This is a genomic window from Curtobacterium sp. PvP017 (assembly GCF_054060195.1).
In genome coordinates this window covers 226,284-282,428 of sequence record NZ_JBSSCY010000001.1, presented here as the reverse complement: position 1 = coordinate 282,428, position 56,145 = coordinate 226,284, and the positions used below count along the sequence as shown (strand labels likewise).

The window sequence follows — 56,145 nt, the reverse complement described above, 5'->3', positions numbered from 1 at the left end:
GCCGTACTCGGCGGCTGGAGCGATGACGTCGTCGACGACGAAGCCGGCGGCGCGGTACACCTCGGGCAGCGCGAAGTAGGACACCGCGGGACGCAGCTCGACGCCGGCCGTGGCCTCGACGTGGTCGACGTTCGCGGCGAACCACACGATCGGCTCGGGCGGCGCGACCTCGGCGAGCACGTCCTGCACGCGGCGGCGGACGCCCCAGAAGTTGACGGTCGTGACGGCACGGTCGGTGCGCTCGGTCGCGGTCGCTGCCGCGGTGGTGCCGGCCCCGTGCGGACGCTCGTCGGTGAACAGGTCCAGGTCGACGCCGATCGGGACCACCTCGACGGGTCCGTCGTACTGCGCCGCGACGGCGTCGCGGGCGATGCCGGACGACGTCCACACCGCGTCGAACTCGTCGAGGTAGGGCAGCGCCGCCCACTTCGCCGTCCAGTTGCGCACCCACGCGACCAGCGCGGTGCCGGCGGGGACGTACCCGGGGACGAACGACTCGATCATGCTGACCACGACGGCGGTGTCGGCGGGGACCTCCTCGCCCCAGCGCTCGAGCGGCCACATCGCGACGCCCCAGCCCTCGGCACGGAGCGCCCGCGCGAGCCCGAGCGCGACGAACAGGTCGCCCTTGCCCTCGGTCGGGTCGGCCGTCGAGACCGCGAACCGGACGGTGCCGCGCGGCCCCTCGGCGTGCGCACCGGCCGCGATGGCCGCGTACTCCTGCGCAAGGGGCGAGGACAGGGGAGTGTTCGGGATCACTGCGGCAGTCACGCGGCCCATTCTGCACGAATCGGCGGCGGCCACAGGGGAGTGGCGGGGCGCGCCTTGTAGGGTGTCATCGGCTCGCGGCACCCCGTGGGCCGAGCCACCGATCCGCGCCCGTGCGCGGCAGCTGCTGGAGGAACTCGCGTGACAGAGCGCAAGCCGGGAGTCGTGTCCGTCATCCTCGTGAACTACAAGGGCACGGACGACACCCTGACGAGCATCGCGGAACTCCGCAAGCAGGACTGGCCGCAGGACAAGCTCGAGGTGATCGTCGTCGAGAACGGCTCCGGTCCGGAGCACCTGGGTCGCCTGCAGGCGTCCGACCTCGACTTCACCCTGGTCGACGCCGGCGCCAACCTCGGCTTCACCGGCGGCTGCAACCTCGGCGTCGAGAAGTCCTCCGGCGAGGTCGTGGCGTTCCTCAACAACGACGCCCGCCCGGACACCGGTTGGGTGCGCGAGGCGATGGCCACGTTCGCGTCCGGCGCCGACATCGGTGCCGTGGCGTCGAAGGTCCTCGACTGGGAGGGCGTCAACATCGACTTCACCGAGGCCGCGATGACCTGGTACGGCATGGGCTACAAGCCGTTCGCCGGGTCGCCGGACACCGGCCGCTGGGAGAGCGAGACCGACGTCCTGTTCGGCACCGGCGCCGCGATGTTCATCCGCGCCGAGCTCTTCGAGCAGCTCGACGGCTTCGACGACCGCTACTTCATGTTCTACGAGGACGTCGACCTGGGCTGGCGGCTCAACCTGCTCGGCTGGCGCTTCCGGTACCAGCCGAAGTCGGTCGCGTTCCACAAGCACCACGCGTCGATGAACAAGTTCGGCGACTTCCGCGAGACCTACCTGCTCGAGCGGAACGCCCTCTTCACGCTGTACAAGAACCTCGGTGACGAGCAGCTCGCCGCCGCCCTGCCCGGCTCCCTGGCGCTCGCCGTCCGCCGTGCCGTGGGCCGCGGTGAGCTCGACTCCACCGAGCTCGACCTGCGGAACCCCGGCGACGACAGTGTCCCCACCATCCCGGTGCCGAAGACGAGTATGGCCGGCATCTACGGCGTCGACCAGTTCGTCGAGCAGCTGCCGTCGATGACCGAGTCGCGCCGTGCGATCCAGGCCACGCGGGTCCGCAGCGACCGCGAGCTCCTGCGCCTGTTCGGCAACCGCGACGAGCCCGCGTACCCGATCGAGAACTACCTGGCCGGCTACGACAAGATCGTGCACTCGCTCGGCGTGCTCGAGGTCGGCACCCGTCGTCGCATCCTCATCATCACGGGCGACTCGATCGGCGCGAAGATGGCCGGTCCGGCGATCCGCGCCACCCAGATGGCGAAGCAGCTCGCGTCCGAGCACGACGTGCGCGTGGTCAGCCTGACCCGCTCGTCACAGATCGACCCGTCGTACGAGGTCGTCACCGTGCCGCACCGCCACCCGCGCCAGATGGTCGAGCACGAGGGCTGGGCCGACGTCATCATCGTGCAGGGCCACGCGCTCCGGCTGTTCCCGGTGCTCGAGTCGACGAGCAAGATCCTGGTCGTCGACGTGTACGACCCGCTGCACCTCGAGCAGCTCGAGCAGGGCCGCAGCGACGACGTCGACCAGTGGAACCGCCAGATCCTCGACGCCTCGGACACGCTCAACCACCAGCTCGAACTCGGCGACTACTTCATCTGCGCGTCGGAGCGTCAGCGCATGTTCTGGCTCGGCCAGCTCGCCGGCTCCGGCCGGGTGAACGCGCGGACGTACTCGCGCGACGCCGACCTCCGCTCGCTCATCGGCGTCGTGCCGTTCGGGCTGTCCTCCACCCCGCCGGTGCACGACCAGCCGCGGGTCAAGGGCGTCGTGCCGGGCATCGGCAAGAACGACAAGCTCGTCGTCTGGGGCGGTGGCATCTACGACTGGTTCGACCCGATCACGCTGGTCCGTTCGATCGCGCAGCTCGCCGCCCGCCGACCGTCCGTGAAGCTCTTCTTCATGGGCGTGCAGCACCCGAACCCCGACGTGCCCGAGATGGACATCGTCGCGAAGGTCCGTGCCGAGGCCGACGCCCTCGGCCTGACCGGCAAGCACGTGTTCTTCAACGACTCGTGGATCCCGTACGAGGAGCGTGGCGCGTACCTGCTCGAGGCCGACGCCGGTGTCTCGACGCACTACGAGCACCTCGAGACCACGTTCTCGTTCCGGACCCGCATCCTCGACTACCTGTGGGCGCGCCTGCCGATCGTCACGACGGCCGGCGACTCCTTCGGCGACCTGGTCGCCGAGGAGCAGCTCGGCGTCGCGGTGCACGAGCAGGACGTCGACGGCCTGGCCACGGCGCTCGAGACGGCGCTCTTCGACAAGAAGGCCCGGGCCCGGTTCATCGCCAACGTCGACCGTGTGCGCGAGCAGTTCACGTGGGAGAACGTCCTTGCGCCGCTCGTCGAGTTCTGCCGGAACCCGATCCGCGCGGCGGACAAGTCGGTGCGCGACACCAGCACGAAGCTCGCGCCCCACACGATGCGCGTGCGCGTGCCGGACCGCAAGAAGCTCTCCGGCGTCCGCTACGACGTCGGGCGCGCGGTGCACTACTTCCGCACCGAGGGCCCGCGCAGCGTCGCGGGGAAGATCAAGCGACGCCTCGGCAACCGGTGAACCCAGCCGAGACGACGGCCCTCGTCGTCGTCCCGACGTACGACGAGGCCGAGAACATCCGCGCCATCGCCGACGCGATCCTGACGGCGTCGCCCGGTGTCCACCTGCTGGTCGTCGACGACGGCAGCCCGGACGGCACCGGCGACATCGTGCGGTCCCTGGCGGCCGCCGACGACCGGGTGCACCTGCTGCAGCGCTCCGGCAAGCTCGGACTCGGCACGGCCTACGTCGCCGGGTTCCGGTGGGGGCTCGAGCGCGGCTACCCGCTGCTCGTCGAGATGGACGCGGACGGCTCGCACCCGGCCGACCGGTTGCCCGTGCTCATCGACGCGGTCACCGCCTCGGACGACGTCCTGCTCGCGATCGGGTCGCGCTGGGTGCCCGGGGGATCGGTCGTCGACTGGCCGCTCCGCCGGCAGGCACTGAGCCGCGGTGCGAACACGTACGCGCGGCTGGTGCTCGGGATCCACGTGCGGGACATCACCGCCGGGTACCGGGTCTACCGCTCCGACGCGATCGCGCGGATGGACCTCGGGTCGATCGACTCGAAGGGGTACTGCTTCCAGGTCGACATGACGCTGCGCGTGGACGCCCTCGGCGGCCGCATCGTCGAGGTGCCGATCCGGTTCCGTGACCGCGTGCACGGGGTCTCGAAGATGAGCCGCTCCATCGTGGTCGAGGCGATGCTCCGCGTCACGCAGTGGGGCCTGCAGCGCCGCCTGGGTCGCCCCACCCGCCCGTAGCGCGCGAGCCCGCGCCCGCCCGCGCCCTCCCGCGCTCGCCGTGCGCCCCGCGTGCGGCCGTGCGCCCCGCGTGCGGCCCCGAGGTTCCGAGATCTTGGAACCTCGGCGCTCCCACCGCCGTTCCGTGGAACCTCGGTGACACACGGGCGGCGTGTTCTGGAACCTCGGTGATCTGCGCACGAGCAGGCACGGCGTGTGCGGCTCCGGACCGCGTGGCGTGCCGGACGGGAGGCCCGGGTCGGGCCCGCCACGGGCCTCCCGTCCGGCGCCCTGCCCGCTCACTCCCCCCGTTCGGTGAGCAGGAATGGTCGGGTCGCCGCGGCGGACTCGACCATTCCTGCTCAAGAAGCGCGCCGCGCCCCGCGCCGCGGCACCTACGCCCGCGGCAGGTGCCGGCGCCACGAGCGCCGCCGCGCCGCGATCACGAGCACCGTCACGAAGAACATCAGGCCCGCTCCGTGCAGCAGGTAGCTCTCCGCCGCGCTCGTCACCGCGAGGAGCACCAGCACCGCTGCCGGCCACACGTAGGCGACCCCGGGGAACGTCGTCGCCGTCACCCACGCCCGTGCGAAGGCCAGCAGCGCGGCGATGCCGAGGATGATCGTGCCCGCCACCCCGAGCTGCAGCCAGGCGTCGACGAACGCGTTGAGGCCCGAGGTGAACCGTGCGCCGGCCGGATCGATGAGCGTGACGTAGGGCACGACGGGCTCGGTCGGCCACGTCCCGACCCACCCCCAGCCCTGGATCGGGTACCGCTCGGTCAGGACCCGGATCTGCGACCACAGGTCGATGCGCGTCGCGGTGCCCCCGGCCGCGCCGATCTCGGCGAGCAGGCGGTGCCGGGCGAACACCGCCACCACCAGCGTGAGCAGGACCGCGGAGCCGAGGACGCCGTTGACCACCGGTCTGGTGGCGGGCCGCGCGTGCCGGAGCGACCAGAGGGCCAGGGCGGTGACGGCGAGGGCGATCATCGCGAGGCCCGTGATGGGGGACTGCACGAGCATGAGGGCGATGACGGCGAGGGCGGTCGAGCCGATCGCGCGCCACATGGTCACGGAGCGGGTGAGGAACTCGACGACGAAGGTGACGAGGGCCATCGCGGCGATGAAGCCCATGAAGTTGCGCGTCCCGCCGATGCCCTGGATCGGGCCGCCGTACGCGATGTCGCCGCGGATCCCGAAGGCCGGCAGCGGGACGTCGAGCACCAGTCCGGACAGCACCTCGAGCCCGAGGGCGACGACGAGCAGGATCCGGAACGCGTCACCGGACGCCCGGATCACCTGCACCAGGTCCCGCCCGAGGGCCAGGTACAGCCCGAGCCCGATGAAGCAGACGGTCTGCACGAGCCCGCGCAGGGCGACCCAGGAGTACTCGCTCCAGAGCACGCTCAACGCGCAGTACCCGACGAAGGCCAGCAGCGAGAGGGGGAGCACGCCGTGCCACTCGATCCGGTACCGCTGCCCGAGCAGGCTCAGCCCGGCGAGCACGAACAGCGTGACGAGCACGGCCCAGGTGCCAGACCGGCCGACCAGTGCCTGCACGGTCGGCTGCCCGAACCCGAACAGCACGATGACCGTCGCGAGCGCCTGGCTGAACCGTCCACCGGCCGAGAAGCCGATCCAGGCGGAGAGGTACCGGCGCCCGAGCACGTGTCTGCTCACCCGGCCGTCCGTCACGCGTCCATCTTGGCGTACGACCTTGTGACGAGCCGCCCGCATCGCGGAAACGCGGTATCGACGATCCGCGGTGTGGCGTCATCGACGATGCGCGATGCTCACCTAGCTTCACTGCAATGGACCCCCTGCGGAGGGCCGCCGGCCTGCCGCTGGTCGCGGTCGTCGTCGCCTTCGCCACCGCCGCGCTCGCCTGGTACCGGCTCGGTCCCGTGCCGCGCAACACCGTCTGGGCCGAGGACGGCGGGGTCTTCCTGCGGGAACGCATCGCCCTCGGCCCCGTGGACACCCTGCTGCACCCGTACGCCGGGTACGTCCACCTGCTGCCCCGGATGGTGGTCGACCTCGGCTACGCGCTGCCGACCGCCCGGTACGCCCAGGTCGTCTCGCTGTCGTCATGCCTGGTCGTCGGCGCCGTGTGCGCGCTGCTCTTCGTCCTGTCCCGCGACGTGGTCCGACCGTGGCCGTTCCGCCTGGTGCTCGCCGCCGTACCCGTCGTGCTGCCGCTCGCGCCCTACGAGATCAGCGGGAACGCCGCGAACCTGCACTGGTACCTGCTCGTGCTGGTGCCGTGGGTGTTCGCCCACCGCAGCCGGACCTGGTGGGGCGCAGCCGCGCTCGCCGTGGTGGCCGGACTCGCGGTGCTCACCGAGCCGCAGGCGATCCTCTTCACGCCGCTGCTCCTGCTCGCGTGGCCCCGGCGGCGCGCTGCGTCGGGAGGGGCCCGCCACGCGCGCCTGCTGCCGCTGCCCGTCACGGTCGTGGCGCTCGCCGCGGCCGCCGTCCAGGTCGTCACGACCCTCACCCACCCGCGCGACCTGACACCCGGTGCTCCGGCGTTCCGCGACGTGCTCGCCGGGTTCCTGCTCCGGCCCGTCGCCGGCGCGTGGGACCCGCACCTCGGCGAGGTGGTCGCCACGGTCGTGGAGCACGGCTGGGCGCCCGTCCTGGTGCCGGCCGGCGCACTGGTGCTGGTCCTGGCCGCGGGCGTCGTCGTCGGACCGCCCCGCAGCCGGTGGATGGTCGTCGCGCTGGCGGTCGCGTCCGGTGCCGTGTGGTGGGCGGCCCTGCTCGCGAACGACGGTGCCGGGCAGCCGTGGGCGGACCCCACCTCCGCCATGGCGGCGATCCCGCCGCAGCGCTACGCCGCGGCGTCCGGCCTGCTGCTCGTCAGTGCCGCGGTGGTCGCCGCCGCCGCGCTGGTGGATGCCGAACGGTGGTCGCGTGTCGCGCAGCGGACGGGAGGCACGGGTCGCCTCGTCGGGGCGCTGGTCGCCTGGTGCGTGGTCGCCGCCGTCGTCACGGCCGCCGTCCTGCACGTCGCGCCCGCGGACACCCGGCGCAGTGACGGGCCGGTGTGGGCGGAGCAGCTGCCCGCCGCCGCCGAGGCGTGTCGCGCCGACCCGACGGTCGAGGTCGTGCGGGTGCGGTCGAACCCGTGGTCGTCACCGGTCGCGTGCGCCTGGCTGTTCCGCTGACACCGGACCGCTGACCGCCGGCCGTCCGATGCTCAGCGCGTGGTGGCCCAGCGGAACTCGCGCTTCGCCGGCGGGGTGCGCGGGCCGTCGCCGGTCGAGGTCGGTTCCTCGCCGGTCAGGACGATCCGGGTCTTGATCGCGATGAGCGCGAAGAGCACCCAGTTCCCCTGGTAGAGCAGCCGGGACTCGGCGACGGACTGCACGAGCAGTGCGACGACGACGAGCAGCGGCAGGAGCGACACCGGGTCGAACGTGCGCGGACGGAGCGCGGCGTCGTAGCCGATCCGGGTCGCGCACGCCCACGAGCGCGACAGCGTCGTGACGACGTAGAGCAGGAAGAGGACGAGCCCGATGATGCCGGTCTGCATCCAGACGTCCAGGTAGGCGTCGTGTGCCTGCAGGTACGTGACGCCCTTGCGGTGGGCCAGATCGGCCAGGGTCGGGATGCCGGGCCACCAGTAGCCGATCCACCCCCAGCCGACGACGGCGTGCTGGTCGATGAGGCCGAGGACCTTCGCCCAGATCTCACCGCGTCCGGTCGCGTCGGTCCCCTTGCCGAGGAGTTCGGAGACGGGCCCCCGGAGCACGAACGCCGCGGCGGCGGCGACGACCGCGCCGACCGCGAGCAGCAGGTACCGCGGGGTGCGTCGCTCCGTCGGGACCCGGCGCATCCACACGGCGACCAGGGCGACGACGGCGACGACCAGCGCGGCCGCGATGACCGTGGACGAGCGGGTGAGCACGAACCCGAGGGCGGCGACCACGAGCCAGCCGGTGGCCCGCTGCCGACGCAACCGGCCCTCGGCGAGCTGCAGCACGACGACGATCGCGACGAGCAGCGCGACCATCGCCAGCAGGTTCGCGTTGCCGGGCAGCCCCTGGATGCGGCCGCCGGTGAAGAGCTCGGCGCGCGAGAAGTAGAACGCGTCCGGGATGTCGGCGTCGCCGTAGTCGGTCCAGATCGGCGCGATGGGGTGCCGCACGAACACGGCGACGACGGCCTCGAACAGGATCGAGAGCAGCAGCACCCAGCGGAGCGCGAGGCTGAGCGCGTCGAGGATGCGGCGCCAGGTCAGGGTGGAGGCGATCGTGAAGGCCACCGCGGCGCAGATCACCTGCACGGTCAGGCTCGAGATCGTCGCGAACCGCCAGTGCGACCAGACGACCGACAGCAGGCACCACGCCAGGAAGGCCCAGAGCGGCCAGGGGGAGCGCACGAGCGGCGGCTTCGCCCGGACCAGGATCGTGATGCCCCAGGCGGCCACGAGCGCCCACAGGATGCCAGCGCCGACCCAGGTGAGGGTGTTCGGCACCGCGTCGCCGGCGAAGAGCACGAAGATCGTGGTCGCACCGAAGGCGAACGCCTCGCGCTCGGGTACGGTCCCGCGTGCCAGCGGCCAGGTGTTCGTCACGACGTCAGGCTACCGGCGGCGGGCGGCCACGGAGTCCCCGGATCCCGCCGGTAGGCTCTCGCCCATGTTCCTCGGCATCACGAACACCCCCCGCGACTACGCCTGGGGCTCGGTCACCGCGATCCCCGAGCTCCTCGGTCGCACCGTCACCGGCGCCCCGCAGGCAGAGCTCTGGCTCGGTGCGCACCCGGGCAGCCCGAGCGTGGTCGTCAACCCGGCGATGGTCGGCGGTGCCGACACCCTGCTCGACTGGATCGCCGCCGAGCCGCAGGACGCCCTGGGCGGCGACCGCACCGGTCTGCCGTTCCTGCTGAAGGTGCTCGCAGCGGCCGCGCCCCTGTCCTTGCAGGCGCATCCGACCCCGGAGCAGGCCGAGGCCGGCTTCGCGCGTGAGGAACGCGAGGGCATCGCGATCGACGACCCGGCGCGCAACTACAAGGACTCGTTCCCGAAGCCCGAGCTCGTCGTCGCCCTGAGCGAGCGGTTCGAGGCACTGAGCGGCTTCCGTCCGGTCGAGGAGACCCTGGCCGAGGTCCGCGTGCTCGACGCCGGCAGCGGTCGGCTCGGTCCGCTCGAGGTGCACCTGGCGCACGGGCTCGAGGACACCGTCCGCTGGCTCGAGACCGCCGACGACTCCGCGCTCGCCGTGGTGCAGGCGGCGAGCGACCTCGCCGTCGCCCTCGACGACGACCTCCTCACCCCGAACACGGCCACGGTCCGCGACCTGGCGACCAGCTGGCCCGGCGACCCCGGCATCGTCGTCTCCCTGCTCATGCACCGGGTGACCCTCACCGCGGGGCAGGCCATGTACCTGCCCGCCGGCAACATCCACGCCTACCTCGACGGACTCGGCATCGAGCTGATGGCACCGTCCGACAACGTGCTGCGCGGCGGGCTGACGCCGAAGCACGTCGACGTGCCCGAGCTCCTGCACGTGCTCGACTTCACGGCGTACCCGGCACCGGTCCTCGAGCCCGAGCGACTGGCCCCCGGCGTGGACCGCTTCGCACCCGAGGGCGTCGGCTTCGCGCTCCTGCGCGTCGACGGCGACGGACGACCGGTCGGGCTGAGCACCGGCGGGGTCGCTCCGCTGTCCGGCCCGTCGATCGCCATCTGCACCGAGGGCGTCGTGACGCTCGTCGGCGCGACGTCCGCGACGCTGCTCCGCAAGGGCGAGTCCTGCTTCATCACGCCGGACGAGGGCGACGTCACGGTGGAGGCCGACTCGTCGAACGGCGTCACGTCGACGGTGTTCATCGCGACCGGCCACTAGGGGCACAGGCCGGGGCCCGGCGTGGAGCCGCACGCCCTGGCGCGGTCCCGCACACCCGCCCCGGGGCATCTCGTTCGTCCGCTAGCGTGGCGACCATGAGTTGGCTGGTCACCGGCGGTGCCGGGTACATCGGGTCCCACGTCGTCCGAGCACTGCGCTCGGCCGGCATCGACACGGTCGCGTTCGACGACCTCTCGAGCGGCTTCCGCGCGTTCGTGCCGGACGACGTGCCGTTCGTCGAGGGCACGATCCTGGACGGCGACCTCGTCGCCCGCACCCTGCGGGAGCACGACGTCACCGGTGTGGTGCACGTCGCGGGCTTCAAGTACGCCGGCGTCTCGGTCGAGCGCCCGCTGCACACCTACGAGCAGAACGTCACCGGCATGGCGACGCTGCTCCGCGCGATGGCCGAGAACGGCGTCACGAAGGCCGTCTTCTCGTCGAGCGCCGCGGTGTACGGCACCCCGGACGTCGACGTCGTCGTCGAGTCCACCCCGAAGGCGCCGGAGTCCCCGTACGGCGAGTCGAAGCTCATCGGCGAGTGGCTGCTGCGCGACATGGAGGTCGCCGCCGGCTTCACCACGACCTCGCTCCGGTACTTCAACGTCGTCGGGTCCGGCGAGCCCGACCTGTACGACGCCAGCCCGCACAACCTGTTCCCGCTCGTGTTCGACGCGCTGCTGGCCGGTCGCACCCCGCGGATCAACGGCGACGACTACGCGACCCCGGACGGCACCTGCGTCCGCGACTACATCCACGTCGCCGACCTCGCACACTCGCACGCCGTCGCGGCGCAGAAGCTCGAGGCGGGGGAGCCGCTCGAGCAGGCCTACAACCTCGGCAGCGGCGACGGTGTGAGCGTCCGGCAGATCATGGACGCCATGGCGAAGGGCACCGGGATCGCCTTCGAGCCGGAGATCGCGCCGCGCCGCCCCGGCGACCCGGCGCGCATCGTGGCGACCGGCGAGGCCGCGACGCGTGACCTGGACTGGGCGATGCGATACACCCTGGACGAGATGGTCACGAGCGCGTGGGAGGCCCGCCGCAGCGCCTCGTAGCGGCTGAGGACGTGTCAGTTGTCCCCCGGAACCCCGACAGAACGGGCGCGACACGCCCAGACGGGGGACATGACACGCCGAAGTGGTCACTGCCTTCTATGATCCGCGACTTGACTCAGGCGAATGACACCGCTGTAATTACAGGCAACGACTTCAATCGTTGTGGTCCCGTTATCGAGACGTCAGGGGTGATCAGGGTGAACGGTTCCGACTTCCACGCCGGAGTTCCGGAGGACTGGCACGTCGACCCCGTGGCGCTCGGCGTCCCGGGTGTTCGACGGCCGGAGACGGACGACGAGGAGAACCCGCTCGCGTGGCAGGTCGACTCGCTGTGCGCACAGACCGACCCGGAGGCGTTCTTCCCCGAGAAGGGCGGCTCCACGCGCGAAGCGAAGAAGATCTGCACGTCGTGCGAGGTCCGGGCGCAGTGCCTCGAGTACGCGCTCGAGAACGACGAGCGCTTCGGCATCTGGGGCGGTCTGTCCGAGCGCGAGCGTCGCAAGCTGCGCAAACGGGCGTAGTCGCGGTCCAGGCGTTCGCCTGACGTTCCCACAGGTTCACGGCGCGCCGCCGTCCGCAGCGGACGCCGTGCCTCCAGACCGTAGAGTGACGCCCGTCATGCAGCCCAGAGTCACCGCGATCCTCGTCGCCGCCAACGGAGCGGCCCACCTCGACCGGACCCTGGACGCACTCGCGGCCCAGACCCGCCACCCCGAGAACCTGGTGGTCGTCGACGTCGGGTCGACCGACGGCTCCACTGCCGGGCTCTCCTTCGGCGGGTCCGCCGAGCTGCTGCGTCTGCCGGCCGGACGCCCCTTCGGCGAGGCCGTCGCCCGCGGCGAACGCGAGGCGCCGCCCGCCGTCGTCGACGAGCCCGTCGACGAGTGGCTGTGGCTGCTCGGGCACGACAACGCACCGTCCCCGACCGCGCTCGCGGACCTGCTCTCCGCCGTCGAGATCGCGCCGTCCGTCGTCGTGGCGGGTCCGAAGCTCGTGTCCGACGACGACCCCTCGCTGATCCGCGCGTTCGGCGAGAGCATGACGCGCTTCGGCCGCTCGATCGGTCTCGTGCAGGACGAGCTCGACCAGGGCCAGCACGATCGGCACACGGACGTGCTCGCGGTCGCCGCCGGCGGCATGCTCGTGCGCCGTTCGGTGTGGACCGAGCTGTCCGGCTTCGACCCGGCGCTGCCGGACGTCGACGCCGCCCTCGACTTCTGCGTCCGCGTCCGCCTGGCCGGGCACCGCGTCGCCGTCGTCCCCGGCGCGAAGGTCACCACCGCCGGTCCGATCGAGGAGTTCGGTCGCAAGCGCGTCTCCGAGGCCCGCCGCGTCCGCATGCACCGGCAGGCACAGCTCCACCGCCGGATGACCTACGCGCCGGGCGGGCTGCTCTGGCTGCACTGGCTCACCCTCGTCCCGTTCGCGGTCGGCCGGGCGATCGGCCACCTCGTCGCCAAGCACCCCGCGGCGGTCGTCCCGGAGCTCGCCGCGGCGTTCGCGGTGGCGTTCGGCGGCGGCACCGGTCGGGCGCGCAGGAACCTCGCCCGCACGAAGAAGCTCGGCTGGGCCGCCGTCGAACCGCTCCGGGTCAGCTGGCGTCGGGTGCACGAGCACCGGACCACCTCGCGCGACGTCGAACTCGCCCGCGTCGAGGACGCCCCGATCGCGCGGGCGTCGTTCCTCGGCGACGGCGGGATCTGGGTCGTGCTGGCCGCGGCGGTCCTGAGCGTCGTGACGCTCTACCCCCTGCTCGGCTCGCCGGCGCTCACCGGCGGCGGCCTGCTGCCCCTCAGCACGACCGTCGGCCAGCTCTGGCAGAACGTCGGCTACGGCTGGCACTCGCTCGGCACCGGCTTCACCGGTCCGTCCGACCCCTTCGCCGCCGTGCTGGCGGTGCTCGGTTCGATCGTGTTCTGGTCGCCGTCCACGTCGGTCGTGCTCGTGATGCTCGTCGCGTTCCCGCTCTCCGCCCTCGGTGCCTGGTTCGCGGTCCGCAAGGTGACGACGCGCAAGTGGGTGCCGGTCATCGGCGCCGCGCTCTACGCCATCGCCCCGGCCCTCGTCGGCGCGGTCACCACCGGACACCTCGGTGCCGTCATCGCGCACCTGGTACTGCCGTGGTTGTTCGTCGCCGTGCTCGAGGCGCACCGCTCGTGGGCGTGGGCGTCCGGCGCCTCGCTGCTGTTCGCGGTCGTGGCGGCCTCGGCGCCGTCCTTGCTGCCGGTCCTGCTGATCGGGTGGCTGGTCGCGCTCGTCGTCGGGTGGCGCCGAGCGCACCGTCGGGCCTTCATCCCGGTACCGACCGCGGTGCTCTTCCTGCCGCTCGTCCTCGCGCAGGTCGCGCGCGGCAACGTCCTCGCGGTCTTCGCCGACCCCGGCGTTCCGTCGGCCACCCGTGCGCCGTCCGCGCTGCAGTTGGCGATCGGTCAGCCACTGCCGGACTGGAGTGGGTGGCTGCCCGCCACGTCCGGGCTCGCCGCCGTCGGCACGTGGCTGCCGATCGTGATGGCCGTCCTGGCCGTGCCGATCGCCGCCGCCGCGATCGGCGCGATGCTCGGACACCGCTGGGCCGTCGCCGGCTCGGCGCTCGTCGTCGCACTGCTCGGCTTCGGCACCGCGTTCGCCGCCACCCACGTGACCGTCACCGGCGTCGGGTCGACCACCACCATCGTGTGGCCCGGCAGCGGGCTGTCGGTGTACTGGCTCGCGATCGTCGTCGCGGCCTGCATCGGCATCGACGTGCTGCCGAAGGCCGCACCGGTGACGGGACTCGTCGCGACGGTGCTCGCCGGCGTCGCGGTGGCCCCGGCCTTCGCCGCGTTCTACCTCGGCAACGCCGCGATCCAGCCGACCACGGGCCGGGTGCTCAGCGCCTACGTGAACGCCGAGGCGCAGGCGAACCCCGACGTCGGCACGCTCGTCGTGGTGCCGCAGGACGACGGGTCGCTCGCCGTCGCACTCGAGCGCGGTCAGGGTGCCACCCTCGACGACCAGTCGACCCTCGACGCCACCGCACTCCGGCTGAGCGAGTCCGGCGCCCGCCTCGCGACGCTCGCCGGCAACCTGGCGAGCCGCAGCGGCTACGACCCCCGGCCGGCGCTGCAGGAACTCGGCATCAGCTTCGTCCTGCTCGACGACGCCGGCGACGACCCCGAGGCGCAGAGCGTGCACGACCGGGCCGCGGGTGCGATCGGGCAGAACGCGCTCTTCACGAGCATCGGCGAGACCACGAACGGGCAGCTGTTCCACTACGAGGGCGACGTCGACCGGACCACCACCGGGTCCGCCGCCGCCCGTGCCACGCACGTGCTGTACCTGGTCGTGCTCGGCGTCGTGTTCGGCGCCGCCGCCCTGCTCGCCGTGCCGACGGCCCCGCGCCGCCGCCGGGCCACCTCGAACGTCATCGAGGCCGAGGAACCCGCGACCACCTTCGACGAGGAGCGCGACGAATGAGCACCACCACCGGCTCCGTCCGACGCTGGGTCGTCCGCGGCACCGCGACCGCGATCGCCGTGGTCGTCGCCGCCGGCGCCGTCACCGCTGCGCACGCCTACGGCACCGCGGCCGAACCGGGTCGCCCGGCCGGCCGGACCGTCACGCCGGTCCCCGCCGACGCCGAGCGCGTCTGTGCCGGCAGCGCCCTGCGACTGTCCGACGACTCCGGCAACGACGCCACCCAGGCGAGCACGGTCGGGTCCGCCACCGTCGCCACGGCGACGACCGGCTCGACCGTCGAGCGGTCCTCGCTCGACCCGTCGTCCACCGGCGGCAGCGACCCGCGGCTGCTCACGGCCCCCGCGGGTGACACCACACCGCAGGTCGCGGGCAGCAGCTACCAGAGCGTCTCCAGCGGCGACCTGGTCGGTGCCGGGGCGGCGTCGTGCGACGACCCCACGCAGTCGACCTGGCTCGTCGGCGGCTCGACCGAGACCGGGCGCACCAGCCTCGTCACCCTGTCGAACCCGACCGACGTGAACGCGACCGTCGACCTGGCGATCTACGACGGCACCGGCACGGTCAGCGCCCCCGGCACGACCGGCATCGTCGTCGCCCCGAACACCCAGAAGGTCGTCCCGCTGTCCGGCTTCGTGTCCGACCAGGGATCCACCGTCGTGCACGTGTCGTCCTCCGGCGGGCAGATCGTCGCCCACATGCAGGAGACCGTCGTCCGCACGCTCACCCCCGGCGGCTACGACATCGTCTCCGGCGGCGCCGCGCCGTCACGCTCGCAGGTCATCCCCGGCGTCGTGCTCGCCGGTGCGCAGGAGGCACAGCGCGGCGACGACACCGCGGACGCCGCCCCCGTGGTCCGGCTGTTCGTCCCGGGCACGGAGTCGGCACGCGTCACGCTCGGCATCACGACGGCGGACGGCGGCGGTACGACCGTGAACGCCACCGCCGAGCCCGGGGTGGTGACCGACGTCGCGCTCGACGACTTCCCGGACGGCCGGTACTCGTTCACCGTCACGTCGACGCAGCCCGTCGTCGCCGGTGCCCGCACGACCTCACCGACGGCCGACGGCAACAGCGACCTCGGCTGGTTCGCCTCGGCCGAGCCCCTGGGCGACGAGGTCATCACCGCGGTGGCTCCGGGGGAGGGCGTCCGGATGAACTTCGTGAACCCCACGCGTGAGGACCGTGCGATCACGATCCGCTCCGGCGACGAGAAGCGCACCATCCAGGTGCTGTCCGGCGCGACGGCGACCATGCCGGTGCAGACCGCGAAGCAGCTCTCGATCTCCGGGGCCGAGGGCGTCGTGGCGGGCGTGACCTACCGCGGGGACGACGGCATCGCCGGGTTCCCGGTCCGTCCGTCCACCCAGGTGTCCACGCCGGTGCGCGTCTACCCCTGACGGTGACGACGGTGCGGCGCCTCCGGGCGCCGGGTCGTCACCAGTGGCGGTAGCGGTCCGGCGCCAGGTCCCACGGGTCCTTGCCGATCAGCTCACCGACGGCACGGAACACGGCTGTCTCGATGATGATCCGCCGGTCGGCGTCGTCCTTCTCGGGGCTGCGGTTCACGCGCTCGACGGGGATCCGGAACACGGTGACCCTGCGGGTGTCGCGGTCGATCCGCCACCGGGGCATCGCATCGGGCAGCGTCGCGTCGGTCGGCATGTCGGCCACCTGGAACACCACGCCCGCCAGTTCGTCGGGCCACAGGCCGATCAGGTAGTGGGCGCTGTCGCCGACGATGCGGTCGAACGCCTCGGCGCGGGTGGTGATCGGCGCGAGCTCGGGACCGGTCACGCTCGACCGCCCGCCGCGTCCGTGCCGGGACCGTCCTCGACCGCGGTCGACCGGGGTGACGAGGCGGGGCTTGCGACGCATCCCCACATCGTACGCGTGCCGTCGTCGCTCCTGGTCGCTCCGGTCGCTCGTGCGCGCTCCGCTAGGCTCCCTGACGACATGGACGTGAGGATCTGCAGCAAGGTCGCGTGCGCCGCGAGCGCTTCGGCGACCCTGACGTACGACTACGGCGACTCCATGGTCGTGGTCGGGCCGCTCTCCACGCGGGTCGAACCGCACGGCTACGACCTCTGCGCCCGGCACGCGGCCGGTCTGCGCGTCCCGCGCGGCTGGCAGGTGGTGCGGCGCGAGCCGCTGCAGCGCGAGGCCGACTGACGGCTCGCGTCCGCGACGCACCAGCGGTGGTGGACGGGAGGCCCGTGGGACGTGACCGACGTCGGCTGGGGACCCGCGCCTCCCGGCATGGAAGACTGATGGGCATGCCCACCGAAGCCCAGACCGCAGCACCGTACCGCGTCGCCGACCTCTCGCTCGCCGAGGCGGGCCGCCACCAGATCCGCCTCGCCGAGAACGAGATGCCGGGCCTGATGGCCCTGCGCGAGGAGTTCGGTGCGTCGCAGCCGCTGGCCGGCGCGCGCATCGCCGGATCGCTGCACATGACGGTGCAGACGGCCGTCCTGATCGAGACGCTCGTCGCCCTCGGTGCGCAGGTGCGCTGGGCGAGCTGCAACATCTTCTCCACGCAGGACGAAGCCGCCGCGGCCGTCGCGGTCGGGCCGACCGGCACGCCGGACGCACCAGCCGGCGTCCCCGTGTTCGCGTGGAAGGGCGAGACGCTCGAGGAGTACTGGTGGTGCACCAGCCGCATCTTCGACTGGACCGCCGAGGCCGCTGCCGTCGGAGCCGACTGGGCCGGTCCGAACCTGATCCTGGACGACGGCGGTGACGCCACCATGCTCGTGCACACCGGTGCCGACGCCGAAGCGGCTGGTGCTGCTCCCGTCGCCGGCGCCGACGCGAGCGCCGAGTGGAAGATCGTGCTCGACACCGTCGCCGCGTCGCTCGAGACGTCGGACGACCGCTGGACCCGCATCGCCGCGGACATCGAGGGCGTCACCGAGGAGACCACCACGGGCGTGCACCGCCTGTACGAGCTGTCGCGGAACGGGCAGCTGCGGTTCCCGGCGATCAACGTCAACGACTCCGTCACGAAGTCGAAGTTCGACAACAAGTACGGCATCCGCCACTCCCTGCCCGACGGCCTGAACCGGGCGACCGACGTCCTGATGGGCGGCAAGGTCGCGTTCGTCGTCGGCTACGGCGACGTCGGCAAGGGGGCGGCCGAGGCGCTGCGCGGCCAGGGCGCCCGCGTCATCGTCAGCGAGGTCGACCCGATCTGCGCGCTGCAGGCCGCGATGGACGGCTACCAGGTGGCGCGACTGGCCGACGTCGTCGACACCGTCGACATGGTCATCACCTGCACGGGCAACCTGGGCGTCGTGGGCGTCGACGAGATGCTCGGGCTGAAGCACCTGGCCATCGTCGCCAACGTCGGGCACTTCGACAACGAGATCGACATGGCCGGCCTCGAGTCGCTGCCCGGTGTGGAGAAGGTCGAGATCAAGCCGCAGGTGCACGAGTGGCGCCTGCCGACCGGTCGGTCGATCCTGGTGCTGTCCGAAGGGCGGCTCATGAACCTCGGCAACGCCACCGGGCACCCGTCGTTCGTGATGAGCAACTCGTTCACGAACCAGGTCCTGGCGCAGATCGAGCTGCACACCCGTCGTGACGAGTACCCGACCGGGGTCTACGTGCTGCCGAAGCACCTGGACGAGAAGGTCGCGCGCCTGCACCTGGGCGCCCTCGGAGTGGAGCTGACGGAGCTGCGTCCCGAGCAGGCGGCGTACATCGGCGTCCCGGTCGAGGGCCCGTTCAAGCCGGAGCACTACCGCTACTGAGCGGTCGCGCCAGCGCCGCGCCTCAGCGCGGGAACCCCGGCGGCCGCGCCGACGCCGACGCCCCCGCCGCGGTGAGCACGGCGACGCGGGAGCGCAGCGCCTGCACGTCCCGCCCGCGCCGCAGCACGACGACACCGGCGAGGAACACCTCGGCGGGGACCGGCGGCACCGGGTGGGCGAAGGCCGCGACGTCCGCGGCCAGCGCGCGGGCGGCGGACTCCCGGAGCTCGGGGCGCATGACGGCGGCCCCGCGGAAGAACGCGCCGAGCCGGTTCTCGAGCCGCTGCGGCAGCGCCGAGACGTCCGCGACCGTCGCCCAGGCCGCGAGCTCCGGCGGCAGCACGACCTGGGGGTCGCGCTGCTTCGGCAACCGCTCGTGCTGCACGACGGTGCCGGCGAGCAGGTCCCCGAGTCGCCGTGGACGACTGCCGAACAGCGCGACGAGCAGCGCCACCGACCCGAACGTCATCCACAGTTCGAACAGCCCGACGAGTGCGCGGGTGAACGCGTGCCGGAACCCGATGGCACCGCCGTCGACGCGGACGACCCGGGTGCCGACCGCGTACCGCCCGACGCTGCGGCCCCGCGTCACCGTCTCGACGGCGGCCGGCACGAGCACGAGCACGGCGACGAACAGGGCGATGCTCAGCGCGGCGCCCCACGCGTCGTCGACGCCGCTCGGCCAGAGCCGGGACACCCCGAACACCAGGAGCAGGTACAGGACGAGCAGGCACACCCCGTCGAGGAGGGCCGACGCCAACCGCAGCACGAGTCCGGCGGGCTGCACGTCGAGCGCGACCGCCTCGCCGACCACGAGCTCGTCGGCGGTCTCGTCGAGGGCGAGCGAGAACCGGGCATCGGCGAGGTCGCGCGGCGTGCGGGGCTTCGACATGGGATCATTCTGTCGGAAGTCGGCCGACACGAGGGGGAACACGTGGACCTGGACGCCTACGCCGAGGTGCACCGCGACCGGTGGCAGGAACTCGACCGCCTCGCGCGCGCCCGACACACCACGGGTGCCGACGTCGACGAGCTCGTCTCCGGCTACCAGGCCGCCGCGACGGACCTGGCCCGCATCCGCGGTGCAGCGCCCCGCACGGCGACCGGTGACCGGTTGTCCCTCACGCTGTACCGCGCCCGTCTGCGCTTCACCGGCACCCCGGTCGACCCGCTCACCGCGGTCGCCCTGTTCTTCACCCGGCACCTGCCCGCTGCGCTGTACCGGATCCGCTGGGTGACGATCTGGGTGGCGCTGGCGACGGCGGCGATCGGCGCGATCGTGGCCGTGTGGATCACGACGACGCCGGGGGCGACGGCGACCTTCGGGACGCCGGAGGCGCTCCGCCAGTACGCCACGCAGGACTTCGTCGACTACTACTCCGACCACGGCCTCGGCGCGTTCACGGCGCAGGTGTGGACGAACAACGCGTACATCGCGGCGACCATGGTCGCGTTCGGGATCACGGGCGTCTTCGTGCCGTTCTCGATCATGCAGAACGCCGTCGGGCTCGGGGTGTCCGCCGCGATCATGCACTCGCAGGGTCGCCTGGCCGACTTCTTCCTCTACATCGCCCCGCACGGTCAGCTCGAGCTGTACTCGGTGTTCCTCGCCGGCGGGGCGGGCCTGATGATCTTCTGGTCCTGGGTGGCGCCGGGTCCGCACCGCACCCGCGCGCAGGCCCTCGCCGAGGACGGCCGAGCACTGATCACGATCGCGGTCGGCCTGACGCTGACCCTGCTGCTCTCCGGCCTGGTCGAGGGCGTCGTCACCCGCCAGGACTGGCCGTGGCCGGTCAAGATCGGCATCGGGACGGTCGCGCTCGCCGCGGTCCTCGCGTACCAGTGGGTGCTCGGTGGTCGTGCGTACCGCGCCGGGGAGCGCGGCGACCTCGACGAGTTCGAGCGCGGCACGTCCGCGCTGGTCGCCGGGTAGCGGCGGGTCGGTTCAGAGCCGGCCCGTGGCCTTCGCGCGCAGGTAGGCGTCCGCCACGAGCGGCGGAACGTCCTCCGGTGCGCCGCGGACCACCTCGGCGCCGGCACGTCGTGCGACGTCGGCGACGCCGTCGGCATCGAGCAGCGTGCGTTCGGCGGCGGCCCGTCGGTACACGTCGCGCTCCGCGCCGGTGGGGAGGCCCGGCACTCGTCCGCCCCGCGCCGTCCGGATCGTCGTGGCCGGGTCCACCCCGCCGCGTGCGGTCCGCTGCACCGCCGGGTCCTCGATGCTCGTCACGACGACGGCGTGCCGCCGGGTGAGCCGGGGCAGCACCGCCAGCAGGTCACCGGAGGCACCGACCGAGTCGAGGCTCGACGCCAGGACGACGAGCGCTCGGGACGTCGTGATCGAGTCGACGAGCGCCGGCACCGCGGACCAGTCGGTCGCGGCGAGTCCGGGTTCCGCCATCGCGAGGGCCTCGCCGAACCGCTGGACGACGTCGGTGCGCGTGGCACCGTGCACGCGGTCGTGGATGCTGTCGTCGAGGACCGCCAGGTCGACCCGGTCGCCGGCGGCCGCAGCCAGGGCGCCGAGGAGCAGTGCGGACTCGATGAAGGTGTCGAGGCGTGGTTCGTCCGCGACCCTGCCGGCTCCGGCACGTCCGGCGTCGACGACGACCACGACCCGGCGGTCGCGCTCGGGACGCCAGGTGCGGACCACGAGGTCCTGCCGTCGGGCGGTCGCCCGCCAGTCGATCGAGCGGACGTCGTCGCCCCGGACGTAGTCGCGCAGTGAGTCGAACTCGGTGCCGTGGCCGCGGAGCTGCAGGGTGGTCTCGCCGTCGAGCTCGCGCAACCGGGCCAACCGCGACGGCAGGTGCCGTCGCGAGCGGAACGGCGGGGTCACGACCAGTTCACCCGGAGCCGCCACCACCCGCTGTCGAGCGGCGAGACCGAGCGGACCGAAGGCCCGGACCGCGACGCCGGCGGTGCGTCGGCGGCCGCGGCGGAACGGGGTGAACCGCATCCGTGCCGTCCGTCGTTCACCCGCGGGGACCGTCATCCGGATCCGGCGCGGCCGGTGCCCGGCGGAGGGTTCCCACATGTCGCGGACGATGCCCCGGAGCACCCGCCCGCCGTCGTTCGCGAGCACGAGCGTGCCGTCGGCGGTGCTGTCGCGCCGGGCCAGTCGCGGCATGCGCCGTTCGATGCGCACGCGTGTCAGGTCGGCGGCGAGCAGGACGTCGAGGGCGGCGGCGAGCAGCACGACCACGACCCACGCCAGACCGGCCCACCCGCTGGCGAGCAGCACGGTGGGCACGATCGCGACGGCGAGCAGCGCGACGAACCGGCCGGAGACCGCCACTAGATCGGCACCCGCACCTGCTCGAGCACCTGCTGGAGCACCCCGTCGGCGCCGACGCCCTCGAGCTCGGCGTCGGCGGCCACCCGGAGCCGGTGCCGCCAGACCGGCAGGGTCATCGCCTGCACGTGGTCGGGCGTGATGGCGTCGTAGCCGGTGAGCCACGCCCAGGCCTTCGCCGCGGCGAGCAGGGCCGTCGCACCGCGCGGGCTCACCCCGACCCGGACGGACGGTGCCTGGCGGGTGGCGCGGGCGAGGTCGACGATGTACGCCAGCACGTCGTCGCGGGCACCGACGGCACGGACGGCGCGCTGCGCGGCGAGGACCTCGTCGACGCCGACCACGGGGGTGATGCCGGCCGACCGGACGTCTCGCGGCACGAAGCCGTCGGCGTGCCGGCGGAGGACCTGCCACTCCACGTCGCGCGGCGGGATGTCGAGCGTCAGCTTCATCAGGAAGCGGTCGAGCTGCGCTTCGGGGAGCGTGTACGTGCCCTCGAACTCGATCGGGTTCATCGTCGCGGCCACGAAGAACGGGTCGGGCAGCAGCCGGGCGTCGCCGTCCACGCTGACCTGCCGCTCCTCCATCGCCTCGAGCAGGGCGGACTGGGTCTTCGGGGGCGTGCGGTTCACCTCGTCGGCGAGCAGCACGTTGGTGAAGACCGGGCCCTCGCGGAACGGGAACGTCCCGGTGGAGGCGTCGTACACGAGCGACCCGGTGACGTCGCCGGGCATCAGGTCCGGCGTGAACTGGATCCGCTTGGTGTCGAGCGACATCGCGGCGGCCAGGCTGCGGACGAGCAGGGTCTTGGCGACGCCGGGGACGCCCTCGAGCAGCACGTGCCCCTGCGCCAGGAGTCCGACGATCATGCCGGACACCGCGCCCTCCTGTCCGACGACGGCCTTGGCGACCTCGGCCCGGACGCGCCCGAAGGCGTCGCGCAGGCCGGCGTCGCCCGGGACGGGGTCCTGCCGGGGTCGGTCGTGCTGGTCGGGGACTGCTGGCAGGTCGGTCACGGTCGTGCTCCTGGTCGGTCGTGGTCGGTGCTGGGACGGTCGCCCGAGGCGGATCGTCGGACGGCCCGTTCGAGGTCGTCGAGTGCCCTCGTGCCCTCGACGAGGGCGCGGTCGTCGGTGGTCGGACCGCCGACGAGGACGGCGCCGACGCGGTCGTGGGGGATGCCGGTCGCGCGGGCTGCGGCGCGCACGACGTCGTCGACGTGCGCGGAGCGGGGGAGCCCGAGCAGCCGACCGATCCGGCGGACCGCGGCGACGCGGAGGGTGTCCAGGGCGTGGGTGCGGTCGTGGGTGCGGGCGTACATCCGGGCCCGGCCCTCGGTGGTCTCGGCGGCGCGGACCACGACGGGCATCCGTTCGACGACGAGTGGCCCGAGGCGGCGGCCGCGCCACACCGCGGCGGCGACGGCGACCAGGGCGAGCAGCGCGATGCCGCTCGGCACCCACGGCGGCGCGAGCTCGCCGAGCGTCGGGGCCGCGTCGGGTGCGCCGACGGTCGGTGTGTACCAGGTGAGGCGGTCGTCAGCCCCGAGCAGCCCGAGGGCGAGCGCGGCGTTCCCGGCGGTCGTGATCGTGTCGTTGCGGAGGGCCGACGTGGTGCCGACCAGGGTGACGTCACCGCCGGGCGTCGCCGCGCGGACGAGTCCCCAGGCCCGGTCGTCGCCGCTGCCGGACGGCGCGCACCGGTCAGCGTCGGGGTCGTCCACCGTGTAGCCGTACCCGTCGGTGGACACCCGCGCTGCCGATGCCGCGGCCGGGATCGCACACGACGCGGTCGACACGGTGTCGCCGCCCCCGGGCGCCGTCGCCGTCGTGACGTCGAGCCCGAAGGACGTGAACGGCGTGGAGTCGACACCCACCAGGACCACGTGCTCCGCGGTCCGGGCGATGCGCTCGGCGACCGCGGGGTCGAGGACCCCGTCGGAGTCGTCGACGAACACCGTGCCGCCGTCGATCCCGTCCGCACGGTCGGTGACCCGGACGGAGGTGCCCCGCTGCTCCAGGACACGGACCAGCGCAGCCGATCCGCTCGCCGTGGTGGACGTCGGGTCGAGCGGCCGGCGGTCCGGGCCCTCGGCGCCCTGGACCACGGCGGTGAGCACGGCGAGCACGAGTCCGACGACCACGATCGCGGCCCAGAAGCCGAACCGGAACCGGCGGCCCTCGGGCTGCTCCGGTGCCGGTGCGCCCGAGCGCGGCGTCGCGGTGGCGGTGCTGGTGCTCATGCCGGCACCTCCGGCCCCACGGACCTGGCCGGACGGGCCTGGCGAACGGCGTGCTCGGTGTCGAGGACCCGCCGGGCGGTGGCCTCGTCGGCGTCGAGCCCGAGGTAGCGGACGGCGTCGAAGGCCGTGGCGGCGCCGTCGAGCGCGGCGGCTTCGGCGGGGAACGGGACGGCTGCGCGGGCGGCGATGGTCTGTGCGGTGGCACCGGGGACGTCGCGGACGAGATCGCGCTCGCCGAGGCCGCGGGCGGTCGCACGGAAACCGTCGAGGACCGCAGCCGACCAGTCGCCCCGGCTGATCGCGGACCGGGCGGCGTCGAGCAGTTCACGGGCGGACCGGAGGTCGTCGTCGTCGAACACCCCGCCGGTGTCGTCCGTGCCGCTGCGTGCGCGACGTCGGGGGAGCCCGCGGGCGACGACCACGAGCACCACGACGGCGACGAGCACCACGATCGCGATCACCAGGGCGGTGCGGGCTGCGACGGGGGAGTCGAGTCCGTCGGCGCGGAGCGACCCGAGCCAGTCCAGGAACGTCCGTGACGCGCGGTCCCACCAGGTCACGTGGGCGCCGTCGTAGGCGGGCCGATCGAGTTCGCGTTCGAGCAGCCGGCGGGCCTCGTCGGGGTCGACCGCGGTCATGCGGTCCCGTCCGGCGGACGGTGCTGTCCCTGCTGCGGCGGGTGGTGCGGCCACGGTTGCTGCTGTCCGGGCCAAGGCTGCTGCGCCTGCTGTTGTCCGGGCCATGCCTGCGGGGGTTGTCCGGGCCACTGCTGCGGCTGCTGCTGGGCCCACGGCTGCTGCTGGGCCCAGGGCTGCTGCTGCCCGGCCCAGGGCTGCTGCTGCGGCCACGGCGGTCGGGCGACCGGTGCCGACGGAGCGAACGGGTCGGCTGGCTGCCCGGTGTCCAGGTGCGACGCGATGCGCTGGTCGAGGGCCTCGGTCCGGATCCGCCGGTCGATGGTCAGGAAGGTGACGACCGCCGCGCTCAGCACGTCGGTGATGCACTGCACGGCGATCGCGAGCAGGCTGCCGATGACGATCAGGACGAGGGCGCCGCCACCGATCCCCGATGACGCGTCGGTCTGCCCGAGCGGGTCGAACACCCCGCCGACGAGCACCGCCCCGATGGTGAGCGGCGCCGAGGCGATCGACGCCGCGACGCCGAACATCACCTGCACGAGCAGGAGGATGCCGAAGGTCCGCCAGAACGCACCGCGGGTCAGCCGCCACGACTGCGCGGCGGCGGCGAACACCGGTCGGCCCTCGAGCGCGATGGTCGGCACCGTGAAGGCGAAGCGGATGCCGAGCCAGGTCAGGACCACGCCGAGGCCGAGGACCATCAGGAAGACGGCGAGCACGAACCACCCGGCGCTGGCGTCCCCGGCGCCGAGCGCCGCGAAGAACGCGACGAAGACCACCACGACGACGATGCCGACGACGAGACCCGCGCCGATCTGCACGAACATCCACCCGACGACCGGCCACCGCCGCCCGGCGAGCAACGCCCAGAGGCCCCGGAACGTCGCACGGCGGCCGAGCACGCGCTGCCCGGTGTCCGCGGCGACGGGCGCGACGAGGAACCCGCGCCCGAGGTACGCCAGGAACGGCAGGCCGATCGTCAGCAGGATCCACAGCGTCACCGAGCCCGCGACGATCGTGTCGCCACCACCGTTGCCGTCGAACGCGGTCATCATCCGCGACTGCAGCGCCTGCTGGCCGAAGGTGCTGACGAGGGTGGAGAGCAGCCCGAGCACGCCGCTGAGCAGCACGCTCCAGAGCAGCAGGACGCGGGCGTTGCGGCGGAAGACCGTGAACGCGCCGCTGAGGACGTCACCCAGCCCGAGCGGGCGGAGGGGGATCACCGGACGCGAGCCGGACGGCTGTCGGTCGCCGGGCGGTCGACCCGGCCCCGGGGCGGGCGGTCGCGGCGCGGAGGAGTGGGGCGGGCCTCCCGGCTGCTCGTGCCCCTGCCACGGACCCTGCTGTCCCGCACCCTGCCGTCCACCGCCCGGCGTCTGCCAATCGGACATGACCTCGGCCCCCTTCGTCGTGTCGGTCCGCGCTGCGACGCGCGGTCCACGTCCATCCTGGCGGAAAACGCCGCGTGACGGGGCCTCGGCTATCGTGTGGGGACACGTGCCGACCCGGCACCACCCGCACGCCACACGGAGTCCACATCACATGACACCGCGCATCCTCGTCGTCGACGACGACCAGGCCCTCGCCGAGATGATCGGCATCGTCCTCCGCTCGGAGGGCTACGAACCCGAGTTCAGCGCCGACGGCAACGACGCCGTCGACGCGTTCCACAGCACGAAGCCGGACCTCGTCCTGCTCGACGTGATGCTCCCGGGCATCGACGGCATCGAGGTCTGCAAGCGCATCCGCGCCGAGAGCGGCACGCCGATCATCATGCTCACCGCCAAGAGCGACACCGCCGACGTCGTCCTCGGCCTCGAGAACGGTGCCGACGACTACGTCGTCAAGCCGTTCAACCCGAAGGAGCTCGTCGCCCGCATCCGCACGCGGCTGCGGCCGAGCGCCACCGACGCCACGGTCCTGCACGTCGGTGACGTGACCGTCGACGTCGCCGGGCACGAGGTGCGCCGCGGCGACACCGTCATCGCGCTCACCCCCCTCGAGTTCGACCTGCTCCGCGCGCTCGCCGAGAAGCCGAACCAGGTCTTCACCCGCGAGATGCTCCTCGAGCAGGTCTGGGGCTACCACTACAAGGCCGACACCCGCCTGGTGAACGTGCACGTGCAGCGCCTGCGCGCGAAGATCGAGCACGACCCCGACAACCCGAAGACCGTCACCACGGTCCGCGGCGTCGGGTACCGCGCCGGAGGAGCCTGACCACCGTGCCGCCCGCCCCGCCCGCCGGCACCGGTCCCGGCACGGCATCCGGTGCCGCCCCCGGCGCGGCCACCGTGTCGATCGGCGTGGTCGGCCGCGGTCGGCGACGGATGCGGCGCTGGGTCCGTCGTGGCTGGCGGCCCGTCGCGTACGTGTGGCGACGGTCCCTGATGTTCCGCTCGGTCGCCATCACCGTGATGACGACCGGACTGGCCGTCGGGATCATCGGCACCGCCGTCATGGTGAGCATCTCGACGAACGTCTACTCGCAGCGCCGCGACCAGATCGAGTCGGAGTCGGCCCGGGCGACCATCGTCGCGCAGGGGATCTTCGACGCCGCCACCGCCGCCGAGGACAACAACCAGTCCGAGCTCGAGACGCTGCAGAACGAGGCGCAGCAGGCGATCCTGTCGAACACGACCAGCCCCGGCGGCACGAGCATCGCGATCGAGCGGAGCCCGGACCAGTCCACGCCGCAGACGCTGCAGACCATCGCGAGCCAGGACTTCCCGGACGCCGTGATCACCGACGCCCTGCGCAAGGAGGTCGGCGCGAACACCGGCAAGCTCAGCCTGCAGCCCGTGCAGCTCGACGACGACGGCCGCCGCGTGCCCGGGCTGGCCGTCGGCTCGACGCTGCAGATCCCGAGCGCCGGCCAGTACGAGCTGTACCTGGTCTACGACCTGTCCGACGCGCAGCAGACCCTGGACTTCGTGTCGCAGACGCTCTCGATCGGCGGCGTCGCGCTCATGGTGCTCATCGCCCTGGTGACCTCGCTCGTCGTCCGGCTGGTCGTGGTCCCGATCCGCGAGGCAGCGGAGACGAGCCGCAAGATCGCCGCCGGCCGTCTGGACGAACGCATCCCGGTGCGCGGCCAGGACGACCTGGCGACCCTCGCGCGCAGCTTCAACGGCATGGCCGAGGCCGTCAGCCGACAGATCACGCAGCTCGCCGAGCTCTCCCGCGTGCAGCAGCGCTTCGTGTCCGACGTGTCCCACGAGCTGCGCACCCCGCTCACCACGATCCGGCTCGCCGGCGACATGCTCTTCGACTCGCGGCACGCGTTCGAGCCGTCGGTCGGTCGCTCGGCCGAACTCCTGCACGCGCAGGTGGAACGGTTCGAGTTGCTGCTCGCCGACCTGCTCGAGATCTCCCGCTACGACGCCCAGGCCGTCCAGCTCGACACCGAGCCGTCGGTGCCCGCGGCGCTCGCCGCGGACATCGTCGAGGAGTTCCGCCCCCTCGCCGAACGGGCCGGCATCGACCTGCAGCTCGCCACCCCGGGCGGCCACACCACGATGCGGCTCGACGCCAAGCGGGTCCGCCGCATCCTGCGCAACCTGGTCGGCAACGCGATCGAGCACGGTGACGCCAAGCCCGTCCAGGTCGTCGTCGACAGCGACGCCCGCACGGTCGCCATCGCCGTGCGCGACCAGGGCGTCGGCATGCCGCCGGAGGACGCCGCCCGGGTGTTCGACCGGTTCTGGCGTGCCGACCCGAGCCGCAAGCGCACCATCGGCGGCACCGGTCTCGGGCTCGCGATCAGCCTGGGCGACGCGAAGCTGCACGGTGGTCGGATCGACGTGTGGTCCCGCCCCGGCCACGGGTCGACGTTCGTGCTCACCCTGCCCCGCAACGAACAGGGCACCGCCGCGACGTCGGCGATCCCGCTGCCCGAGCTCGACGAGTCGTACGACGGCCCCCGCGCCGTGCGAGAGGAGTCCTGATGCGTTCCCGTCCCCGTCCCCGGCTCCGGCACGTCGTCGCCGCGGCACTGGCCGCCGTCAGCGTGCTGGCGCTCACCGCCTGCGCCGCCATCCCCGTCGACGGCGCCGTCCGCACCGGCCAGACGATCAAGGACGAGTCGCTCTCCGGCGTCGACTTCCGGCCGGACAAGCCGATCACCGGCTCCGACCAGACGGCGATCCTGCGCGGGTTCATCGCGGCGGCGACCGGTGCGCAGGACAACTACGCGATCGCCCGGCAGTTCCTGGCCTCGGACTTCTCGCAGCAGTGGAACCCGCGCCAGGGCGTCACGATCCGCGACGGCAGCGGCACCGTCGAGCGCGCCGACGACCGCGAGCTGACGTACACGCTCACCGCGAGCGCCACCGTCGACTCCGAGGGGGAGTACACGCAGGCGGTCCGCCCGACCTCGTCCACGCTGACGTTCCAGTTCACCCGCGAGGACGGCGAGTGGCGCATCGCCTACGCGCCGGACGGCATCATCCTGTCCCCGGTCAGCTTCGACTCGGTCTTCCAGCAGCACGCCCTGTACTTCTACGACCCGACGTTCCGGTTCCTCGTGCCGGACGAGCGCTGGTTCCTCGCCCGCTCGTCCACGAGCACGCGCATCGCCAGCGCCCTGCTCGCCGGCCCCGCCGACTGGCTGAAGGGCGCCGTGGTCTCGTCGTTCCCGGAGGGCACCCAGCTCTCCCTGAACGCCGTCACCATCGACAGCGGCACCGCGCTCGTCGACCTGTCCAGCGACGCGCTGGGCGCCAGCACCGTCGACCGCGTCCGGATGCGCGAGCAGCTGAGCAAGTCCCTCGCCTCGGTCGCCACGATCTCGTCGGTGTCGATGACCATCGAGGGAGCGAGCGTGTCCGTGCCCGACTCGGGTGGGGCGAACGCGCAGCAGAACCCGGACGTGGACCCCCGACCCCTCGTCGACGAGGACGGCGTCGTCGGCTACGCGGCCACGGGCACCGGCAAGGTCGCGAAGCTCGGCGGCGGCGTCGGCGACACCGTGGCTGACCTCGACCCGACCTCGATCGCGCTGTCCGCCTCCGGCACCACGGCCGCCGTCGGCAACCGCGACGGCGCCGTCGTCGTGCGCGGCGACGACCACCTGCGCGTCGACGCGCGCGAGGACCTGGTCGCCCCCTCGATCGACGACCTCGGGTTCGTCTGGGTCGGCCAGTCGTCGGACACCCGCCGGATCACCGCGTACGGCCTCGGCGGCGACCCGCACCAGGTCGCGACGTCGTTGCCGCGCGGCGAGCTCGTGTCGTTCCAGGTGTCCCGCGACTCCACCCGGGCACTCGCCCTGATCGAGACCGCGGACGGCCCCGGCCTGTACGTCATGGCGGTCATCCGCGGGTCCGACCGGTCGCCGACGTCGTTCGGTGCAGCCGTCCGCGTGCAGGCGGCCACCGGCGACGCGGTGGGGGCGACGTGGGTGAACGACACCGACGTGGCCTCGGTCGGGCAGACCACGGCCGGGCCGAACGTGGTGCGGACCACCATCGGCGGCCAGTCGAGCACCCTGCCGAAGCCGGACGGTCGTGCGACGTCGATCAGCGGCGGCAGCGGCGGTGCACTGCTCCTCCGGATGTCGAGCGGGTCGGTGCTGCAGTCCACCGGTGGCGGCTGGGACACGACCGGCGTCACCGCGGACGTGCTCGGCGTCCAGCGCTGACGACGCGGTCTCCCCTCCACACCCACCCCGGCCAGGAGGCCCGTCCACCGTCCGGACCGCCGGCCCGCGCCCGCCGTCCGGTCGCCACCACACTCGTCGCATGCGCACCGAGGACCATCCCACCGCCGGGACGAGCACCGCGGAGGCGACCGCCCCGAGCTCGCCCACGCCGTGGCGGGACGCCGCGTTCGCCGTGCTCGGTCTGTTCCTGCCCGTGGAGTGCCTGGGCTGCGGACGCCCGGACCGTGCGCTCTGCCGGGCCTGCCGCGCCGACCTGGCCGCACGCCCGCGTCGGGTGCGCCTCGTCGCGGGGGTCCGGCTCGACGCCGCGTTCGAGTACGAGGGGCTCGTCCGCACGCTGCTCCTCGAGCTGAAGCTCCGGAGCCGGGTCGACGTGGCACGTCCACTCGGCGGTCGGTTCGGCACGCTCGTCCGCGCGGCGCTCGCCGAGGCCCCTGCCGGCACGGTGGTGCTGCGGGTGCCGCCGTCGCGGGCCGGGGCACGGCGGCGCGGGTTCGACCCCGTGGTGCTGCTGCTCGCCCGCGGCGGCGTCCGCGGCACCGGGCGACTCCTGCGGGTGCGGGGACGGGGCGGACCTGCGGACGGTGGGCCGGGTCAGAAGGAACGGACGGCGATCGAGCGGGTCGCGGCGACCGTCGGCACGCTGCGGGCCCACGGGGTCGAGGGGCGGGACGTCGTGCTGGTGGACGACGTCGTGACGACCGGCGTCACGATGGCCGAGGGCGTCCGCGCGGTGCGGGCCGCGGGCGGTCGGGTCGTCCGGTGCGTCGCCGTCGCGAGCGTCGAGGACTGACGCCTCGGTGAACACCGGGTGGCCACTGTGCGTCCGGTGAGTGTCCGGCGGACTCGCCGCCGCACCGTGACGCCGGACCAGCCGCGGGTCTAGCCTCGCGACAAGGCGTTCGGGTTCGCCGGATGGAGGCGACGCGCCGAAGCTCGATGGGAGCCGCGACATGGACGTGACGATCACAGGCCGGAACGTCGGGGTCACCGACCGATTCCGCACCTACGTCGAACAGAAGTCCGAGAAGATCGACGTGCTCGCTGACCGTGCGCTCGCCTTCGAGGTGCGCATCAGCCGCCACCACGAGAAGTCCGGCGGCAGCCAGGGCGAGGACCGCATCGAGCTCACGCTCATCGGTCCCGGGCCCCTCGTGCGGGCGGAGTCCGCGGCGTCCGACAAGTACGCCGCCTTCGACCTCGCCTTCGCCCGCATCATGGAACGCCTGCGCCGTGCCCGCGACCGGCGCAAGGTGCACCGCGGTCGTCACCGTCCGACCTCGGTGGCCGAGGCCGCCGGCAGTGCCTTCGACGGCATGGGGGTGGTCCCCGCCGACGGCCGACTCATCGAGGACGTCGCCACCGGCGCGGTCCCCGTCGTCGACGAGCAGACGACGGAGGAGGACGACACCGAGGTCTACAGCCCCGTGGTGATCCGGCACAAGGTGTTCGAGGCCGCCCCGATGACGGTTGACGACGCCCTGTACTTCATGGAGCTCGTCGGGCACGACTTCTACCTGTTCGTCGACGCCGAGACCCACCGCCCGAGCGTGGTCTACCGGCGCAAGGGCTGGGACTACGGCGTGATCGGCATCGACGACCAGACCGGCGCCACGGCGTCGGCGGACGCCGAGCCCGCCGCCGCGCTCGCCTGACGCGATCGCCGCGGACTCGTCCGACCCGGTGTGGGGGGGGCGGGGGGGGGGGGCCCCCCCCCCCCGGGGGCCCCCCCCCCGCCCCCCCCCCCCCCCCCCCCCCCCGGGGGGGGGCGGCCGGGGGGGGGGGGGGGGCCCGGGGGGGGCCCCCGCGGCTCCCCCCCGCGCCGCCCGCGGCCGGCCGCGCGCGGGGGGGGGGGGGGGGCGGGGGGGCCGGGGGGGGGCCCCCCCCCCCGCCCCCCGGGCCTCCCGGTCGTCCGGTCCACCCCGTCGACGCGCGACGCAGATGATGGCTGGTCATGACCAGTCGTGTCAAGCGTTGGCGACGATCTGTTCGCCATCCGTGATCCCCCGGAAACACGCGGATCGAACCTTCCCACAGGGACCGATCCAACGGTTGACAAGGGCTCCCGGAAGGTCTTCTATTGCGAATACGCAACGTCCTTTCATAAAGGTCGGACCAAGGGAGTCAACGTGACACGCACGCGTTTCGCCGCACTCGGTGCGCTCGGCCTGGCGGCCGCGCTCGCCCTCACCGGGTGCTCCGCCGGAAGCAACGGAGCTTCCGACGGTGGCACGAAGTCCATCGGCACACCCGATGGCAAGGGCAAGACCATCACCGTCTGGATGATGAACGGCGACCTCAGCGACAAGGTCCTCGACGCCGCCCAGGAGCAGTTCACGAAGGACACCGGGGCGAAGGTGAAGATCCAGACCCAGCAGTGGGACGGGATCACCACGAAGCTCACCACGGCACTCGCCCAGGACGACGCCCCGGACGTCGTCGACCTCGGCAACACGCAGGTGCCGGTGTACGCGGCGGCCGGTGGTCTGATGGACCTCACGCCGTACCGCGACGAACTCAAGGACGGCCAGACCTGGCTGACCGGGCTCGAGGGGCCGGCCACCGTCGACGACAAGCTCTACGGCGCACCGCTCTTCGCGGGCAACCGGGCCGTCGTCTACAACAAGAAGGTCTGGAAGGACGCCGGCGTCACCGACGTGCCGACCACGTACGAGGAGCTCACCGCCGACCTGGACAAGGTCAAGGCGGCCAACACGGCGAGCGACTTCTCCGCCTTCTACATGCCCGGCCAGTACTGGTACGGCGGGCTGCAGTGGGTCTGGGACGCCGGCGGCGAGATCGCCTCCGACGAGGACGGCAAGTGGACCGGCACGCTCGACTCCGACGACGCCGTGAAGGGCCTGACGGCGTGGAAGACGTTCCAGAACGACTACTCCGCGAAGTCGACGCAGGACATCAACACCGACAAGCCCTCGCAGAGCGACGTCTTCGCGCAGGGCAACACCTCGGCGTTCCTCGGCTCGGCGTGGGAGATCGGTTCGATCACCACCGCGAAGCCCGCGCTCGCCGACCAGATCGGCACGTTCCCGATGCCGTCGCAGACGGCCGGCAAGACGCAGCCGGTGTTCCTCGGCGGGTCCGACCTCGGCATCCCGGCGAAGGCCGCGAACCAGGACCTCGCGCTGTACTACCTGAAGATCCTGACCTCGAAGGAGTTCCAGCAGGACCAGGTGTTCGGCGTCGACGGCTGGGAGCCGAACTCGACCGAGCTGCTCGACGCGGTGGCCGACGACGTCGACACCCTGCACAAGCCGTACTTCGCGGCAGCCGGCACGAGCCGTCCGACCCCGGCGACGCCGGGCTGGGCGACCATCGAGGGTGACGCGTCGTTCCAGTCGATGTTCGCGGACATCGCCACCGGACGGAAGTCGCCGGAGCAGGCCGCCGAGGGCTTCTCGAAGCACCTCACGACCGCGCTGAACGCGCAGCCGTAGTCGATGACCTCCACTGCGGAGCAGGCGACCGGTTCGGAGCAGTCCGAGCCGGTCGCCGGCGGCGGGGGGATCGGGGGCGTCGGCGGTACTGGGTCGGGGCGGCCGGTTCGTCCCGGCCGCGGGGCGCGTCGTCGGTCGGCGGTGGCGTCGCGGGCACCGCTCGTCCTGCTCGCCCCAGCGGCGATCCTGCTGCTCGCGCTCGTCGTCTACCCGCTCGTCCGACTCGTCGTCATCTCGTTCCAGGACTACGGGCTCCGGGCGATCTTCACCGGGGAGGCCGGGTTCGCCGGCGTCTCGAACTACACGAACGTCCTGACCGACGCGTCGTTCTGGCCGGTCATCCTGCGCACCGTCCTGGTCACCGGGGCGATGGTGCTCGGCACGATCGTCATCGGGATGGGCGTCGCACAACTGCTCACCCGGCTCGGCGTCGCGATGCGCACCGTCGTCAGCGTTGTGCTCGTGCTGGCCTGGGCGATGCCGAACGTGGCGTCGAGCTTGGTCTGGCAGTGGCTCTTCCAGCCCTTCTACGGCGTGCTCAACTGGCTCATCACGCAGCTGCGGGTGTTCGGCGACCACACGCAGGACAACTGGGCGTCGCACCCCGGGCAGGCCTACACGATCGTGCTCACGCTCGTGATCTGGCAGGCCGTGCCGTTCGTCGCCCTGACGCTGTACGCCGCGCAGTCGCAGATCGCGCCGGAGTACTACGAAGCCGGGGCGCTCGACGGCGCCTCGACCTGGACGATGTACCGCGCGATCACGCTGCCGGCACTCGCACCGACCCTGCTGCTCGTGTCGATCCTGTCGGTGATCTGGGACTTCAACGTGTTCAACCAGATCTGGTTGCTCACCCGGGGCGGCCCGGAGGAGGCCACCCTGACGCTCGGCATCTGGACGTTCGTGAAGTCGTTCGTCTCCAACGCCTACGGCCAGGGCGCCGCGATCGCCGTCATCTCGACCGTGATCCTCGGCGCGCTCACCAGCTACTACATCCGCCGGCTCGTCCGCAGCGGGGAGGAGGACCTGTGACCGTCTCGAACGCAGCACGCGGCGCGGGTGTCGCACCCGCTGCCGCGCCCGCGCCCGCACCCGTGCGGGCGCGGAGGCGGAAGCCGCGCGTGGTCGCCAACACCATCGCGGTCGTGTTCTGCCTGGTGTGGGTGTTCCCGATCTACTGGATGGTGAACACCGCCTTCAAGCCGGCGGACGAGGTCACCACCATGACCCCGATCTGGGCGCCGCTGCACCCGACGCTCGACAACTTCACCCGGGCGCTCACACAAGAGGGCTTCCTGGTCTACCTGCGGAACTCGACCATCGTGGTGGTGGCCGCCGTCCTGCTGTCGATCGTGGTCGGGTTCCTGGCCTCGGCGGCGCTGTCGCGGTTCCGGTTCCGCGGGCGACGGGCGATCCTGGTCGGCATCCTGTTCGTGCAGATGATCCCGTCGGGCGCCCTGCTCATCCCGTTGTTCCTGTCGTTCCAGACGCTCGGGCTGCTCAACAGCTACGTGGGGCTGATCCTGGCGTACGTCGCGAGCGTGCTGCCGTTCTCGATCTGGGTGATGCGCGGGTTCTTCGTGGCCGTACCCGTCGAGATCGAAGAGGCCGCGAAGGTCGACGGCGCCGGCACCTTCCGGATCCTGTGGAGCGTGCTGTTCCCGCTCGTGATGCCCGGGGTCATCGCGACGAGCGTGTTCGCGTTCATCGCCGCGTGGAACGACTACCTGATCGCGTACGTGATGCTCAAGGACCAGGGGATGTACACGCTGCCCGTGTGGCTGGCCGGGTTCTCGACGAACAAGGGCACGGACTTCGGCGGGCTGATGGCGGCGAGCGTCCTGTTCTCGATCCCCGTGGTCGTCTTCTTCCTGATCGTCCAGCGTCGACTCGTCAGCGGGATGACCGCGGGGGCCGTGAAGGGCTGACCGTCGCACCTGAACGCCCCGTCGTGCACGAGCACGGCGGGGCGTTCGTGCGTGTGCAGGGCGTTCGTGCGTGGGTCGGGCGTTCGTGCTTGTGCCTGGCGTTCGTGCGTGTGCCTGGCGTTCGTGCGTGTGCCGCCCGCCGAGGTTCCACGACATGCCGCGTGCGTGACGCCGAGGTTCCACGGACGGGCTGTGGGCGGCGCGAGATGCCGAGATTTCGGAACCTCGGGGAGAGGGGGAGCGCCGGGCGGGGCGAGCGGGGTGGTTGTGTTTGTGTGGGTTTGTGGCTTATGGTTCCTGAAACCCACGGGAACGAAGGAGTTCGGGCATGTACGCAACCGAGCGGCACGACGCGATCGCAGCAGCGCTGCAGGACGCCGGCCGGGTCTCCGTCGCCGACCTGGCCGAGCACTTCGACGTCACCACCGAGACCGTCCGCCGCGACCTCGACGCCCTCGAGTCCGCCGGGGTCCTCCGTCGCGTGCACGGGGGAGCGGTGCCGATCGGTCGCTCGAGCGTCGTCGAACTCTCCGTCGCCGAGCGCGAGGGCCAGCACGGCTCCGCGAAGTCCGAGATCGCCCGCGCTGCGATGCGCCTGGTGCCCTCGACCTTCACGGGCTCGATCGCGATCGACGCCGGCACCACCTGCGCCGCCGTCGCCGCCGAACTCGCACGCTGGGAACCCGCCACCGCCGGCGCGACCCTCACCGTCATCACGAACTCCGTGCCGATCGCCGCGACCCTGCAGCACAGCGAGCACGTCGAGCTGCACCTGCTCGGCGGCCGGGTGCGCGGGGTCACCAGCGCCGCGGTCGGCACTGCCACGGTAGAACAGATCGGCGCCCTGCGGCCCGACATCGCCTTCGTCGGCACGAACGGCCTGTCCGCCGGCTTCGGGCTGAGCACCCCGGACGAGTACGAGGCCGCCGTCAAGGGCGCCTACGTCCTCGCCGCCCGCCGCGCCGTCGTGCTCGCAGACGCCGCGAAGCACGGGGTCGAGGCCCTGATGCGCTTCGCCCGCCTCGACGAGATCGACACGCTCGTGACCGACGAGCAGCCCCCGGCCGACCTCGCCGGTGCGCTCGCCGACGCCGATGTCGAGGTGGTCGTCGCATGAACGCCCGCATCGTCACCGTGACCCCGAACCCGAGCCTCGACCGCACCATCGAGCTCGCCGGCGAACTGCAGCGCGGCGCCGTCCAGCGCGCCACCCGCTCCACCGCGGAGCCCGGCGGCAAGGGCGTCAACGTGTCCCGGGTGGTCGTCGCCAGCGGTGGGGACACGATCGCCGTGCTGCCCGGCGACGACCTCGACCCGGTGCTGCTCGGCCTGGCCACGCGCGGCATCCCGACCGCCGCGCTGCCGATCGGTGCGCCGCTCCGCTCGAACGTCACCGTCACCGAGCCGACCGGCACCACCACGAAGCTCAACGAACCCGGGCCATCGCTCGCCGGACGCCTCGACGACCTCGCCACCCTGGTCGCCGACGCCGCAGCAGCGACCGCCACCGGCCCCGCCGCCCGCTGGGTGGTCTTCGCCGGGTCACTCCCGCCGGGCCTGCCCGACGACGCGCTCGCTGTACTCGTCCGCGCCGTCCGTGCACGCCACGGCGAAGCGGTCCGGATCGCCGTCGACTCGTCCGGTGTCCCGTTCACCGCGCTGCTGCAGTCCGGCGAGCGGATCGACCTGGTCAAGCCGAACGCCGAGGAGCTCGCCGAGGTCGTCGGTGGCGACCCGGACACCTACGAGCAGGACCTCGACGCCGCCGTGGCCGCCGCGCAGCGCCTGCGTGACCGGAACGTCGACACCGTCCTGCTCACCCTCGGCAGCGCCGGCGCCGTCTTGGTCTCCGGCGAAGGGGCCTTCGCCGCCGCCGCGCCGCGGATCGTCGCCCGCTCCACGGTCGGCGCGGGGGACTCCTCGCTCGCCGGCTACCTGCTCGCCGAGGTGGCCGGAGCGTCACCCGAGCAGCGCCTCGCCCAGGCCGTCGCGACCGGAGCCGCCGCCGCAGCCCTGCCCGGCAGCGACGTGCCCGCCCTCGACCACACCGACCCGACGGCGATCTCGGTCCGGGTGCTCACGACGCACCCGGCACCCGAGCCCGCCTGACGCCCGCCCGAACACCCCGCAGCCAGCCCCCCACTCCCCGAACACCTGCACGACCCGCGCGACCAGCGCCATTGCGAAGGAGCAAGCACATGTCCGCAGACTCGAGTCCGCGCCTCATCAGCGCCCAGCTCGTCGGCCTCGACGAGGACCTCGGTGCCACCTCGGCCGACGTCATCCGCATCCTCGCCGACCGCGTCGCCGCGACCGGCCGTGCCGCCGACGGCGCTGTCCTGGCCGAGGACGCCATCAAGCGCGAGGCCAGCGTCGGCACCGGCGTGCCCGGTGGCATCGCGATCCCGCACGCCCGTTCGGCGTCGGTGTCCGAACCGACCCTGGCGTTCTCGCGTCTCGCCCGGAAGGTGTCGTTCGGCGCCCCCGACGGCGACGCCGACATCGTGTTCATGATCGCCGTGCCCGAAGGCGCCGACAAGGACCACCTGACGGTCCTGTCCACCCTGGCCCGTGCGCTCATCCGCGACGACTTCACCGCCGCCCTGCGCGCCGCAGCCACCCCGGACGAGATCGTCCAGCTCGTCGACCGCGAGGTGAGCGGCGAGGTGTCCGAAGCCGGCGTCGGGAAGGCGAGCAGTGCCTCCAGTCCGGCTCCCGCACCCGAGGCGGGCCGCAAGGTCTTCGTCGGCGTCACCGCCTGCCCGACCGGCATCGCGCACACCTACATGGCGGCCGATGCCCTCGTCGCCGCGGCGCAGCGCGCCGGCGCCGAGATGCACGTCGAGACCCAGGGCTCCTCGCAGGTCGAGCCCCTCGACCCCGCCCTGATCGCCCGCGCCGACGCCGTCGTGTTCGCGGTCGACGTCGACGTCCGCGACCGCGGGCGCTTCGCCGGCAAGCCGCTCGTCTCCGGCCCCGTCAAGCGCGGCGTCGACGAGCCCGACAAGATGATCGCCGAGGCCATCCGCGCCTCGGAGGACCCGAACGCCGCACGCGTGCAGGGTGGTGCTGCGACGACCGAGACGAACACGAAGAACGAGCACTTCGGGCAGGCCCTCAAGCGCTGGCTGCTCACCGGTGTCAGCTACATGATCCCGTTCGTCGCGGGCGGCGGGCTGCTCATCGCGCTCGGCTTCCTGCTCGCCGGGTACGGCATCGCGCTGGACCACGGGGACGACGGCGTGAACAACGCCGTCTGGACGCTGCAGCACTCGACGCTGCTCGACCTCCCGTCGGGCGGCCTCCGGTACTACCTCGGTGCCGCCGCGTTCCAGATCGGCTCCGTGTCGCTCGGGTTCCTGGTCGCAGCACTCGCCGGGTACATCGCCTACGCCATGGCCGACCGGCCCGGCATCGCGCCCGGCTTCGTCGCCGGTTCCATCGCCGTCTTCATGAACGCCGGGTTCCTCGGTGGTCTGATCGGTGGCCTCATCGCCGGCGCCGCCGCGTACTGGATCGGGCGCATCCCGACCTGGCGCTGGCTGCGTGGCCTGATGCCCGTCGTGATCATCCCGCTCTTCGCCTCGATCATCGCCTCCGGCCTCATGCTGCTCGTGCTCGGCGGTCCGATCGCCTGGCTGATGACGCAGCTGACCGAGTTCCTCAACTCGCTGTCCGGCGCCTCGGCGATCCTGCTCGGCATCATCCTCGGCCTGATGATGGCCTTCGATCTCGGTGGCCCGGTCAACAAGGTCGCCTACGCGTTCGCCGTCGCCGGGCTCGGTGCCGGGACCGCCACCAACGTCGTGCCGTTCGAGATCATGGCCGCCGTGATGGCCGCCGGCATGGTGCCGCCGCTCGCGCTGGCACTCGCCTCGACCGTCCTCTACCGCCGCGGGTTCACGAAGCCCGAGCGGGAGAACGGCAAGGCCGCCTGGCTGCTCGGAGCGTCCTTCATCTCCGAGGGCGCGATCCCGTTCGCTGCCGCCGACCCGCTGCGCGTCATCCCGGCGTCGATGGTCGGGGCCGCTGTCACGGGTGCGATCTCGATGGCGGCCGGTGTGACCTCGCGGGCGCCGCACGGCGGGATCTTCGTGTTCTTCGCCATCGGGGACGTCGCGATGTTCATCGTCGCGATCCTGGCCGGCACGATCGTGTCCGCGCTGGTCCTGGTCGGGCTGAAGAAGTTCGTGCGCCGGGCCCCGGCGGCGGACGCCGCCGTGTCCGAGACGGCCGACGACCGCGTGGCCGTCGCCGTGTAGTCGACGTCACCGTGTGACGGACGGGAGGCCCGGTGCCAGCTGGCACCGGGCCTCCCGTCCGTTCGTGGTCGCGCCCACCCCGTGAGGTTCCGAGATCTCGGAACCTCAGGGGCGCACGCGGGCCTCCGTGGAACCTCGACGGAAGTGAGCGGCGAGTCGTGGAACCTCGACGCGAGCGCCCGCCCGCCCGGGGCGCTCCCTACTCCGCGATGTTGGCGGTGATCGCGTCGATGTAGGCGGCGCGGTCCTCGCGCGAGTGCGGCCGACCGGGGACCCCGGGCCGCTGCTCCCACGGGAAGGGCCCCGCCTCGTGCCGGTACTCGATCCCCATCGCCTCGAGCCGCGCGGTGTGCTCCGCCAGCCGCCCGCGGAACTCGGCGACGTCGCGCGGACCGGTGACGTCCGCCGACCAGAGGGCCTCGGCCAGTGCCGCGACCCGCGGGAACAGCTGGTAGTCGAGCTTCCGGGCGGTGTCGACGTGCTCCGTCCACATGTTGCCCTGGCCGCCGATGACGTGCGCCCGCTCGGACTCGGTCAGGCCGGACGGCACCGGGTCGAAGGCGAACACGTCGTCGACCGTGAGCACGATCGACACCGGGATCGGCTCGGTCGCCAGGTCGCTCTGCCGGTAGTCGAGGTAGGCCTGGTCGTCCGGCGAGGAGATGACGTCGTGCCCGCGCTTCGCCGCCGTCCGCGCACCGGTCAGACCCCGCCACGACACGATCGTCGCCGACGGGTCGAGCGTGCCACCCTCGAGGATCTCGTCCCAGCCGAACGCCCGCCGCCCGTGCGAGGCGACGTGCGCCGCGAGCTGCCCGATGATCCACGCCTGCAGCTGCTCTTCGTCCTCGAGGCCGAGCGAACGCATGCGCTCCTGGGTGCGGGGGTCCTCGACCCACTGCACCTTCGGGCACTCGTCGCCGCCGATGCCGATGTAGCGCGAGGGGAAGAGCGCGATGACCTCGTCGAGGACGTCCTTGAAGAAGTCGACGGTGCTGTCGTCCGCGTTCAGGACGTCGTCGGCGATGCCCCATTCGGTCCAGACCTCGACCGGTGTCTCGGGGTGCACGCCGAGCGACGGGTACGCGGCCAGTGCGGCGCGGACGTGACCGGGCGTCTCGATCTCGGGGACGACGGTGACGAACCGGTCCGCCGCGTAGGCGACGATCTCGCGGATGTCGTCCTGCGTGTAGTACCCGCCGTGCGGCCGGCCGTCGAACGCTGCCGGGTGCAGGACGCCGTCGGCGTCGGGGACGTGCGCGCCGACCTGCGACTCGCGCCGCCACGACCCGACCTCGGTCAGACGCGGGTACTTCCGGATCTCGATGCGCCAGCCCTGGTCCTCCGTCAGGTGGAAGTGCAGGCGGTTGATCCGGTGCGCCGCGAGCTGGTCGACGACGCGCATGACCTCGTGCTTGGTGCGGAAGTGCCGGGCGACGTCGAGCATGACGCCGCGCCAGGCGAAGGCGGGCGCGTCCTCGACGACGGTGGCGGGGAGCGACCACGGCCCGGTGCCGACGCGGCCGCTGCGGTAGACGTCGGCTGGTAGCAGCTGAAGGAGTGCCTGGACGCCGTAGAAGACGCCGGCGGCCGAGCCACCGACGACGTCCACGCCGTCGGTGGTGACGGTCAGGCGGAAGGACTCGGCGCGTTCGCCCTCGGGTGACGGTGGGCCTGCGGGCAGCGAGGGGTCGTCCGAGACGCGCAGCGAGATGGCGCCGGCGTGGGCGGTCGCGCCGTCGACCGCGTCACGGACCGGCTGGCCGGTCGACGCCCGCAGCGTCTGCTGCAGGTACAGTCGGACCGATTCGCTCGCTGCGTCCGCTGCGATGCGGGTCGACGGGGTGATCTCGAAGGCGCCGGTGCCGGGCACGGCGCGGCGCGGTCGTGGGATGAGCATGTCGGAGTCCACCATTCCTCAATGATCTTTCGTAATGTGGAGGCTATGGCCGTGGACGAGACCGTGTCAACGATCCCGAGTGTCGTGGGGACGACGCCGGGGGTACTCCGACTCATGAACTCCCGCGCCATCCTCGACGAGCTCCTGCGCGACGACGCGTCGCGGACCGTGACCGAGCTGAGCCGCACCGTCGGGCTCTCCCGTCCCACGGTCGAGGCGGCGCTGGCGGACCTGGTCGACGAGGGCTGGGTGACCGAGGCCGAGGCGATCGCCACCCCGAACAAGGCCGGTCGTCGGGCCAAGCGCTTCGCAGCGGACGCCACCGCCGGCTCCGTGCTCGGCGTGGACCTCGGGCTGCACGGCATCGTGGGCATCCGCGCCGACCTGCGCGGCGTCATTCTCACCCGGGTCGAGGAGCGCTACGCGGACCTCGCCGACGCGGAGCAGGCATGGACGAGCGTGCAGGACGTGGTCCGCCGCCTGACAGCCGACTCGGATGCGTCCCCCGTCCTCGCCGCCACGTTCGGCGTGCCCGCCGTCGTCGACCGCGCCGGCGAGATCGACTACACGGTCGCCGTGCCGGAGTGGGTCGAGCGTCGCGTGCCCGGCCGGATCCAGGACCTCTTCCCCGGGGTCGCGACCTTCTTCGACAACGACGCCAAGCTCGCCGCCACCGCCGAGGCGATGTGGGGTCGGTTCCGCGGTGTCCAGGACGGCCTCTACCTGGTGATGGGTCGCCAGATCGGTGCGGCCTACGTCATCGACGGGGCGTTGGCGCGCGGAGCGCGCGGGGCGGCCGGCGAGATGGGCGGCCTGGCCTCGACCGGATGGCCCGGTGCGCCGGCCCGCCTGGAGGCCCGGATCACGTCCGACACGGACCTCGAGTCCGTCTTCGCCGCGGCCGGGCGCGGGGGCGCTGCGCCGGGCCGCGGCGGTGCGGACGGTCCCGACCCGGCGGCGGTCGAGGTCGTCCGCGCCTTCGCGGACGACGTGGCGCCGGGCGTCGTGCAGCTCGTCACGACCATCGACCCCGAGGTCGTGGTCATCGGGGGCGAGGTCCTGCCGGCGGCACCGGTGTTCGCCGAGGCGCTCGCCGCGGTGGTCACGCCGCAGCTCCGACACCCGGTCGAGATCGTGCCGTCGACGGTCGGGCGGGACGCCGTGGCCCGGGGCGCCCTCGCGCGTTCCCTGACCCACGTCCGGACCTCGCACATGGGACTCGGCTGACGTTCAGGTTCCGTGCCGGGTCCTGACAGGGCGTTCAGGGATGCTGGGGGCATGACGACTGCCGTGACCGCCCGTGCCATGACCGTCGCCAGCGGCGAATCCACCGCGCCCTCGGACTTGGGCGGGCTGTCCGGCCTCGTGCTCCAGGTCATCGACGCCCTGGGGGAGTGGGGCGTCGCGCTCATGCTCTTCGTCGAGACGGTGTTCCCGCCGATCCCGTCCGAGGTCATCCTGCCGCTGGCCGGGTTCCTCGGCGGCGCCGGCCAGATGAACCTCGTGCTGGTCCTCGTGCTGGCGACGCTCGGTTCCTACCTCGGCGCACTGGTGCTCTACTGGCTCGGCGCGAAGATCGGGTTCGAGCGCACCACGCGGTGGTTCGGCAAGCTCCCCCTGGTCGACGAGGACGACTTCCGCAAGGCCGCCGGGTGGTTCCACCGGCACGGCAAGAGCGCGGTGTTCTTCGGCCGCTTCGTCCCCATCGTGCGCAGCCTCATCTCGCTGCCAGCGGGTGCGGACCGCATGCACCTCGGCACGTTCTCGGTGTTCACGATCATCGCGAGTGGCATCTGGAACAGCGCACTCGTGCTGCTCGGTGCCGCGTTCGGCTCGCAGTACGACCGCGTCGAGCAGTACACGGAGTGGATCGACCGGGTGCTCTACGTCGCGATCGCGATCGTCGTGGTGACCTTCGTGGTCCGCCGGCTCCGACGGTGGCGGGCGGACCGCCGCGCGGACGGCGACGGCGACGGTGCCGCGAGCGGGGGCGCACGAGGTCGTCGTCGCGCCGAGCCCGCCCGCGACTGAGCCGCTCCGCCGTCAGGCCTTGGTCAACGCCGACTCCTTGTGCGCGGCCTGCTTGCCGCTCTTCTCCGACTCGACGATCCAGTACGGATCGTCGTCGGTCGGCTTGAACGTCTGACCGTCGAACTCGAAGTCGCTGGTGCGCTTCCGCACCAGTCTTCCGGTCGTCTTTCCCTGCGAGGTGTTCCAGTGCACCTCGTCACCCTTCGTCAGTGCCATCGCTGTCCTCCTTGCGTGATCGCTCACCCTGGTCGGAGGTCGAACGGTACCCTGATGCATCCGCATGAACACAGGGAAGTACGCCGATCACGATGTCATAACACCCGCACAAAAGCGGGGTCGGACGCGTACCGTTTCTCGTGAGCCAACACGCCGGCAGCTGCCGCGGAACCTGCGGCTCCCGACGGAACGACGGACACCATGACCCTGCTCGACGGCTTGCGGACGGAGACGGTCCTGTCGGGCCGGTACCGCCTGGTGAAGCTCATCGGCACGGGTGGCATGGGGACCGTCTACGAAGCCCGCGACGAGCACACCTACCGCGCGGTCGCCGTGAAGCTCTTCGCGACGCCGGACAAGATGACGACGGCCGACCGTGTCCGCCAGGAGCGCGAGATCCGGCTGCTCAGCATGTTGTCGCACCCCGGGCTCATCCCGCTCTACGACGCCGGCACGCACGACTTCCCGGACGGCCCGCACCGGTTCATCGTGATGGAGCTCATCGCGGACACGACGCTGCTGCGCCGACTGTCCGAGGGCGCCCTGCACAACTACGAGGTGGCCGACCTCGGCGCCCAGCTGGCCGACGCCCTGGCCTACGTGCACTCGCGCGGCATCGTGCACCGCGACGTCAAGCCCGCCAACATCCTGATCAGCGACGAGGGGTCGTCCGGGTTCGCCCGGACCGTGAAGCTCACCGACTTCGGTGTCGCGCACTTCGTCGACGGTTCACGCCTGACGAACGACGGCACGGTCATCGGCACGGCGGCGTACCTCAGCCCCGAGCAGGTCGCCGGTGAGCCGATCAGCTTCGCCACCGACGTCTACTCCCTCGGGCTGGTGCTGCTCGAGTCCCTCACCGGCAAGCAGGAGTACTCCGGCACCCTGATCGAGGCGGCACTCGCGCGCCTGCGGCACGACCCCGAGATCCCCGACGACATCGCCTCGGAGTGGCGCGACCTGCTCAGCCGGATGACCGCCCGTGACCCGGAGCGCCGTCCGACGGCGGTCGCGATCGCGAGCGCCCTGCGTGGGGGCTCCACCCAGATCACCGGCCCGGTGCCCCTCGGACCGGAGCGGGTCAAGCACCAACGCGACCACCGCATGCACCGTGCGGCCCACCGGCACGCGAAGCGCGGCACCTTCTCGGCCGTCCGTCGCTGGCGCCGGCGGAACGTCCTCGTCGGCACGTTCGCGGCGTTCGGCGTGCTGGTCGCGTGCGGCTCCGCCTACGTCGCGGGCATGCTGCACTGAGGTCGCCCGCGCGTCCCGTTCGTCCGAGGTCGCCCGGCCGTCCCGTTCGTCCGAGGTCCCTGGCAGGATGGACAGCATGACCGACCAGCGCTGGATCAAGATCTGCGGCCTGTCGACGCCCGACACCGTGGACGCCGCCGTCGACGCGGGCGCCGACGCGGTCGGGTTCGTCTTCGCCGCGAACAGCCCTCGCACCGTGACGGCCGACCTGGCGAAGGAACTCGTCGAGCGGCTGCCGGACGGCATCGACGCCGTCGGGGTGTTCCGCGACCAGAAGATCGACGAGGTCGTCGGCATCGCGTCCGAGGTCGGGCTCACCACCCTGCAGCTGCACGGTGGCGAGGCGGCGAGCGACTTTGCCCGTGCCCGCGACGCCGGCTTCTTCACCATCCGGGCCATCGCGGCCGAGGACTACCTGCGCGAGACCCCGGAGCAGCGCGCCGCCTACGACCACGACCTGCTGCTGCTCGACGCCACCGTTCCGGGGAGCGGCCGGCTGATCGACCCCGCGTCGATCGAGGGTGCGATCGACGAAGCCTGGATCCTGGCGGGCGGCCTGACCCCCGCCAACGTCGTCGCTGCGGTCGAGGCGCTCGACCCCGACGGCGTCGACGTGTCCAGCGGCGTCGAGTCCGAGCGCGGCGTGAAGGACCCGGCGAAGATCCGTGCGTTCATCGAGGCCGTCCGCAGCCTCGGCTGACGCGCCGCAGGATCAGCGCAGGGTCGGGATGAGCTCGGTCAGGAACGCGTCGGTGTCCTCCCAGCCCTCGACCGCGTGGCACGGCACACCGAGGGCCTTCACCGGGTAGTCGTTGCCCTCGGGGTCGAGCCGGTCGCCGACGAAGAGCATGTCGTCGAGCGCGACGCCGGTGATCTCGGCGAGACGCTGCATGCCGTACGCCTTGTCGATGCCCTTGCGGGTGATGTCGACGCTGGTCGACCCGCCGGACCGGACCTCGAGGTCGGGGAGCTCCGCCTGGACGCGGCGACGCAGGTCGTCCTTCTTCGCGCCGGTCGGGTCCCACTGCTTCTTGACGTCCACCGGCGCGGCCTGGCCGAGCGCGGAGAACGTGATCTGCGAACCGCGGTCCTCGAGGATGTCGCCCCAGGTCTCGGACTCCCAGTAGCCGGCATCCTTCGCCACGGACTCGACCGCGGCCAGGGCACGTGCCTTCTGCTCGTCGGTGAGGTCCTCGGCGTACTGCAGGGCCCAGTCGTCGTCGGACCAGCGGTAGTACCGCGTGCCGCACGTCGGCAGCAGGTGCAGGTCGTCGAGGGTCAGGCCGTCCCGGTGCCGCAGCGGGGTGACGAGCTGCTGCTCGAACTGCGTGAAGTTGCCGCCGGAGATGACCGCGACCGGAACGACCTCGAGCAGGGACGCGAAGGTCTCGAGCATGCGGGGGTCGAGGGCGGACTTCGACGGGGCGAGGGTGTCGTCCAGGTCGAAGGCGACGAGGCGGGGCGTGGTCATGCCCCGATCCTGCCAGAGGCCACCGATCACACGCCGCATGCTGGGCCCACCGGACGCGAGGGCTGCGTGATGTCTGCGGGGTCGCGCGCGGTCAGGCCCGGTGCGTCGCGGGGACCCGGTCGCGGTCGTACGTGATGTCGGTGTAGCCGTGCGGCGCCGGGTTGCCGTCGTCGTCGAGGTTCACGAACACGACCTCGTCGATGGTCAGGATGCTGCGGTGCGTGAAGAGGTTGCGCGCCTCGGCCCGCATCGTGAGCGAGCTGCGGCCGAACCGGGTGGCGACGAGGCCGATCTCGACGATGTCGCCCTCCTTCGCCGAGGACACGAACTCGATCTCCGACATGTACTTCGTGACGACCTTGCCGTTGCCGAGCTGGATGATCGCGTAGACCGCGGCCTCTTCGTCGATCCAGCGGAGCAGGCTGCCGCCGAACAGGGTGCCGTTGGCGTTGAGGTCCTCGGGTCGGACCCACTTGCGGGTGTAGAAGTTCATCTCGGGCTGCATGTCACGACATTCTACGCGGCAGCGGCAGCGGCAGCGGCAGCGGCAGCGGCGGCAGCGGCCGCGGCCGCAGCGGGTACGGCAGCGGCCGCGCCCCGGCAGGGACGCGGCCGCGTGTCGGTACCGAGTGCTACTCCTTGACGAGGACGACCTCGTCGAGCGGCAGGCGGGTGCGCGGGGCGACCTCGCGCTCGGCCGCCTTCTCGTCGAGCTGCGACGGGTGCGCGACGGTGCCGATGGCCGTCACGGTGAAGGGCAGGAAGCGCTCCGGCAGGTCGAACGCGGCGCGGAGCCCGGCGGCGTCGATGCCCGCCATCTGGTGCACGTGCAGGCCCTCGGCGTGCGCCTGGACGGTGAGCGCGGCGAGCGACTGGCCGAGGTCGTACTGCGCGAAGGGACGCTCGTCGCCGTCCTCGGTCACGGTCTCGAGCACGCCGACGACCAGGGCGCTGGCACGGAAGGCCCACGCGGCGTTGAAGCCGAGCAGGTTCTCGTTGATCTTGCGGAACGTCTCGGTGCCACGACGACCGGCGATGAACCGGCGCGGCTGGAAGTTCATGGCGGACGCGGCCCAGCGGGCGGCCTCGAGGACGGCGTCGAACTGCTCGTCCGAGATCGTCGCGGTCTCGTCGTAGGAACGGGGGCTCCAACGCTCTTCCAGCAGGGGCACGAGGGGCTGGCTGGAGTCGGTGGACCGGGTGAGGGTGTCGGCGTTCGTCGAGGTCATGGTGCCTGCAACGGTATTCGATGCGAACGCATTTCCGACCTGAGCGACGTCACATGGTGCAAGGATGGACGCGATGGGTGGCGTGTTGACCGGCTTCGCGATCATCGGTGCGATCATCGCCGGTGGGTACGTCGTCGGGCGCATCGGACTGCTCGGCCCGCACGCGCAGTTCGTGATGAGCCGCCTCGCGTTCTTCGTGCTCATGCCCTGCCTGCTGTTCCACACGATCGCATCCGCCGACATCGAGTCACTGCTGTCGCCGATGCTCTGGGTCTCGCTGGTGAGCGCCGTCGTCGTCGCCCTCGGCGCAGCGGCCGTCTTCCGCTTCGTGCTGCGGCGTCCGGTCACCACCACGACGGTCGGTGCGCTGGCCGCGAGCTACGTGAACGCGAACAACATCGGCCTGCCGGTCGCCGTCTACGTGCTCGGGCAGGCGACGGCGGTGGTGCCGGTGATCCTGTTGCAGCTCATCGTGATCGCGCCGGTCGCGCTGACGATCCTCGACGCCGCGACCTCGGGTGCGGGTGGCTGGGGACGCCGGATCTCCGGGCCGTTCCGGAACCCGATCATCATCGCTTCGCTGGTCGGCGTGGTGTTCTCGGCGACCGGCATCACGCTGCCCGATCCGGTGCTCGAACCGTTCTCGCTGGTGGGGGCCGCCGCCGTGCCCGTCGTGCTGCTGTCGTTCGGGATGAGCCTGCACGGTGCTGCGCCGTTGCGGGACCCCGCGATCCGCACCGATGTCATCGTGGCGTCGTCGATCAAGCTCGTGGTGATGCCGGCGGTCGCGTACGTGTTCGCGCGGTTCGTGTTCGGGCTCGGCGACCAGGACGTCTTCGTGCTCACGACCCTGGCGGCGTTGCCGGCGGCGCAGAACGTGTTCAACTACGCGCAGCGCTACGGTGCGGCGGTCCCCGTGGCCCGCGACGTGGTGCTCATCTCGACGATCGGCTCGGTTCCCGTCCTGGTGGCGATCGCCGCGCTGCTGCACCCGTAGCGCGCCCTGGACGCACGCCGGGGCGGACGGGAGGCGCGTGGCGGGCCCGCCACGGGCCTCCCGTCCGAGCGGGGCGCGCGTACCCTGGCCGACACGGGGCGGACCCGCCTCGGGACCACGACGGACGGAGACCTCCGATGGACACGATGGCGATGATGAAGAACATGTCGATGACGGACATGCCCATGGAGATGGACACGGACCTGATGCAGGACACGATGATGGCGATGAACGCCGCGTCGATGGCCGCGACGATGTGCTCCGCGAGCGACATGCGCATGGGCGGCGAGATGGCGACCTGCGCCGCGATGTGCTCCAACACGGCGATGATGGCCGACACCGGCATGCGGATGATGATGCGTCCGGCGGGCATGGACCTGCCGAGCATGCAGTCGATGCTCATGACCGTGATGACGATGGGCACGATGTGCGCCGCCGAGTGCCGGAAGCACATGGACATGGACGAGTCGTGCCGCTACTGCGCCATGGCCTGCGACGAGATGGTCGCCAAGTGCGAGGCGATGCTCGCCTCGATGTCTGCCTGAGTCGACGGGCTACGCGCTGCGTGCCGTGGTCTGACGACCGCCGGCGCTGAGGATCTCCGCCACCGGGTGGTGGGCGACCGGATCGCCGACCGACAGGAAGGCGTCGTCGCTCGCCACCCGGAGCTGGGTCACGCCGCCGTCCAGGAACGCCACGACGGCATCGGCAGTGCGGGTCTCGACGACGATGCCGTCGCGCCATGCGCCGGGCGCCGCGTTCGCCATGACGCGCTGGATGGGAAGGATCGTCGTGCGGGACATGGCTTCACCTGCTCTCGAAGGGGTTCGGTGCAGGAAACCTACGTCCGCGCCGTCACGTGCTCAACGGGGGCAGACGCCGGGCGTAACAGAACGCGTCACGAGCGCGTGACCGCTCAGAAGATCATCGGACGGTCGTCGTCGAGCGACGTGTCCAGGTCGAGGTCGACCACCACGGGGACGTGGTCGCTCGGGGCGTCGCCCTTGCGTTCGTTGCGGTGGATCGAGGCATCGGTGACGACGTCGGCGAAGGCCTGCGAGCCCATCACGAAGTCGATGCGCATGCCCTCGTTGCGCGGGAAGCGCAGCTGCTTGTAGTCCCAGTACGTGTAGCCGTCGGGGGCGATCGGGCGGACGACGTCCTGCAGCCCCGCCGTCTCGAACGCCCGGAAGGCGGCGCGCTCCGGCTCGCTGACGTGGGTGTGCCCCTCGAAGACGCGGACGTCCCACACATCGGTGTCGAGCGGCGCGACGTTCCAGTCGCCCATCAGTGCCAGCGGGGTCTCCGGCGACGCCGCGATCCACTCGGCGGTGCGGTCGGCCAGCTGCGCGAGCCAGTCGAGCTTGTACGTGTAGTGCGGGTCGCCGACCTCGCGTCCGTTCGGCACGTACAGGCTCCACAGCCGCACGCCGTCGACGGTGACGCCGATGGCCCGGGCTTCGACCGGCAGGTCCGGACCCTCGTGTCCCTTGAGGAACCCGGGCTGGCCGGGGAAGTCGCGTGTGACGTCCTCCATCGGCAGCCGGCTGGCGAACGCGACACCGTTCCACTGGTTCAGGCCGTGCGCCTCGACGTGGTAGCCGGCGTCCTCGAACGCCTGCACCGGGAACTGCTCCGGCTTGCACTTGATCTCCTGCATGCCGAGGACGTCGACGTCCTCGCGCACCAGCCAGTCGACGATCCGCCCCACTCGGGTGCGGACGGAGTTCACGTTCCAGGTCGCCACGCGCATGGGATCGAACCTACCGGCACGCCCATCCTCGGCCGGGGTACGGCACGATGGTGTTCGCTGGAGCACCAGGAATCGATCGCATCGGAGGCAGCAATGGCATCGACGACGAACCGCGTCGACGGGACCGTGACGACCGGCACCACGACCGGAACCACCACCACCCAGGTCACGGCCAAGGGCAAGACGATCATCGACGACACCGTCGTCGCCAAGGTCGCGGGCATCGCCGCACGTGACGTCCCCGGCGTCTTCGCCCTCGGCGGCAACGCTGCCAGGGCCTTCGGCGCCATCCGCGACGCCATCGGCTCGAGCGCGCTCGGCCAGGGGGTCCGCGTCGAGGTCGGCGAGACCCAGGTCGCCGTCGACCTGACGATCGTCGTGGACTACCCGACGCCGATGATGGACGTCGCCACCGCGGTGCGCGCGGCCGTCACGAACGCCGTCACCGAGCTCGTCGGGCTCGAGGTCACCGAGGTCAACATCGCGATCAACGACGTGAACATCCCTGCGCTGAACGGCCCGGTCGACGACCTGGACGGTCGCGACGTCCGCGAGGGCCGGGTCCGGTGAACGCCACCGTCGTCGGGATGGGCGTCGGTGCCCTCCTCGCGATCGTCGCGGTGACCCTCGGGTTCTGGGCGTTCGTCGTCGTCGCCGTGTGCATGGCGGTCGGCGGCCTGGTCGCCCGCATCGTCGCCGGTGACGTCGACGTGCGTCGTCTCGTCGACGTGCTGCGCGGACGCCGGAGCTCGTCGTGACCGACGCCGCCGTCGCCACGGTCGGCGACAGCGGCGCGCGACTCCCCGGCTCCGACCGCATCGGCACGTCGGCCCTGGTCCACACCGCGCAGGCGGTCGCCTCCGAAGAGCTGAGTGTGGCCTTCCGGGAGGTCCGTGCCCGGGTCGCCGACGACGGTCGCGGTGCGCTGGCGGTCGAGATCACCGCCCCGCTCACCCTGCCCGTGCTGGGGAGCCACGCGGTCCCCGACGAACCCGTCGTCACGAGCGCGCACCGGGCCCGCGGCACGATCGCCGAACGGCTCCGGACCATCACCGGCCGACAGGTGTCCCGGGTGACCGTGACGTTCGCGTCGTCGGTCGTCGACGTCCCGCGGAGGGTCCGGTGACCGCCGTGGACGGCCGGACCGCATCGGTTCCCGAGGCCGGTCCTGCACCGTCCGCCGGTCACGCCGCCACGTACCGCCGCCTGCTCCGCCGGGAGACCCACGTGTCCCGGTCCGGTGCCGTCGTGGTCGCGATGCTCGTCACCCTCGTGCTCGCCGCCGCTGCCGTCTTCGCCGGTGCCCTCGTGCTGCTCGACCAGAACGTCCTCGGGGTCGACCCGCGCGCCGTCGTGGACGCCGCCCTCGCCGCGCCCGACGGCCTCGACACCACGCTCGTCGTCGGGATCGCCGCGATCGTCGCACTCGTCGGCCTGGTGCTCCTGCTGCAGGGGGTCCTGCCGCAACGGCGCCCGCGCCACGCGATGTCCTCCGACCGGCTCGCCGTCGTGGTCGACGACGAGGTGCTCGCCTCGGCCGCTGCGCGTGCTGCCCGTTCCGCCACGCGGCTCGGTCAGGACGCCGCCGTCGGCACCGTGGGCCGCCGGACCGTCGAGGTCGTGCTGCGTCCGGCCGCCGGTGTCGACGTGCCCGCCGTGGCCGCGACCGAGGCCGTCGAGCGCGAGTTCGCTGCGATCGACGCGCTCCCCGCCCTCGCCGCGCGGGTCCGCGTCCAGCCGACCGGACGGGTGGACGGATGAACGCGACCAACCGTGGCCTCGGCCGGACGGCACTCGTCGTCGTCGGGCTCGTCCTGTTCGTCGCCGGGGTCGGTGCGATCCTGGTGCAGACCGCCCAGGGCCTGCCGCTCGTGGCGTCCTGGTGGCGCACGGCCGGCGAGGCGCTCGCGGGCCTCGGTACGGACACGTCGCGCGATGACTCCCTGCTGTCGTGGACGTGGGTGCTCGGCGGCGGGGTCGTCGTCGGCATCCTGGCGATCGTGGTGCTGACGACGCTCGGCGGTGGCCGCGAGGGCACCGTCGTCGAGAGCGACGGATCGGCCGACGGCGTCGCTGGTTCGGTACGGGTGGAGTCCACGGCCGTGCAGCACGCGCTGTCGTCGGCGATCGGGGGCCTGCCGCAGGTGGCCTCGCTCGCGGTCGACGTGTACCGCGTCCGCGGTGGCCGGGCGATCCGGGTGCGGGTGCGTCCGCGCCGGGGCGCATCGCCGCGCGAGGTCACCGAACGGGTGGAAGCCGTCGTGGCGGACCTGGACGCCCTGCTCGGCGAACGCCTGCCGGTCCTGCTCGAGATCGCGCGCGGTGGGGCCGGGTCCTCGCGCCCGGACCGCGTGCACTAGGACCGTCGTGATGCGGTCGATCGGCGGGTTACCGGGTCCGGACGCCGTCGTCCCCGTCCCGCGCGTGGTCGTCGAGGCCGCCCGGGGCCGCGAGGTCGCCCTGGTCTGGCACAACGAGATCGGCGGCACGACCTTCCGGATCGGCCCCGACGAGCACGCCGACGAGTTCGTGAAGGTCCTGCCGCACGCCTACGGCCGGTGGATCGGCAACGAGGCCGCGCGACTCGAGTGGGCGTCGCGGTACGCGCGGGTGCCCGAGGTGCTCGACCACGGCGCGGACGACGACGGCGTCTGGCTGCACACCCGTGCCGTCCCCGGCTGGAGTGCCGTCGACCCGCGGTGGCACGACGAACCCCGGACCGCGGTGATCGCGGTGGGCGAGGGCCTCCGCGCGTTCCACGACGCCCTGCCGGTGGACGACTGCCCCTTCGCGTGGTCGACCGTGGCGCGGCTCGACCGTGCTCGTGCGGCGGGTGCCGACACGGACCGCCTGGGCCCGGAGCCGCCGAGCGACCGCGTCGTGGTGTGCCACGGAGACCCGTGCACGCCCAACACGCTCATCGGCGCCGACGGCCGGTGGAGCGGGCACGTCGACCTGGACGCCACGGGTGTCGCGGACCGCTGGGCCGACCTGGCGGTGGCGACGATGGCGCTGGGGTGGAACTACGGGCCCGGGTGGGAGCCGCTGTTCCACGAGGCGTACGGGGTGCCCGAGGATCCGGAGCGGACGGCGTGGTACCGGGCGTTGTGGAACGTCGATGTCGATGACGTCTGAGTGACCCGGGGGCGTGCTGTGTCGGCGTGGTCAGATCTTGGGCTTGTTGACGATGGGGTCGTCCCACTCCGGGAAATCTGGGTACACACCCGGGCGGGACCGGTCGGGAAACGTGACGGTCGAGCGTCCGTAGATGGCATCCGAAAGCGCATTGCCGTCGTTGGTCCAGAACAGTTCGCTGTAGACCTCGAGGGTGTAGCGGCCGTTCTCTTGAGCGGTGTAGATGAGTTGCCAGCCATCGCCGGTGTACCCCCGGAGCTCGTGGTCGCCGGTGATGTCGCGTTGCTCGATGGTCCACCCCTGATCGGTGAAGTAGTCGAGCATCGGTTGCAGGTCGCGCTGCTCGCCTGCGGCGACGGGGGGTGACCAGAGTCGTCCGCTGCGCATGTAGTAGCTGTTCTTCGTGTCCGCGCCCGGCAGCGGGGCGACGCCGTCCCCTCCGATCAGCGGCAGGTCGTCGCCGCCGCCCCACTCCCACTCGCCGTCGTGGACCTGGAGCTGGGCATCCTTGAGGAGCCGTTGCATGTGTTCGTAGTGGTCCCCGAAGGCGTCGAACTCTTGGTGGAGCGACATCTCCGCGACGTCGTCCTGTGTCAGGCCGGCTGCGTCGGTGGGCATCTGGTCTCCTCCTGCTGCGCACCCTGACAACAGCCCGAGGGTCAGGGCTGCCGTCGCGATGGTGCGGAGCATCGATTGCATGGTGTTCATCATGGCTTCCCGGTGGCGATGATCTTCGCGATCGACCGCTGTGAAGTCGCATCGGGGGACAAGTAGCCGACACCGCCGGCTTCCGGGTACATGTCGTGGCCGGTGACGGCCTTGGTGCCCTGGGCGGCTTCCGCGCTGAACGTGTCGACGTCGGGTAGATCGCGGGGATCGGTGCGCCCGATCCGGCCGAGGATCGCGGTGTGGTCGTTGGCGCCTTCGGTGGCGTAGACCCGATCGACGTTGAGGTGCTCCGGTCTCGTGGTGTCGGTGAACCCGACCGAGCCGTAGGTGATGAACGAGTCGACTCGGTGCCGGGTCTGCGCGAGTGCCTCGGCCGCGGTGGTGGAGCCGTACGAGTGCCCGAGGACCGTGACGGACCGCGGTGCTGTGCCGCGGCTGTCGTGGATGCCGTCGAGGAAGGATGCGAGGTTCGCCCCGCCCGCGTGCGCGCGGTCCTGCCGCGGAACCTCGATGACACCCGGGGCGCGGTACCCGAGCCAGGACACGACCGCGAAGGAGTCTTCCGCGGATCCTCTCTGCCCAGCCGCGAAGAGGAGCTCGTTGGCGGCGCGGACCTTCTCACCCATGCTGTTGAGCGTGGTCATCGCACCCGGCACGTTGACGGTCACGTTCGACGCGGTGTCCAGATCGCCGAGGACGACTGCGGCGACGAGCGCTCCATTCGAGACGCCGAACCCGACCAGCTGTGCGACCGCTGCCGAGGGCGCCTTCAGGCGACCCGCGAGCTGATCAGCGCGGTTGAGCCCGTCCCGGAGCGCGATCACCTGCTCCGTGAACTCCTCGAGGCTGACCGCCCCGTACGTGTACGCCAACCCCATCAGCCGGTACAGCCGCTCCGGATCCCGCACGGCTGCGGAGAGGACAGCGCGAGATGCGATGTCGCGCTGCGCGGCCGGGACCCCGTCGAGCCCCGCGAACTGCAGCTGCGTGGTGAGCGGCAGCGCGCGGACGTCGGCGTCGGCGAAGCCGAGCGCTGCCCAGATCGCTGCGACCTCGGCCGGGGTCAGGGACGGGTCGAGCAGCCGCTGCAGTCCGGGTGGGAGCGTCGAGGCAGCGGCAGCGTCGAGCGCGGTGTCCGCCAGGGAACCCCCACCGGCGGCACGGAAGGCGTCCGCGATCCGCTCGATCCACGAGGCGTCCTCTGCGTTCTCGGCGAGGTAGTCGCCGAACCCGCCCGGCAGCGTCGCGCCGTCGACCGGGACCCAGCTGCACCGGCTCGTGAACGCGGTCCAGGCGTTGCGCACCCGGACCATGTCCTGTTCCGTCGAGGCGTCCTGTGCGCGGGCGGTCGCGCTGAACTGCCGCAGCCTGGTCGGGTCGGCACTGCTGCGTCCGCCGGATCGACCACCGCCGGTGCGCTGGCGTGTCCGGGCGCTGAAGGTCGCAGAGACCGGTGACGGGCGCTTCGGTGTGCTGGACGGCTTCGGGTCGAAGACCGCACTGGTCCAGTCGAGTACGGGCTGCATCGGCACGCCGCCAGCTGTGCGCACGAGCTCACGATCGGTCTCGCGCTGCCGCCACGCCGCCAGGTCGGCCAGACGCTGCCGTTCCTCGTCCGCCTGCCGCTGGGTGATCCGCAGCTGGTCGACCAGCGCCTCGAGCCCCTTTGCGAGCCGGACGCGGTCGGTCGACTCCGTGGCACGAGCCGCCTCGAACAGCCGCGCGTACGCACCGTCGAAGTCGAGCAGCGCGGCCTCGGCGGTG

53 protein-coding genes (2 of these 53 running past the window's edge) are annotated in these 56,145 nt (G+C 72.3%); 34 read left to right on the top strand and 19 right to left on the bottom strand.

Annotated elements, in window-relative coordinates:
- On the bottom strand, window positions 1-771 hold the 5' portion of the coding sequence (locus ACVKXF_RS01340; RefSeq protein ID WP_456794611.1) for a glycosyltransferase family protein. The gene continues 546 nt to the left of window position 1, outside the view; the window shows 771 of its 1,317 coding nt (coding positions 1-771); its start codon is at window positions 769-771; its stop codon lies beyond the left edge, outside the window.
- A 138-nt stretch (window positions 772-909) separates the two neighbouring features.
- Here ACVKXF_RS01340 and ACVKXF_RS01335 point away from each other — a divergent pair, with 138 nt between their 5' ends.
- Both ACVKXF_RS01335 and ACVKXF_RS01330 read left to right on the top strand, forming a co-directional pair.
- The gene (locus tag ACVKXF_RS01335; protein ID WP_123313711.1) at window positions 910-3,399 is read left to right on the top strand and encodes a glycosyltransferase; all 2,490 of its coding nucleotides are present in this window, start codon (window positions 910-912) and stop codon (window positions 3,397-3,399) included.
- Window positions 3,396-4,142, top strand: coding sequence for a polyprenol monophosphomannose synthase (locus tag ACVKXF_RS01330; protein WP_123313710.1), 747 nt, complete (start codon window positions 3,396-3,398; stop codon window positions 4,140-4,142). The genes ACVKXF_RS01335 and ACVKXF_RS01330 overlap by 4 nt, the downstream gene beginning before the upstream one ends.
- Before the next feature lie 374 nt (window positions 4,143-4,516).
- Here ACVKXF_RS01330 and ACVKXF_RS01325 read toward each other — a convergent pair whose 3' ends face one another.
- Complete coding sequence (locus tag ACVKXF_RS01325) at window positions 4,517-5,803, bottom strand: O-antigen ligase family protein (RefSeq protein WP_148061793.1); 1,287 nt, start codon at window positions 5,801-5,803, stop codon at window positions 4,517-4,519.
- A gap of 131 nt (window positions 5,804-5,934) precedes the next feature.
- On the opposite strand from ACVKXF_RS01325, the gene ACVKXF_RS01320 reads away from it, so the two are divergent.
- A complete protein-coding gene (locus ACVKXF_RS01320; protein WP_456794610.1) occupies window positions 5,935-7,293 on the top strand; it encodes a hypothetical protein in 1,359 nt (452 codons plus the stop codon).
- A gap of 32 nt (window positions 7,294-7,325) precedes the next feature.
- On the opposite strand, the gene ACVKXF_RS01315 is transcribed toward ACVKXF_RS01320, so the two are convergent.
- Window positions 7,326-8,705: an O-antigen ligase family protein gene (locus tag ACVKXF_RS01315; RefSeq protein ID WP_456794609.1), complete on the bottom strand. Its 1,380-nt coding sequence runs from the start codon at window positions 8,703-8,705 to the stop codon at window positions 7,326-7,328.
- A 64-nt stretch (window positions 8,706-8,769) separates the two neighbouring features.
- Here ACVKXF_RS01315 and manA point away from each other — a divergent pair, with 64 nt between their 5' ends.
- The 5 genes from manA to ACVKXF_RS01290 all read left to right on the top strand — a co-directional run bounded on the left by manA (window position 8,770) and on the right by ACVKXF_RS01290 (window position 15,892).
- The gene (gene manA / locus ACVKXF_RS01310) at window positions 8,770-9,978 is read left to right on the top strand and encodes a mannose-6-phosphate isomerase, class I (protein ID WP_456794608.1); all 1,209 of its coding nucleotides are present in this window, start codon (window positions 8,770-8,772) and stop codon (window positions 9,976-9,978) included.
- Window positions 9,979-10,073: 95 nt separating this feature from the next.
- Entirely contained in the window at window positions 10,074-11,036 is a 963-nt protein-coding gene (gene galE, locus ACVKXF_RS01305; protein WP_456794607.1) for a UDP-glucose 4-epimerase GalE, read from the top strand.
- Window positions 11,037-11,224: 188 nt separating this feature from the next.
- Window positions 11,225-11,557 carry a WhiB family transcriptional regulator gene (locus tag ACVKXF_RS01300; RefSeq protein ID WP_374114433.1) on the top strand — a complete coding sequence of 111 codons (333 nt, stop codon included), beginning with the start codon at window positions 11,225-11,227 and terminating at the stop codon, window positions 11,555-11,557.
- 97 nt (window positions 11,558-11,654) lie between these two features.
- Complete coding sequence (locus ACVKXF_RS01295) at window positions 11,655-14,492, top strand: glycosyltransferase (protein ID WP_340196398.1); 2,838 nt, start codon at window positions 11,655-11,657, stop codon at window positions 14,490-14,492.
- Window positions 14,489-15,892: a DUF5719 family protein gene (locus ACVKXF_RS01290; RefSeq protein WP_123313704.1), complete on the top strand. Its 1,404-nt coding sequence runs from the start codon at window positions 14,489-14,491 to the stop codon at window positions 15,890-15,892. Before ACVKXF_RS01295 ends, ACVKXF_RS01290 begins: the two co-directional genes overlap by 4 nt.
- Before the next feature lie 37 nt (window positions 15,893-15,929).
- Here the strand turns inward: ACVKXF_RS01290 and ACVKXF_RS01285 are convergent, their stop codons facing one another.
- Window positions 15,930-16,370 carry a metallopeptidase family protein gene (locus tag ACVKXF_RS01285; RefSeq protein ID WP_111085978.1) on the bottom strand — a complete coding sequence of 147 codons (441 nt, stop codon included), beginning with the start codon at window positions 16,368-16,370 and terminating at the stop codon, window positions 15,930-15,932.
- A gap of 78 nt (window positions 16,371-16,448) precedes the next feature.
- Between ACVKXF_RS01285 and ACVKXF_RS01280 the strand changes: the two genes are divergently transcribed.
- Window positions 16,449-16,664 carry a DUF3499 family protein gene (locus ACVKXF_RS01280; protein ID WP_123313702.1) on the top strand — a complete coding sequence of 72 codons (216 nt, stop codon included), beginning with the start codon at window positions 16,449-16,451 and terminating at the stop codon, window positions 16,662-16,664.
- A 104-nt stretch (window positions 16,665-16,768) separates the two neighbouring features.
- Window positions 16,769-18,247, top strand: a complete 1,479-nt coding sequence (gene ahcY / locus ACVKXF_RS01275) for an adenosylhomocysteinase (protein WP_456794606.1) — start codon at window positions 16,769-16,771, stop codon at window positions 18,245-18,247.
- 22 nt (window positions 18,248-18,269) lie between these two features.
- Here ahcY and ACVKXF_RS01270 read toward each other — a convergent pair whose 3' ends face one another.
- Window positions 18,270-19,139, bottom strand: a complete 870-nt coding sequence (locus tag ACVKXF_RS01270) for an RDD family protein (RefSeq protein WP_123313701.1) — start codon at window positions 19,137-19,139, stop codon at window positions 18,270-18,272.
- Window positions 19,140-19,181: 42 nt separating this feature from the next.
- Between ACVKXF_RS01270 and ACVKXF_RS01265 the strand changes: the two genes are divergently transcribed.
- On the top strand, window positions 19,182-20,180 hold the full coding sequence (locus ACVKXF_RS01265) for a stage II sporulation protein M (protein ID WP_340196401.1): 999 nt from the start codon (window positions 19,182-19,184) through the stop codon (window positions 20,178-20,180).
- Window positions 20,181-20,192: 12 nt separating this feature from the next.
- Here ACVKXF_RS01265 and ACVKXF_RS01260 read toward each other — a convergent pair whose 3' ends face one another.
- The 5 genes from ACVKXF_RS01260 to ACVKXF_RS01240 are packed head-to-tail and all read right to left on the bottom strand — an operon-like array spanning window position 20,193 to window position 25,645.
- Window positions 20,193-21,545 carry a DUF58 domain-containing protein gene (locus ACVKXF_RS01260; RefSeq protein ID WP_456794605.1) on the bottom strand — a complete coding sequence of 451 codons (1,353 nt, stop codon included), beginning with the start codon at window positions 21,543-21,545 and terminating at the stop codon, window positions 20,193-20,195.
- Window positions 21,545-22,549, bottom strand: coding sequence for an AAA family ATPase (locus ACVKXF_RS01255; protein ID WP_395872255.1), 1,005 nt, complete (start codon window positions 22,547-22,549; stop codon window positions 21,545-21,547). Before ACVKXF_RS01255 ends, ACVKXF_RS01260 begins: the two co-directional genes overlap by 1 nt.
- A 5-nt stretch (window positions 22,550-22,554) precedes the next feature.
- Entirely contained in the window at window positions 22,555-23,784 is a 1,230-nt protein-coding gene (locus ACVKXF_RS01250) for a DUF4350 domain-containing protein (RefSeq protein WP_456794604.1), read from the bottom strand.
- Window positions 23,781-24,422: a DUF4129 domain-containing protein gene (locus ACVKXF_RS01245; protein ID WP_456794603.1), complete on the bottom strand. Its 642-nt coding sequence runs from the start codon at window positions 24,420-24,422 to the stop codon at window positions 23,781-23,783. Before ACVKXF_RS01245 ends, ACVKXF_RS01250 begins: the two co-directional genes overlap by 4 nt.
- Entirely contained in the window at window positions 24,419-25,645 is a 1,227-nt protein-coding gene (locus ACVKXF_RS01240; protein WP_456794602.1) for a glycerophosphoryl diester phosphodiesterase membrane domain-containing protein, read from the bottom strand. The genes ACVKXF_RS01245 and ACVKXF_RS01240 overlap by 4 nt, the downstream gene beginning before the upstream one ends.
- A 319-nt stretch (window positions 25,646-25,964) precedes the next feature.
- On the opposite strand from ACVKXF_RS01240, the gene mtrA reads away from it, so the two are divergent.
- From mtrA to ACVKXF_RS01185, 11 genes are all read left to right on the top strand, one after another.
- A complete protein-coding gene (gene mtrA, locus ACVKXF_RS01235) occupies window positions 25,965-26,639 on the top strand; it encodes an MtrAB system response regulator MtrA (protein ID WP_123292246.1) in 675 nt (224 codons plus the stop codon).
- A 110-nt stretch (window positions 26,640-26,749) separates the two neighbouring features.
- Window positions 26,750-28,366 carry an MtrAB system histidine kinase MtrB gene (mtrB, locus tag ACVKXF_RS01230; protein ID WP_456794894.1) on the top strand — a complete coding sequence of 539 codons (1,617 nt, stop codon included), beginning with the start codon at window positions 26,750-26,752 and terminating at the stop codon, window positions 28,364-28,366.
- Window positions 28,366-30,060, top strand: coding sequence for a GerMN domain-containing protein (locus tag ACVKXF_RS01225; protein ID WP_123313695.1), 1,695 nt, complete (start codon window positions 28,366-28,368; stop codon window positions 30,058-30,060). The genes mtrB and ACVKXF_RS01225 overlap by 1 nt, the downstream gene beginning before the upstream one ends.
- A 100-nt stretch (window positions 30,061-30,160) precedes the next feature.
- Entirely contained in the window at window positions 30,161-30,874 is a 714-nt protein-coding gene (locus tag ACVKXF_RS01220; RefSeq protein ID WP_456794601.1) for a ComF family protein, read from the top strand.
- A 160-nt stretch (window positions 30,875-31,034) separates the two neighbouring features.
- On the top strand, window positions 31,035-31,736 hold the full coding sequence (gene hpf, locus ACVKXF_RS01215; RefSeq protein WP_123313693.1) for a ribosome hibernation-promoting factor, HPF/YfiA family: 702 nt from the start codon (window positions 31,035-31,037) through the stop codon (window positions 31,734-31,736).
- Window positions 31,737-32,210: 474 nt separating this feature from the next.
- Entirely contained in the window at window positions 32,211-33,536 is a 1,326-nt protein-coding gene (locus tag ACVKXF_RS01210) for a sugar ABC transporter substrate-binding protein (RefSeq protein ID WP_123310459.1), read from the top strand.
- Between the two features lie 3 nt (window positions 33,537-33,539).
- The gene (locus ACVKXF_RS01205; protein WP_123310457.1) at window positions 33,540-34,568 is read left to right on the top strand and encodes a carbohydrate ABC transporter permease; all 1,029 of its coding nucleotides are present in this window, start codon (window positions 33,540-33,542) and stop codon (window positions 34,566-34,568) included.
- Entirely contained in the window at window positions 34,565-35,464 is a 900-nt protein-coding gene (locus ACVKXF_RS01200) for a carbohydrate ABC transporter permease (protein WP_456794600.1), read from the top strand. The genes ACVKXF_RS01205 and ACVKXF_RS01200 overlap by 4 nt, the downstream gene beginning before the upstream one ends.
- Before the next feature lie 328 nt (window positions 35,465-35,792).
- The gene (locus ACVKXF_RS01195; RefSeq protein WP_456794599.1) at window positions 35,793-36,581 is read left to right on the top strand and encodes a DeoR/GlpR family DNA-binding transcription regulator; all 789 of its coding nucleotides are present in this window, start codon (window positions 35,793-35,795) and stop codon (window positions 36,579-36,581) included.
- Window positions 36,578-37,573: a 1-phosphofructokinase family hexose kinase gene (locus ACVKXF_RS01190; protein WP_456794598.1), complete on the top strand. Its 996-nt coding sequence runs from the start codon at window positions 36,578-36,580 to the stop codon at window positions 37,571-37,573. Before ACVKXF_RS01195 ends, ACVKXF_RS01190 begins: the two co-directional genes overlap by 4 nt.
- An 89-nt stretch (window positions 37,574-37,662) precedes the next feature.
- On the top strand, window positions 37,663-39,726 hold the full coding sequence (locus tag ACVKXF_RS01185) for a PTS fructose transporter subunit IIABC (protein ID WP_456794597.1): 2,064 nt from the start codon (window positions 37,663-37,665) through the stop codon (window positions 39,724-39,726).
- Window positions 39,727-39,925: 199 nt separating this feature from the next.
- Here ACVKXF_RS01185 and ACVKXF_RS01180 read toward each other — a convergent pair whose 3' ends face one another.
- Window positions 39,926-41,641, bottom strand: coding sequence for a beta-N-acetylhexosaminidase (locus ACVKXF_RS01180; protein WP_456794596.1), 1,716 nt, complete (start codon window positions 41,639-41,641; stop codon window positions 39,926-39,928).
- A gap of 36 nt (window positions 41,642-41,677) precedes the next feature.
- Between ACVKXF_RS01180 and ACVKXF_RS01175 the strand changes: the two genes are divergently transcribed.
- A complete protein-coding gene (locus ACVKXF_RS01175) occupies window positions 41,678-42,853 on the top strand; it encodes an ROK family protein (protein ID WP_456794595.1) in 1,176 nt (391 codons plus the stop codon).
- 51 nt (window positions 42,854-42,904) lie between these two features.
- On the top strand, window positions 42,905-43,657 hold the full coding sequence (locus tag ACVKXF_RS01170; RefSeq protein WP_456794594.1) for a DedA family protein: 753 nt from the start codon (window positions 42,905-42,907) through the stop codon (window positions 43,655-43,657).
- 12 nt (window positions 43,658-43,669) lie between these two features.
- Here ACVKXF_RS01170 and ACVKXF_RS01165 read toward each other — a convergent pair whose 3' ends face one another.
- A complete protein-coding gene (locus ACVKXF_RS01165) occupies window positions 43,670-43,873 on the bottom strand; it encodes a hypervirulence associated TUDOR domain-containing protein (RefSeq protein ID WP_340195721.1) in 204 nt (67 codons plus the stop codon).
- Between the two features lie 201 nt (window positions 43,874-44,074).
- On the opposite strand from ACVKXF_RS01165, the gene ACVKXF_RS01160 reads away from it, so the two are divergent.
- Entirely contained in the window at window positions 44,075-45,127 is a 1,053-nt protein-coding gene (locus tag ACVKXF_RS01160) for a serine/threonine-protein kinase (protein ID WP_222659411.1), read from the top strand.
- Window positions 45,128-45,203: 76 nt separating this feature from the next.
- Window positions 45,204-45,827, top strand: coding sequence for a phosphoribosylanthranilate isomerase (locus tag ACVKXF_RS01155; protein WP_340195722.1), 624 nt, complete (start codon window positions 45,204-45,206; stop codon window positions 45,825-45,827).
- A 12-nt stretch (window positions 45,828-45,839) separates the two neighbouring features.
- Here ACVKXF_RS01155 and ACVKXF_RS01150 read toward each other — a convergent pair whose 3' ends face one another.
- The 3 genes from ACVKXF_RS01150 to ACVKXF_RS01140 form a co-directional block, all read right to left on the bottom strand.
- Complete coding sequence (locus ACVKXF_RS01150; protein ID WP_340195723.1) at window positions 45,840-46,598, bottom strand: HAD-IIB family hydrolase; 759 nt, start codon at window positions 46,596-46,598, stop codon at window positions 45,840-45,842.
- A gap of 91 nt (window positions 46,599-46,689) precedes the next feature.
- The gene (locus ACVKXF_RS01145) at window positions 46,690-47,103 is read right to left on the bottom strand and encodes an acyl-CoA thioesterase (RefSeq protein WP_111086180.1); all 414 of its coding nucleotides are present in this window, start codon (window positions 47,101-47,103) and stop codon (window positions 46,690-46,692) included.
- Between the two features lie 127 nt (window positions 47,104-47,230).
- A complete protein-coding gene (locus tag ACVKXF_RS01140) occupies window positions 47,231-47,827 on the bottom strand; it encodes a nitroreductase family protein (protein WP_111086179.1) in 597 nt (198 codons plus the stop codon).
- 73 nt (window positions 47,828-47,900) lie between these two features.
- On the opposite strand from ACVKXF_RS01140, the gene ACVKXF_RS01135 reads away from it, so the two are divergent.
- Window positions 47,901-48,824, top strand: coding sequence for an AEC family transporter (locus tag ACVKXF_RS01135; protein ID WP_396290077.1), 924 nt, complete (start codon window positions 47,901-47,903; stop codon window positions 48,822-48,824).
- Window positions 48,825-48,961: 137 nt separating this feature from the next.
- Window positions 48,962-49,369 (top strand): aldehyde dehydrogenase, encoded by a 408-nt coding sequence (locus tag ACVKXF_RS01130; RefSeq protein WP_396290078.1) that lies wholly within the window; start codon window positions 48,962-48,964, stop codon window positions 49,367-49,369.
- Between the two features lie 9 nt (window positions 49,370-49,378).
- Here the strand turns inward: ACVKXF_RS01130 and ACVKXF_RS01125 are convergent, their stop codons facing one another.
- Window positions 49,379-49,627: a nuclease gene (locus tag ACVKXF_RS01125; protein WP_456794593.1), complete on the bottom strand. Its 249-nt coding sequence runs from the start codon at window positions 49,625-49,627 to the stop codon at window positions 49,379-49,381.
- A gap of 113 nt (window positions 49,628-49,740) precedes the next feature.
- Window positions 49,741-50,577, bottom strand: a complete 837-nt coding sequence (locus tag ACVKXF_RS01120) for an exodeoxyribonuclease III (RefSeq protein ID WP_456794592.1) — start codon at window positions 50,575-50,577, stop codon at window positions 49,741-49,743.
- Window positions 50,578-50,670: 93 nt separating this feature from the next.
- Here ACVKXF_RS01120 and ACVKXF_RS01115 point away from each other — a divergent pair, with 93 nt between their 5' ends.
- The 6 genes from ACVKXF_RS01115 to ACVKXF_RS01090 are packed head-to-tail and all read left to right on the top strand — an operon-like array spanning window position 50,671 to window position 53,712.
- Window positions 50,671-51,147, top strand: coding sequence for an Asp23/Gls24 family envelope stress response protein (locus ACVKXF_RS01115; protein WP_123310432.1), 477 nt, complete (start codon window positions 50,671-50,673; stop codon window positions 51,145-51,147).
- On the top strand, window positions 51,144-51,335 hold the full coding sequence (locus tag ACVKXF_RS01110) for a DUF2273 domain-containing protein (RefSeq protein ID WP_111086173.1): 192 nt from the start codon (window positions 51,144-51,146) through the stop codon (window positions 51,333-51,335). Before ACVKXF_RS01115 ends, ACVKXF_RS01110 begins: the two co-directional genes overlap by 4 nt.
- The gene (locus tag ACVKXF_RS01105; protein ID WP_456794591.1) at window positions 51,332-51,703 is read left to right on the top strand and encodes a hypothetical protein; all 372 of its coding nucleotides are present in this window, start codon (window positions 51,332-51,334) and stop codon (window positions 51,701-51,703) included. Before ACVKXF_RS01110 ends, ACVKXF_RS01105 begins: the two co-directional genes overlap by 4 nt.
- Window positions 51,700-52,338: a hypothetical protein gene (locus tag ACVKXF_RS01100; protein WP_456794590.1), complete on the top strand. Its 639-nt coding sequence runs from the start codon at window positions 51,700-51,702 to the stop codon at window positions 52,336-52,338. Before ACVKXF_RS01105 ends, ACVKXF_RS01100 begins: the two co-directional genes overlap by 4 nt.
- Complete coding sequence (locus ACVKXF_RS01095) at window positions 52,335-52,937, top strand: hypothetical protein (RefSeq protein ID WP_396290085.1); 603 nt, start codon at window positions 52,335-52,337, stop codon at window positions 52,935-52,937. Before ACVKXF_RS01100 ends, ACVKXF_RS01095 begins: the two co-directional genes overlap by 4 nt.
- Before the next feature lie 10 nt (window positions 52,938-52,947).
- On the top strand, window positions 52,948-53,712 hold the full coding sequence (locus ACVKXF_RS01090; protein ID WP_456794589.1) for a phosphotransferase: 765 nt from the start codon (window positions 52,948-52,950) through the stop codon (window positions 53,710-53,712).
- A 30-nt stretch (window positions 53,713-53,742) separates the two neighbouring features.
- Here the strand turns inward: ACVKXF_RS01090 and ACVKXF_RS01085 are convergent, their stop codons facing one another.
- A complete protein-coding gene (locus tag ACVKXF_RS01085; RefSeq protein ID WP_456794588.1) occupies window positions 53,743-54,423 on the bottom strand; it encodes a hypothetical protein in 681 nt (226 codons plus the stop codon).
- Window positions 54,420-56,145 carry the 3' portion of an alpha/beta hydrolase gene (locus ACVKXF_RS01080; protein WP_456794587.1) on the bottom strand. Its footprint extends 98 nt past the window's final position, so the window shows 1,726 of its 1,824 coding nt (coding positions 99-1,824); the start codon falls outside the window, past its right edge; its stop codon occupies window positions 54,420-54,422. Before ACVKXF_RS01080 ends, ACVKXF_RS01085 begins: the two co-directional genes overlap by 4 nt.

Bases quoted from the DNA above. Each gene is read 5' to 3' on its own strand.
- ACVKXF_RS01320 (WP_456794610.1), top strand. From the start codon at position 5,935: ATGGACCCCCTGCGGAGGGCCGCCGGCCTGCCGCTGGTCGCGGTCGTC.
- manA (WP_456794608.1), top strand. From the start codon at position 8,770: ATGTTCCTCGGCATCACGAACACCCCCCGCGACTACGCCTGGGGCTCG.
- galE (WP_456794607.1), top strand. From the start codon at position 10,074: ATGAGTTGGCTGGTCACCGGCGGTGCCGGGTACATCGGGTCCCACGTC.
- ACVKXF_RS01295 (WP_340196398.1), top strand. From the start codon at position 11,655: ATGCAGCCCAGAGTCACCGCGATCCTCGTCGCCGCCAACGGAGCGGCC.
- ACVKXF_RS01290 (WP_123313704.1), top strand. From the start codon at position 14,489: ATGAGCACCACCACCGGCTCCGTCCGACGCTGGGTCGTCCGCGGCACC.
- ACVKXF_RS01285 (WP_111085978.1), bottom strand. From the start codon at position 16,370: ATGCGTCGCAAGCCCCGCCTCGTCACCCCGGTCGACCGCGGTCGAGGA.
- ACVKXF_RS01280 (WP_123313702.1), top strand. From the start codon at position 16,449: ATGGACGTGAGGATCTGCAGCAAGGTCGCGTGCGCCGCGAGCGCTTCG.
- ahcY (WP_456794606.1), top strand. From the start codon at position 16,769: ATGCCCACCGAAGCCCAGACCGCAGCACCGTACCGCGTCGCCGACCTC.
- ACVKXF_RS01270 (WP_123313701.1), bottom strand. From the start codon at position 19,139: ATGTCGAAGCCCCGCACGCCGCGCGACCTCGCCGATGCCCGGTTCTCG.
- ACVKXF_RS01250 (WP_456794604.1), bottom strand. From the start codon at position 23,784: ATGAGCACCAGCACCGCCACCGCGACGCCGCGCTCGGGCGCACCGGCA.
- ACVKXF_RS01245 (WP_456794603.1), bottom strand. From the start codon at position 24,422: ATGACCGCGGTCGACCCCGACGAGGCCCGCCGGCTGCTCGAACGCGAA.
- mtrA (WP_123292246.1), top strand. From the start codon at position 25,965: ATGACACCGCGCATCCTCGTCGTCGACGACGACCAGGCCCTCGCCGAG.
- mtrB (WP_456794894.1), top strand. From the start codon at position 26,750: ATGCGGCGCTGGGTCCGTCGTGGCTGGCGGCCCGTCGCGTACGTGTGG.
- ACVKXF_RS01225 (WP_123313695.1), top strand. From the start codon at position 28,366: ATGCGTTCCCGTCCCCGTCCCCGGCTCCGGCACGTCGTCGCCGCGGCA.
- ACVKXF_RS01220 (WP_456794601.1), top strand. From the start codon at position 30,161: ATGCGCACCGAGGACCATCCCACCGCCGGGACGAGCACCGCGGAGGCG.
- hpf (WP_123313693.1), top strand. From the start codon at position 31,035: ATGGACGTGACGATCACAGGCCGGAACGTCGGGGTCACCGACCGATTC.
- ACVKXF_RS01205 (WP_123310457.1), top strand. From the start codon at position 33,540: ATGACCTCCACTGCGGAGCAGGCGACCGGTTCGGAGCAGTCCGAGCCG.
- ACVKXF_RS01195 (WP_456794599.1), top strand. From the start codon at position 35,793: ATGTACGCAACCGAGCGGCACGACGCGATCGCAGCAGCGCTGCAGGAC.
- ACVKXF_RS01190 (WP_456794598.1), top strand. From the start codon at position 36,578: ATGAACGCCCGCATCGTCACCGTGACCCCGAACCCGAGCCTCGACCGC.
- ACVKXF_RS01185 (WP_456794597.1), top strand. From the start codon at position 37,663: ATGTCCGCAGACTCGAGTCCGCGCCTCATCAGCGCCCAGCTCGTCGGC.
- ACVKXF_RS01180 (WP_456794596.1), bottom strand. From the start codon at position 41,641: ATGGTGGACTCCGACATGCTCATCCCACGACCGCGCCGCGCCGTGCCC.
- ACVKXF_RS01170 (WP_456794594.1), top strand. From the start codon at position 42,905: ATGACGACTGCCGTGACCGCCCGTGCCATGACCGTCGCCAGCGGCGAA.
- ACVKXF_RS01165 (WP_340195721.1), bottom strand. From the start codon at position 43,873: ATGGCACTGACGAAGGGTGACGAGGTGCACTGGAACACCTCGCAGGGA.
- ACVKXF_RS01160 (WP_222659411.1), top strand. From the start codon at position 44,075: ATGACCCTGCTCGACGGCTTGCGGACGGAGACGGTCCTGTCGGGCCGG.
- ACVKXF_RS01155 (WP_340195722.1), top strand. From the start codon at position 45,204: ATGACCGACCAGCGCTGGATCAAGATCTGCGGCCTGTCGACGCCCGAC.
- ACVKXF_RS01150 (WP_340195723.1), bottom strand. From the start codon at position 46,598: ATGACCACGCCCCGCCTCGTCGCCTTCGACCTGGACGACACCCTCGCC.
- ACVKXF_RS01145 (WP_111086180.1), bottom strand. From the start codon at position 47,103: ATGCAGCCCGAGATGAACTTCTACACCCGCAAGTGGGTCCGACCCGAG.
- ACVKXF_RS01140 (WP_111086179.1), bottom strand. From the start codon at position 47,827: ATGACCTCGACGAACGCCGACACCCTCACCCGGTCCACCGACTCCAGC.
- ACVKXF_RS01135 (WP_396290077.1), top strand. From the start codon at position 47,901: ATGGGTGGCGTGTTGACCGGCTTCGCGATCATCGGTGCGATCATCGCC.
- ACVKXF_RS01130 (WP_396290078.1), top strand. From the start codon at position 48,962: ATGGACACGATGGCGATGATGAAGAACATGTCGATGACGGACATGCCC.
- ACVKXF_RS01125 (WP_456794593.1), bottom strand. From the start codon at position 49,627: ATGTCCCGCACGACGATCCTTCCCATCCAGCGCGTCATGGCGAACGCG.
- ACVKXF_RS01120 (WP_456794592.1), bottom strand. From the start codon at position 50,577: ATGCGCGTGGCGACCTGGAACGTGAACTCCGTCCGCACCCGAGTGGGG.
- ACVKXF_RS01115 (WP_123310432.1), top strand. From the start codon at position 50,671: ATGGCATCGACGACGAACCGCGTCGACGGGACCGTGACGACCGGCACC.
- ACVKXF_RS01095 (WP_396290085.1), top strand. From the start codon at position 52,335: ATGAACGCGACCAACCGTGGCCTCGGCCGGACGGCACTCGTCGTCGTC.
- ACVKXF_RS01090 (WP_456794589.1), top strand. From the start codon at position 52,948: ATGCGGTCGATCGGCGGGTTACCGGGTCCGGACGCCGTCGTCCCCGTC.
- ACVKXF_RS01085 (WP_456794588.1), bottom strand. From the start codon at position 54,423: ATGATGAACACCATGCAATCGATGCTCCGCACCATCGCGACGGCAGCC.